The 57,671-nt window shown below is 31.3% G+C and carries 57 protein-coding genes (1 of these 57 running past the window's edge); 22 read left to right on the top strand and 35 right to left on the bottom strand.

Translation table 11 applies throughout. The annotated features are described in order from the left end of the window. Positions 1 to 142 carry the end of a cupin domain-containing protein gene (locus LCI24_RS12155; protein WP_274640612.1) on the top strand. 236 nt of this gene lie to the left of the window's left edge, so the window shows 142 of its 378 coding nt (coding positions 237-378); its start codon lies off the left edge, out of view; it ends in the stop codon at positions 140 to 142. 194 nt (positions 143 to 336) lie between these two features. Here LCI24_RS12155 and LCI24_RS12150 read toward each other — a convergent pair whose 3' ends face one another. Next, positions 337 to 1,971: an isocitrate lyase gene (locus LCI24_RS12150; RefSeq protein WP_274640611.1), complete on the bottom strand. Its 1,635-nt coding sequence runs from the start codon at positions 1,969 to 1,971 to the stop codon at positions 337 to 339. A 169-nt stretch (positions 1,972 to 2,140) separates the two neighbouring features. Further along, positions 2,141 to 3,736 (bottom strand): malate synthase A, encoded by a 1,596-nt coding sequence (gene aceB, locus LCI24_RS12145; RefSeq protein ID WP_274640610.1) that lies wholly within the window; start codon positions 3,734 to 3,736, stop codon positions 2,141 to 2,143. 154 nt (positions 3,737 to 3,890) lie between these two features. Between aceB and LCI24_RS12140 the strand changes: the two genes are divergently transcribed. The 5 genes from LCI24_RS12140 to LCI24_RS12120 all read left to right on the top strand — a co-directional run bounded on the left by LCI24_RS12140 (position 3,891) and on the right by LCI24_RS12120 (position 10,551). Next, complete coding sequence (locus LCI24_RS12140) at positions 3,891 to 5,369, top strand: helix-turn-helix domain-containing protein (RefSeq protein WP_274640704.1); 1,479 nt, start codon at positions 3,891 to 3,893, stop codon at positions 5,367 to 5,369. A gap of 58 nt (positions 5,370 to 5,427) precedes the next feature. Further along, positions 5,428 to 7,071 (top strand): acyl-CoA carboxylase subunit beta, encoded by a 1,644-nt coding sequence (locus tag LCI24_RS12135; protein ID WP_028891068.1) that lies wholly within the window; start codon positions 5,428 to 5,430, stop codon positions 7,069 to 7,071. 15 nt (positions 7,072 to 7,086) lie between these two features. Continuing rightward, positions 7,087 to 9,078, top strand: coding sequence for a DUF3352 domain-containing protein (locus LCI24_RS12130; RefSeq protein WP_274640609.1), 1,992 nt, complete (start codon positions 7,087 to 7,089; stop codon positions 9,076 to 9,078). A gap of 57 nt (positions 9,079 to 9,135) precedes the next feature. After that, entirely contained in the window at positions 9,136 to 9,858 is a 723-nt protein-coding gene (locus LCI24_RS12125; protein ID WP_099216239.1) for a YebC/PmpR family DNA-binding transcriptional regulator, read from the top strand. Positions 9,859 to 9,948: 90 nt separating this feature from the next. Beyond that, the gene (locus LCI24_RS12120) at positions 9,949 to 10,551 is read left to right on the top strand and encodes a zinc-ribbon domain-containing protein (protein ID WP_274640608.1); all 603 of its coding nucleotides are present in this window, start codon (positions 9,949 to 9,951) and stop codon (positions 10,549 to 10,551) included. Positions 10,552 to 10,555: 4 nt separating this feature from the next. Here the strand turns inward: LCI24_RS12120 and LCI24_RS12115 are convergent, their stop codons facing one another. From LCI24_RS12115 to LCI24_RS12060, 12 genes are all read right to left on the bottom strand, one after another. After that, entirely contained in the window at positions 10,556 to 11,608 is a 1,053-nt protein-coding gene (locus LCI24_RS12115) for an AMP-binding protein (protein WP_274640607.1), read from the bottom strand. A gap of 25 nt (positions 11,609 to 11,633) precedes the next feature. After that, positions 11,634 to 12,578: a CPBP family intramembrane glutamic endopeptidase gene (locus tag LCI24_RS12110; protein ID WP_274640606.1), complete on the bottom strand. Its 945-nt coding sequence runs from the start codon at positions 12,576 to 12,578 to the stop codon at positions 11,634 to 11,636. A gap of 2 nt (positions 12,579 to 12,580) precedes the next feature. After that, positions 12,581 to 13,618: an o-succinylbenzoate synthase gene (locus tag LCI24_RS12105; protein WP_274640605.1), complete on the bottom strand. Its 1,038-nt coding sequence runs from the start codon at positions 13,616 to 13,618 to the stop codon at positions 12,581 to 12,583. 11 nt (positions 13,619 to 13,629) lie between these two features. Beyond that, positions 13,630 to 14,148, bottom strand: a complete 519-nt coding sequence (locus LCI24_RS12100; protein WP_274640604.1) for an SRPBCC family protein — start codon at positions 14,146 to 14,148, stop codon at positions 13,630 to 13,632. A 26-nt stretch (positions 14,149 to 14,174) separates the two neighbouring features. Then, positions 14,175 to 14,852, bottom strand: a complete 678-nt coding sequence (locus LCI24_RS12095) for a metal-dependent hydrolase (RefSeq protein WP_274640603.1) — start codon at positions 14,850 to 14,852, stop codon at positions 14,175 to 14,177. 4 nt (positions 14,853 to 14,856) lie between these two features. Further along, positions 14,857 to 15,675: a DUF4349 domain-containing protein gene (locus LCI24_RS12090; protein ID WP_274640602.1), complete on the bottom strand. Its 819-nt coding sequence runs from the start codon at positions 15,673 to 15,675 to the stop codon at positions 14,857 to 14,859. A gap of 22 nt (positions 15,676 to 15,697) precedes the next feature. Continuing rightward, entirely contained in the window at positions 15,698 to 16,645 is a 948-nt protein-coding gene (gene menA, locus LCI24_RS12085; protein WP_275563683.1) for a 1,4-dihydroxy-2-naphthoate octaprenyltransferase, read from the bottom strand. 88 nt (positions 16,646 to 16,733) lie between these two features. After that, complete coding sequence (locus LCI24_RS12080; protein ID WP_274640601.1) at positions 16,734 to 17,138, bottom strand: hypothetical protein; 405 nt, start codon at positions 17,136 to 17,138, stop codon at positions 16,734 to 16,736. Between the two features lie 100 nt (positions 17,139 to 17,238). Further along, positions 17,239 to 18,018 (bottom strand): (Fe-S)-binding protein, encoded by a 780-nt coding sequence (locus tag LCI24_RS12075; protein ID WP_099216248.1) that lies wholly within the window; start codon positions 18,016 to 18,018, stop codon positions 17,239 to 17,241. A 93-nt stretch (positions 18,019 to 18,111) separates the two neighbouring features. After that, positions 18,112 to 19,431 (bottom strand): 4Fe-4S dicluster domain-containing protein, encoded by a 1,320-nt coding sequence (locus LCI24_RS12070; RefSeq protein WP_274640600.1) that lies wholly within the window; start codon positions 19,429 to 19,431, stop codon positions 18,112 to 18,114. A gap of 44 nt (positions 19,432 to 19,475) precedes the next feature. Next, a complete protein-coding gene (locus tag LCI24_RS12065; protein ID WP_274640599.1) occupies positions 19,476 to 20,441 on the bottom strand; it encodes an MlaD family protein in 966 nt (321 codons plus the stop codon). 65 nt (positions 20,442 to 20,506) lie between these two features. Beyond that, positions 20,507 to 21,697, bottom strand: a complete 1,191-nt coding sequence (locus LCI24_RS12060) for an N-acetylmuramoyl-L-alanine amidase family protein (RefSeq protein ID WP_274640598.1) — start codon at positions 21,695 to 21,697, stop codon at positions 20,507 to 20,509. Positions 21,698 to 21,791: 94 nt separating this feature from the next. Between LCI24_RS12060 and LCI24_RS12055 the strand changes: the two genes are divergently transcribed. Both LCI24_RS12055 and LCI24_RS12050 read left to right on the top strand, forming a co-directional pair. Next, positions 21,792 to 24,494: a putative LPS assembly protein LptD gene (locus tag LCI24_RS12055; protein ID WP_274640597.1), complete on the top strand. Its 2,703-nt coding sequence runs from the start codon at positions 21,792 to 21,794 to the stop codon at positions 24,492 to 24,494. A 63-nt stretch (positions 24,495 to 24,557) separates the two neighbouring features. Next, positions 24,558 to 24,938: a Rid family detoxifying hydrolase gene (locus tag LCI24_RS12050; RefSeq protein WP_274640596.1), complete on the top strand. Its 381-nt coding sequence runs from the start codon at positions 24,558 to 24,560 to the stop codon at positions 24,936 to 24,938. Between the two features lie 56 nt (positions 24,939 to 24,994). On the opposite strand, the gene LCI24_RS12045 is transcribed toward LCI24_RS12050, so the two are convergent. The 3 genes from LCI24_RS12045 to pfkA form a co-directional block, all read right to left on the bottom strand. After that, positions 24,995 to 25,357: a methylglyoxal synthase gene (locus LCI24_RS12045; protein WP_099216252.1), complete on the bottom strand. Its 363-nt coding sequence runs from the start codon at positions 25,355 to 25,357 to the stop codon at positions 24,995 to 24,997. A 66-nt stretch (positions 25,358 to 25,423) separates the two neighbouring features. Beyond that, positions 25,424 to 26,416: a type I glyceraldehyde-3-phosphate dehydrogenase gene (gap, locus tag LCI24_RS12040; protein ID WP_274640595.1), complete on the bottom strand. Its 993-nt coding sequence runs from the start codon at positions 26,414 to 26,416 to the stop codon at positions 25,424 to 25,426. 23 nt (positions 26,417 to 26,439) lie between these two features. Beyond that, entirely contained in the window at positions 26,440 to 27,423 is a 984-nt protein-coding gene (pfkA, locus tag LCI24_RS12035; protein WP_028891044.1) for a 6-phosphofructokinase, read from the bottom strand. A gap of 130 nt (positions 27,424 to 27,553) precedes the next feature. Here pfkA and LCI24_RS12030 point away from each other — a divergent pair, with 130 nt between their 5' ends. Further along, entirely contained in the window at positions 27,554 to 29,281 is a 1,728-nt protein-coding gene (locus LCI24_RS12030) for a sodium:solute symporter family protein (protein WP_274640594.1), read from the top strand. Positions 29,282 to 29,318: 37 nt separating this feature from the next. Here LCI24_RS12030 and LCI24_RS12025 read toward each other — a convergent pair whose 3' ends face one another. After that, positions 29,319 to 30,689 carry a tetratricopeptide repeat protein gene (locus LCI24_RS12025; RefSeq protein ID WP_274640593.1) on the bottom strand — a complete coding sequence of 457 codons (1,371 nt, stop codon included), beginning with the start codon at positions 30,687 to 30,689 and terminating at the stop codon, positions 29,319 to 29,321. Positions 30,690 to 30,883: 194 nt separating this feature from the next. On the opposite strand from LCI24_RS12025, the gene LCI24_RS12020 reads away from it, so the two are divergent. Then, complete coding sequence (locus tag LCI24_RS12020) at positions 30,884 to 31,225, top strand: DUF2853 family protein (protein WP_274640592.1); 342 nt, start codon at positions 30,884 to 30,886, stop codon at positions 31,223 to 31,225. An 89-nt stretch (positions 31,226 to 31,314) separates the two neighbouring features. Then, positions 31,315 to 32,739 carry an L-serine ammonia-lyase gene (locus tag LCI24_RS12015; RefSeq protein WP_274640591.1) on the top strand — a complete coding sequence of 475 codons (1,425 nt, stop codon included), beginning with the start codon at positions 31,315 to 31,317 and terminating at the stop codon, positions 32,737 to 32,739. A gap of 6 nt (positions 32,740 to 32,745) precedes the next feature. On the opposite strand, the gene LCI24_RS12010 is transcribed toward LCI24_RS12015, so the two are convergent. The 3 genes from LCI24_RS12010 to LCI24_RS12000 all read right to left on the bottom strand — a co-directional run bounded on the left by LCI24_RS12010 (position 32,746) and on the right by LCI24_RS12000 (position 35,013). Continuing rightward, positions 32,746 to 33,384, bottom strand: coding sequence for a SanA/YdcF family protein (locus tag LCI24_RS12010; RefSeq protein WP_274640590.1), 639 nt, complete (start codon positions 33,382 to 33,384; stop codon positions 32,746 to 32,748). Further along, complete coding sequence (gene yaaA / locus LCI24_RS12005; protein ID WP_274640589.1) at positions 33,385 to 34,143, bottom strand: peroxide stress protein YaaA; 759 nt, start codon at positions 34,141 to 34,143, stop codon at positions 33,385 to 33,387. A 93-nt stretch (positions 34,144 to 34,236) separates the two neighbouring features. After that, entirely contained in the window at positions 34,237 to 35,013 is a 777-nt protein-coding gene (locus LCI24_RS12000; protein WP_274640588.1) for an MBL fold metallo-hydrolase, read from the bottom strand. Positions 35,014 to 35,094: 81 nt separating this feature from the next. On the opposite strand from LCI24_RS12000, the gene LCI24_RS11995 reads away from it, so the two are divergent. The 4 genes from LCI24_RS11995 (at position 35,095) to LCI24_RS11980 (ending at position 38,177) form a co-directional block, all read left to right on the top strand. Beyond that, a complete protein-coding gene (locus LCI24_RS11995; RefSeq protein ID WP_099216260.1) occupies positions 35,095 to 36,537 on the top strand; it encodes a nicotinate-nucleotide adenylyltransferase in 1,443 nt (480 codons plus the stop codon). 63 nt (positions 36,538 to 36,600) lie between these two features. Then, positions 36,601 to 37,146, top strand: coding sequence for an RNA polymerase sigma factor (locus tag LCI24_RS11990; protein WP_274640587.1), 546 nt, complete (start codon positions 36,601 to 36,603; stop codon positions 37,144 to 37,146). A gap of 33 nt (positions 37,147 to 37,179) precedes the next feature. Next, positions 37,180 to 37,716, top strand: coding sequence for a hypothetical protein (locus LCI24_RS11985; protein WP_274640586.1), 537 nt, complete (start codon positions 37,180 to 37,182; stop codon positions 37,714 to 37,716). After that, positions 37,713 to 38,177, top strand: a complete 465-nt coding sequence (locus tag LCI24_RS11980) for a sensor of ECF-type sigma factor (RefSeq protein ID WP_274640585.1) — start codon at positions 37,713 to 37,715, stop codon at positions 38,175 to 38,177. Before LCI24_RS11985 ends, LCI24_RS11980 begins: the two co-directional genes overlap by 4 nt. 29 nt (positions 38,178 to 38,206) lie before the next feature. Here the strand turns inward: LCI24_RS11980 and LCI24_RS11975 are convergent, their stop codons facing one another. The 5 genes from LCI24_RS11975 to kdsB form a co-directional block, all read right to left on the bottom strand. Continuing rightward, positions 38,207 to 38,404 (bottom strand): hypothetical protein, encoded by a 198-nt coding sequence (locus LCI24_RS11975; protein ID WP_047789135.1) that lies wholly within the window; start codon positions 38,402 to 38,404, stop codon positions 38,207 to 38,209. A 133-nt stretch (positions 38,405 to 38,537) separates the two neighbouring features. Continuing rightward, positions 38,538 to 38,804 (bottom strand): hypothetical protein, encoded by a 267-nt coding sequence (locus LCI24_RS11970; RefSeq protein ID WP_274640584.1) that lies wholly within the window; start codon positions 38,802 to 38,804, stop codon positions 38,538 to 38,540. A gap of 22 nt (positions 38,805 to 38,826) precedes the next feature. Continuing rightward, a complete protein-coding gene (locus tag LCI24_RS11965; RefSeq protein WP_274640583.1) occupies positions 38,827 to 39,453 on the bottom strand; it encodes a chloramphenicol acetyltransferase in 627 nt (208 codons plus the stop codon). Next, the gene (locus LCI24_RS11960) at positions 39,454 to 40,140 is read right to left on the bottom strand and encodes an HAD family hydrolase (RefSeq protein WP_274640582.1); all 687 of its coding nucleotides are present in this window, start codon (positions 40,138 to 40,140) and stop codon (positions 39,454 to 39,456) included. Beyond that, a complete protein-coding gene (gene kdsB, locus LCI24_RS11955) occupies positions 40,133 to 40,867 on the bottom strand; it encodes a 3-deoxy-manno-octulosonate cytidylyltransferase (protein WP_121147206.1) in 735 nt (244 codons plus the stop codon). The genes LCI24_RS11960 and kdsB overlap by 8 nt, the downstream gene beginning before the upstream one ends. 488 nt (positions 40,868 to 41,355) lie before the next feature. On the opposite strand from kdsB, the gene LCI24_RS11950 reads away from it, so the two are divergent. Then, entirely contained in the window at positions 41,356 to 41,709 is a 354-nt protein-coding gene (locus LCI24_RS11950) for a hypothetical protein (protein ID WP_274640581.1), read from the top strand. A 90-nt stretch (positions 41,710 to 41,799) separates the two neighbouring features. On the opposite strand, the gene LCI24_RS11945 is transcribed toward LCI24_RS11950, so the two are convergent. The 3 genes from LCI24_RS11945 to idi are packed head-to-tail and all read right to left on the bottom strand — an operon-like array spanning position 41,800 to position 43,711. Then, positions 41,800 to 42,771 (bottom strand): type I phosphomannose isomerase catalytic subunit, encoded by a 972-nt coding sequence (locus tag LCI24_RS11945; protein WP_274640580.1) that lies wholly within the window; start codon positions 42,769 to 42,771, stop codon positions 41,800 to 41,802. Positions 42,772 to 42,774: 3 nt separating this feature from the next. Beyond that, a complete protein-coding gene (locus tag LCI24_RS11940; RefSeq protein WP_099216270.1) occupies positions 42,775 to 43,188 on the bottom strand; it encodes a 6-pyruvoyl trahydropterin synthase family protein in 414 nt (137 codons plus the stop codon). Between the two features lies 1 nt (position 43,189). Further along, a complete protein-coding gene (gene idi / locus LCI24_RS11935; protein WP_274640579.1) occupies positions 43,190 to 43,711 on the bottom strand; it encodes an isopentenyl-diphosphate Delta-isomerase in 522 nt (173 codons plus the stop codon). Positions 43,712 to 43,819: 108 nt separating this feature from the next. Between idi and LCI24_RS11930 the strand changes: the two genes are divergently transcribed. The 6 genes from LCI24_RS11930 to LCI24_RS11905 all read left to right on the top strand — a co-directional run bounded on the left by LCI24_RS11930 (position 43,820) and on the right by LCI24_RS11905 (position 50,873). Further along, complete coding sequence (locus LCI24_RS11930) at positions 43,820 to 45,406, top strand: peptide chain release factor 3 (RefSeq protein WP_274640578.1); 1,587 nt, start codon at positions 43,820 to 43,822, stop codon at positions 45,404 to 45,406. Between the two features lie 109 nt (positions 45,407 to 45,515). After that, positions 45,516 to 46,952 (top strand): hypothetical protein, encoded by a 1,437-nt coding sequence (locus LCI24_RS11925; protein ID WP_274640577.1) that lies wholly within the window; start codon positions 45,516 to 45,518, stop codon positions 46,950 to 46,952. Positions 46,953 to 47,063: 111 nt separating this feature from the next. After that, positions 47,064 to 47,993: a peptidylprolyl isomerase gene (locus tag LCI24_RS11920; RefSeq protein ID WP_274640576.1), complete on the top strand. Its 930-nt coding sequence runs from the start codon at positions 47,064 to 47,066 to the stop codon at positions 47,991 to 47,993. 196 nt (positions 47,994 to 48,189) lie between these two features. Continuing rightward, positions 48,190 to 48,858, top strand: coding sequence for an energy transducer TonB (locus tag LCI24_RS11915; RefSeq protein ID WP_274640575.1), 669 nt, complete (start codon positions 48,190 to 48,192; stop codon positions 48,856 to 48,858). A 73-nt stretch (positions 48,859 to 48,931) separates the two neighbouring features. Beyond that, positions 48,932 to 49,594 (top strand): energy transducer TonB, encoded by a 663-nt coding sequence (locus tag LCI24_RS11910; RefSeq protein WP_274640574.1) that lies wholly within the window; start codon positions 48,932 to 48,934, stop codon positions 49,592 to 49,594. Between the two features lie 148 nt (positions 49,595 to 49,742). Beyond that, positions 49,743 to 50,873, top strand: coding sequence for an energy transducer TonB (locus tag LCI24_RS11905; protein ID WP_274640573.1), 1,131 nt, complete (start codon positions 49,743 to 49,745; stop codon positions 50,871 to 50,873). Between the two features lie 269 nt (positions 50,874 to 51,142). Here the strand turns inward: LCI24_RS11905 and LCI24_RS11900 are convergent, their stop codons facing one another. From LCI24_RS11900 to LCI24_RS11875, 6 genes are all read right to left on the bottom strand, one after another. Beyond that, complete coding sequence (locus LCI24_RS11900; RefSeq protein WP_274640572.1) at positions 51,143 to 51,781, bottom strand: hypothetical protein; 639 nt, start codon at positions 51,779 to 51,781, stop codon at positions 51,143 to 51,145. Between the two features lie 18 nt (positions 51,782 to 51,799). Then, positions 51,800 to 52,006, bottom strand: coding sequence for a hypothetical protein (locus tag LCI24_RS11895; protein WP_124591056.1), 207 nt, complete (start codon positions 52,004 to 52,006; stop codon positions 51,800 to 51,802). Positions 52,007 to 52,125: 119 nt separating this feature from the next. Next, positions 52,126 to 52,995 carry an OmpA family protein gene (locus LCI24_RS11890; RefSeq protein WP_274640571.1) on the bottom strand — a complete coding sequence of 290 codons (870 nt, stop codon included), beginning with the start codon at positions 52,993 to 52,995 and terminating at the stop codon, positions 52,126 to 52,128. Between the two features lie 139 nt (positions 52,996 to 53,134). Next, positions 53,135 to 55,291 (bottom strand): OmpA family protein, encoded by a 2,157-nt coding sequence (locus LCI24_RS11885; RefSeq protein ID WP_274640570.1) that lies wholly within the window; start codon positions 55,289 to 55,291, stop codon positions 53,135 to 53,137. An 11-nt stretch (positions 55,292 to 55,302) separates the two neighbouring features. After that, positions 55,303 to 56,223: a PorP/SprF family type IX secretion system membrane protein gene (locus LCI24_RS11880; RefSeq protein WP_274640569.1), complete on the bottom strand. Its 921-nt coding sequence runs from the start codon at positions 56,221 to 56,223 to the stop codon at positions 55,303 to 55,305. Positions 56,224 to 56,265: 42 nt separating this feature from the next. Then, positions 56,266 to 57,671 (bottom strand): T9SS type B sorting domain-containing protein (locus LCI24_RS11875; RefSeq protein WP_274640568.1); only part of this gene is annotated, 1,406 nt, incomplete at its 5' end.

Below are 57,671 nucleotides of genomic sequence, written 5' to 3'. Positions count from 1 at the left end.
ATACGTAGTTCCTAAAGGTATCAATCATAGAGTTAGCTCTTTGGAAGAGTGTTTAATTATGCTTATTGAAACAAAATCTACTAAACACACTGGTGATGTAATAACTCCTATTACAAAATCTATTGATACTCAAAAATATTAAAGCTTTTATTGAAAAATATTATTATCAAAATGAAAAAGCTCTCTTTTAAAAAGAGAGCTACTACTTCAAAATAAAATTTACAACTGCTAATTATAAATTTATACCGTTAAATTAATAAGTAAAATTCCCGCTATGTAAACAAACAATTGAAACAAACCAAACATAACGGGAAGTTTACAAACAACTAAGTTTTTTTATATAACCACTGCACTTTCTTCTTCTTCTAATCTTTTATCTTTTGCTCCTGCTTCAAATTGATTAGACGTATTTTTTTCTCCACCCGCTTTTAATGCCTTGTCTCCTGCGAAAAACGTTTTGTGATCATCTCCTAAATCTGAACCAGCCATACGCTGATGTTTTACACACGACACTCCTTTTCTAATTTCTTGTCGTTGTACACCTTTTACATACGCTAACATTCCATCTTCACCAAAATAACCTTCTGTTAAATCGTTCATATGTAGTGCTGTTGTATGATACGTTGGTAAGGTAATTAAATGATGAAAGATTCCTGCTTCTCTTGCCCCATCTATTTGGAAAGTGCGAATTTTCTCATCAGCTAATTGACAAAGTTGTGATCCGTCATAAGCTGCATCCATTAAATTATTTCTGTCATAGATTGAAACATCAGATCCTTGTATTACCATTTCATCATATGCTTGATTACGGAAATTTAAGGTCCAGTTAAATGATGGAGAATTGTTATATACTAATTTTGCGTTTGGCACTACAGCTCTTACTCTATTTACCATATTTGCTATTTGACCTACATGAGGTGTAGGTGTTTCAATCCAAAGTAAATCTGCACCATTTTGTAAGCTTGTAATACAATCCAACACTACCCTATCGATATTAGTTCCTTCTCTAAACTTATACAAACCATTTGCCAAACGTACGGGACGCACTAACTTTCCTTCACGTTTTAACAGCACATCATCTTCCCTTGCTTCATCAATTGTAATTTCTTCAGCTTCTACAAATGCTAAATATTGAGATGCTAAATCTCCTGGTTCTTGACTTACTGGTAATTTTTGAGTTAATCCTGCTCCTTCCGAATCGGTTCTAGCAACAATAACTCCATCCTCTACACCTAATTCTAAAAAGGCATATCTAATTGCATTAAGCTTTGCTATAAAATCTTCATGTGGTACAGTTACTTTTCCATCTTGATGTCCGCATTGTTTAGCGTCTGAGACTTGATTTTCTATTTGAATAGCACAAGCGCCAGCTTGAATCATTTTTTTTGCTAATAAATACGTTGCTTCTTCATTACCAAAACCAGCATCAATATCTGCTATAATTGGTACAATGTGCGTTTCGAAATTATCGATTTCATTTTGCACATCTTCTCCGTTTTCTAATCTTCTAAATAAATCGTTTAATTCAATAGCGTCTGCTTGACGTAGAAAATCATAAATTTCTTCAATTAACGCAGGAACTGCTGTTTTTTCATGCATTGACTGATCTGGTAACGGTCCGAATTCTGAGCGTAACGCAGCTACCATCCATCCAGAAAGATATAAATAACGTTTACTAGTAGTTTTATGATGCTTTTTAACCGCAATCATTTTTTGTTGTGCAACAAATCCATGCCAGCATCCTAGAGATTGTGTATAGTTAGATGGATCTGCATCGTAAGCAACCATATCATTTCGCATAATAGCAGCGGTATATCTTGCAATATCTAAACCAGTTTTAAAACGGTTTTGTGCTACCATTCTAGCTGCATTTTCTGGTGATATTGAATACCAAGTTGATCCGAACTTTTTCTTTAATTCTTTTACAGTTTGTAAAGCAGAACTATAATTAGCGTGTGCTAAATTTTTCATAATTTTGTGATTGATAAGGTTATTAATTTTTATTGATAGCTTGCCCTCTTAAATGTTGCCGCATTTTTGAGGGCTTTTTTTACTCGATAATCGAGATTAAATATTCCTAGTTTAGTCTGTATATTAAAATATTTGTTTACACAAGAACTTATTCTATAAATAGTTTATACTACAAGTATTTATATGCTGGTAAGGTTAAGAATTCAACAAATTCTTTGTTTAAAATTAACTCGTCAAATAATTGAATAGCTAATTCAAATTTTCCGTTGTTGTACCTGTCTTCACCTACATAACTTTTTATTTTTTTTAATTCTTCTTTTTTAAATTGCTCATACATTCCTTCTGTAAATGTTCTACCATCTTCAAGCATTACGCTTTTATGCAACCATTGCCATACTTGTGTTCGAGATATTTCAGCTGTTGCTGCATCTTCCATTAAGTTATACAAAGCAGCTGCTCCTTGCCCCATTAACCAAGATTCCATATACAGAATTCCAACGTTAATGTTTTCTCGTATACCATTTTCAGTAATTGTACCTTCTGGTAATGCCACTAAATCTTCTTCAGTAATAGTTAAATCTTCTAGCTTTTTATCTATTTGATTAGCATTAGGCATTGTTGTATTAAAAACATCCATTGCAATTGCTACTAAACCAGGATGAGCAACCCAAGTTCCATCATGACCATTCTTAACTTCTTGTTCCTTATCATTCTTCACCTTTGCAAAAGCTTCTTTATTTAACTCATCGTTATTCTTAACTGGAATTTGTGCAGCCATTCCCCCCATTGCATGTACACCTCGTTTATGACATGATTGAATAACTCGTAACGAATATGCTTTCATAAATGGACTACTCATGGTTACTTGTGATCGATTTGGCACTATAAAACCAGTGTGATTTCTAAACTTTTTAATGTATGAGAAAATATAATCCCAACGACCACAGTTTAATCCAGCCATATGATCTTTTAACTCATAAATAATTTCATCTAACTGAAAACTTGCTGTAATTGTTTCAATTAACACTGTTGCTTTAATTGTTTTTTGTTGCACTCCCATATACTCTTGCGCAAATACAAAAACATCATTCCACCAACGTGCTTCTTTGTAATGTTCTAGTTTAGGTAAATAAAAATAAGTTGCACTCCCCTTCTCTTGCAAGGTTTTGATATTATGGAAAAAGTACAAACCAAAATCAACCAAAGAACCTGACATTTCTACTCCATCAATCAACAAATGTTTTTCGTTTAAGTGCAATCCTCTTGGTCTTACTAATAAAGTAGCTACTTTGTCTTTCAACTCATAGCTTTTATCTTTTGCAGCGTTATAAAATGAAATTGTTTTATTTACTGCATCTCGTAAGTTCACCTGACCATCTAAAATATTTTGAATTGTAGGTGAATTACTATCTTCAAAATCTGCCATAAATGTTTTTGCTCCAGAATTTAAAGCATTGATAATCATCTTACGCTCTACTGGTCCTGTAATTTCTACTCTCCTATCTAACAAATCTTCAGGTAATGGAGCACATACCCAATCGTTTTCTCTAATTTCTTTCGTTTCTAAAGGAAATGTTGGGTTATTTCCTGCATCAAAATAAGCTTGTTCTATTTCTCTTTCAGCTAATAATTGAAGTCTTTGAGAATTAAACTTTTCTTGAAGTTGAATTAAAAACGCTTTGGCTTCGTCAGTTAGAACACTTTTATACTCGGCTTGATCAAAACCTACACATTGAATTTCTTTTGCTAAAACATCTTGATTCATATCTATTTATTTTTCTTATTGATTGACAGTTCAATATTAAAAAAAAGAACCCAAACAAAAAAGCGAACGTTCGCTAAAAACAAATAATTTACTAATTTTTATTAATTCGCTAATTTTTATACCTTTGAATTACGAATCTTTTAATAAAAACACCTTGGAAGAAGAATATATCAGATTAGTTTTCGGATTAAAGCTTAAACAAATACGCACAGATAAAAACCTATCACTCTTTGGATTAGCCAAATTAACAGGATTATCAAAATCGTATTTAAACGAAATTGAGAAAGGAAAAAAGTACCCCAAAACTGATAAAATTGTTATTCTTTCCGAGAAGCTAGAAGTACCTTATGACCATTTAGTTTCCCTAAAGTTAGATAAAAACTTAGCACCTATTGGTGAAATTTTACAATCGAAAATTTTAAAAGAAATTCCCTTAGACCTATTTGGTATTAAAGAAAATAACCTAATTGACATCATTGCCAATGCTCCTGCCAAGGTTAATGCATTTATAAGTACAATTATTAAGATTTCTCAAAACTACAATTTAACAAGAGAGAGCTTTTTTCTTGCTGCATTACGTTCGTACCAAGAGGCACATAATAACTATTTTGAGAATATTGAAACGAAGGTTACTGACTTTATTAAAGCATATCAAATAAATCCTAATAAACCTATTACTTCAAAAGACTTAGAAGAAATTTTAATTGAAGAATATAGTTATACTATTGATAGTGAAGAACTATCTAAGCATCAAAAACTATCTGAACTCAGAAACATCTATATTCCAAAGAATAAAACACTCCTTATATATAACGACATAAACGAAGCACAAAAAACGTTTATTTTTGCTAAAGAAATAGCCTACAATTATTTACAGATAGAAAATAGACTATATACCTTTCCTTGGATTAAATTTGAGAGTTTTGATGAAGTATTAAATAATTTTATTGCTTCTTACTTTGCGGGTGCTTTAATTATTCCAAAAGACAATTTAATTCAAAAACTAACACAACTTTTTTCTTTAGAAACCTGGCAACCTATACAATTACACAAAATTATTAGAAGCTATAACTGTTCTGATGAGACATTCTATCAACGTTTAACTAACATCCTACCAAGACATTTTAACATTAAAAATTTATTCTTCTTACGTTTTACACATAAAGAAGGTTCTCCAGTGCATAGACTTTCAAAAGAATTACATATTACTCAACAACAATCTCCCCATGCCAATCGTAATAACGAACATTATTGTAGAAGGTGGATTGCTATTAAAACAATTCAGGATTTAGAAGTGTCTGAAGAAAAAAAATCTGCTTACGGAATTCAGATATCATCGTACGAAAATTCTCAAAAAGAATACTTAGTACTTTCTGCAGCTACCGCAGATCCATTTAAAGAAAAAATTAATCGTAGTGTGAGTATAGGTATGTTACTTTCTCCACACTTAAAAAGAAAACTTCATTTTTTTGATGAAGATACTTTTACTAAAAAAACAGTAGGAGTAACATGCGAAACTTGTGCTGTAAAAAATTGTAACGAACGTGTAGCTGAACCATATATTTTAATGAAACAATCTAGAAATAAAGAAATAGAAAACACTGTTGAAAACATCATTCAATCATATACTTAAACACCTTGTTTTATACATTGATTTTCTTATTTTAGCACACGCAAACAAATAACTTACCATGGATCTTAACTTCAATAAAAACGAAGACCACAATAAACTTTTAGTATCAGATTTACGCAGACGCTTTGCCAAAGTAAAATTAGGTGGCGGACAAAAACGTATTGATAAACATCATGAGAAAGGAAAATTAACAGCTCGTGAACGTATTGATTACTTATTAGACGATAAATCTAAGTCTATTGAAATTGCTGCATTTGCAGGTGAAGACATGTATCAAGAACACGGTGGATGTCCTTCTGGAGGTGTAGTAGTTAAAATGGGATATGTTAGCGGTAAGCAATGTATTGTTGTTGCTAATGATGCTACAGTAAAAGCAGGTGCTTGGTTCCCTATTACAGGAAAAAAGAATTTAAGAGCACAAGAAATAGCAATTGAAAATAAACTACCTATTATCTATTTGGTAGATTCTGCTGGGGTTTATTTACCAATGCAGGATGAGATTTTTCCTGATAAAGAACACTTTGGAAGAATTTTTAGAAATAATGCAGTAATGAGTAGCATGGGAATTACCCAAATTGCTGCCGTTATGGGAAGCTGTGTTGCTGGTGGTGCTTACTTACCTATTATGAGTGATGAAGCACTAATCGTAGATAAAACTGGAAGTATTTTCTTAGCAGGTAGTTATTTAGTAAAAGCTGCTATTGGTGAAACTATTGATAATGAAACATTGGGTGGAGCAACTACACACTGTGAAGTATCTGGGGTTACCGATTACAAAGCAAAAGACGATAAAGATGCTTTAGACACCATTAAAAACTTAATGGATAAAATTGGAGATTATGACAAAGCTGGTTTTAACCGTAAAGAAGCTTTTCCTCCAAAAGAAAACGAAGATGATATTTTCGGAATTTTACCAAAAGCTCGCAATGAGCAATACGATATGATGGAAATCATTAAACGTTTGGTAGATAATTCTGAATTTGAAGAATACAAGGCAGGTTACGGTCAAACAATTATTACAGGATACGCTCGTATTGATGGGTGGGCTGTTGGTATTGTTGCCAACCAACGTAAAATTGTTAAATCAAAAGGTGCTAAAACGAAACCTAGCGAAATGCAATTTGGTGGTGTAATTTATAACGATTCAGCCGATAAAGCTACTCGATTTATTGCTAACTGTAACCAAAAGAAAATTCCGTTAGTTTTCTTACAAGATGTTACTGGGTTTATGGTAGGAAGTAAATCTGAACATAGTGGAATCATTAAAGACGGAGCCAAAATGGTGAATGCTGTAAGTAACTCTGTAGTTCCTAAGTTTACGGTAGTTATTGGTAACTCTTACGGAGCAGGAAATTATGCCATGTGTGGTAAAGCCTATGATCCACGCCTTATTTTTGCATGGCCTAGTGCTGAATTAGCTGTAATGAGTGGAGCCTCTGCTGCTAAAGTATTATTACAAATTGAAACAGCTGCTTTAAAGAAAAAAGGAGAGGAAATTACTCCTGAAAAAGAAGCTGAATTATTTGACAAAATAAAATCGAGATATGATAATCAAATATCTCCTTATTATGCTGCAGCAAGAATTTGGACCGATGCTGTGATTAACCCTCTAGATACTAGAACTTGGATTTCTATGGGAATAGAAGCAGCTGACCACGCTCCTATTGAAAAGCCTTTTAACTTGGGAGTGTTACAAGTTTAAAACATAGAAAGCAGCATGAAGAGGAAGGTATTTTGGGCTATTATTGCCCTTGTAATTGGTTTTGTAATCTATCAGGTTTATATTTTCACCTTATCTGAAAATGATAATATAAAATCTATTTACTTAGTTCCTGATGATGCTGTTTTCATAGTTGATACAGAAAGACCTATTGATACTTGGGATGAAATAAGCTCAAGTCAAATTTGGACACATCTTCAAAAAAATCAACAAATCAATAAACTATCTGAAGGTCTCAATAGTTTAGATGAAACTTTTAAAGCAAAAAAGGAAATTTTTGACTTTATTGGAGAACGTAACCTAGTTATTTCTGTACATGTATATAGCCCAAAAAAATACGGGTTATTATATATTGCTGATTTACAAAAGTTCTCTAAACTCATCTTTTTAAAAAGAGCTATTAGTAATTTAGCTGGTGAGGACTATAAGGTAACCAAACGTGTATACAAAGAGCATGAAATTATAGAACTCTATAATAAGAAGACAAGAGAAACCTTACATCTTTCCTTTATTAAAAATCAAGTCGTAGCTTCCTACACTCACCTTTTGGTTGAACAATCAATTGACCAATACTTAAATCCTATTATTGGTCGTGATCTCAACTTTTTAGAAATAAAAAGAAAAACAGATACTGATGGCTTTTTTAATATGTACCTACAACATAAATACCTAAAAGACTATCTCAACTGTTTTACCAGTTCAAGTAATTTAGATTTCTTAAACAAAGAAGCATTCTTCTACTCTGGTTTAGATATATCAATTATAGAAGGAGTTATAGTTCAAGCTACAGGTTTTACAAATGTTGATAGCAACTCGCAAACCTACCTAAAAGTATTACAAAAATCTGGAGTTGGTAAGCGTAGTGTTGCTAAAATAGCTCCCAAAAACACTTCTTTATATCTTAGTTTCGCTTTTGATGATTTTAAAACATTTAATAGCAATTTAGAAAAGCTTCAACAAGAAAATCCAGCTGAATTTAAAATGTATACTGATCAGCTCGCTATGATTGAGGATAAATTAAATATAAATGTGTCTGAAAATATTTATAGTTGGATTGGTAGTGAAATAGCTTTAATTCATTTTAACACTGAGCTTTCAAAAAACAAAAAAGATATCGCTGCTATTATTAAAGCCGATGATATTGATGACGCTAAAGAAAACCTTCAGCTTATTCTTTCTAAAATTAAAGAAAATACCCCTTTAAAATACAAACAAATTAATTATAGAGGCTATCCAATTAACTTTTTTGACCTAAAAGGGTTCTTTAAAATGTTAGCTGGAAACATGTTTTCTAAAATGGAAAAACCTTATTTTACAATTATTGATGATTTTATTGTTTTTAGTACTAGCCCAAATACTATTAAAGAAATCATTAATAATCACTTAATAGGATACACACTTGAAAGTTCTGAAAAGTTTGACGATTTTAATTATCACTTTGAAAAGAAATCTAGTGTATTTGCTTATGTAAACACACCTAACTCATACAAAGATCTTTTAAGTTTAGTTGACAGCAAAACTCGACGTGAACTCCAAAAGAATAAACCATACATAACTTGTTTTTCTCAAATTGGAATGCAACTAATTGCTTCTGATGAACTCTTTGAAACTAATATTTCTTTCGTTTTTGAAGATCCAAAAAACATTGAAACAAGTATTAAAAAAGATAAAGAGTTAAGAGAAAAGTTACTGCTAGAGTTAGCTCCTTATAAAGACTCAACAGATACTCAAAATTCTACATCATTTTTCAAACTACCTCCAATACATCCTTCAGATTTAAGCGCTAAATCGTACAAGGAGTATTATAAAAACGGAAAACTAAAGTTTGAGGTGGACTTAGATGATGGTTTAAAAGATGGCTCTTATAAATCTTACTATGAAAACGGAAATATAAAAGTCAAAGGACATTATAAAAATGATAAGCAAAGTGGAACTTGGAAAGCTTATGATAAACAAACAGGTGATGTAATTTTCAAAAAACATTTTTAATTGCAATATTTTATAGCATTAGTTACATTTGCCAAGCAAAATTAAAACAGAATACACATGGGAAGAGCATTCGAATTTAGGAAAGCAAGAAAGATGAAACGTTGGTCAGCTATGGCTAAAACCTTTACTCGTATTGGTAAAGATATCGTTATGGCAGTTAAAGAAGGTGGTCCAAACCCCGAAACAAACTCTCGTTTACGTGTTGTAATTCAAAATGCGAAGGCTGCCAACATGCCTAAAGACAATGTTGAGCGCGCTATTAAAAAAGCTTCTGATAAAAGTACTGAAAACTATAAAGAAGTATTATTTGAAGGATATGCTCCTCACGGTATTGCTGTTTTGGTAGAAACTGCTACTGATAATAATAACCGTACAGTAGCTAATGTACGTGCTGCTTTTAACAAGTGTAACGGAAATTTAGGAACTTCTGGATCAGTTGCTTTTATGTTTGACCATGTGGTTAACTTTAAAGTAAAAGAAGATTCATTAGGTATGGATTTAGAAGAGTTTGAAATGGAAATGATTGACTTTGAAGTGGAAGAAGTTTTTGCTGACGAAGAAGATAGTTCAGTAATGCTGTATGCTCCGTTTGAACAATTTGGTGCTATTCAAAAATATTTAGAAGAAAATAATATTGAAATTCTTTCTTCTGAATTTGAACGTATACCTACAACTACTACTGCCATTTCTGACGAACAAAAAGAAGAAGTAAACAAACTTTTAGAAAGATTGGAAGAGGATGATGATGTGAATAATGTCTATCACTCTATGGAAGAATAATTTTCTATTTCTTTATAAAACTTCAAAATCCAACGAAAATAATCGTTGGATTTTTTTTATATATTTATCCAAACCAAACTTCTCACTATTATGATTTTCTACGGAACAAAAGGAGCGCATTTACACAGCGAAAAAGTTAGTGGTGTAAAATGTAATCACTGTGAACAACAAAACACTCACACTATTAGTATTTTTGGTAAATACTTTTACATTTATTGGATACCTATTTTTCCTATAGGTAAAAAAGGAGTGTCTGAATGTAACCATTGCAAAGCTACTTACGAACGTAAAAACATGAGCGAACAATTAAAACTAGCTCATGACAATGTAAAACGAAATGCAAAAACTCCATTCACACATTGGATAGGTTCTTTATTAATGGGAGCTATAATTCTCTTCGGAATTTACTCTGCACAACAACACGATAAGGATGTTGTTACCTATATTAATTCTCCCGAAGTTAATGATATTATTGAGTACAAGTCATCCGACAAAGCCTACTCTACCGTAAAAGTAACAAACGTTACCGCCGATTCTATTTTCTTTGTAGCCAACTCTATGGAAATAAGCAGAAAAAGTAAACTTTATAAGATAGATAAAGAGAAAAACTATAACGCCGAACGATTCGGAATGAGTTTAACTGATTATAAAAAAGCTTTTGATGACAAAAAGTTTTTAGATGTTGATAGGTAAAAAACTATAATTCCACTAAATCCAACGTCTTTTTACGTTGGATTTTTTTTGTTTCAGTTTCTATGAATTTATCCACAAAATAAATTTCTTTCGGAATTTCATACTTGGTAAGCCCCAATAGATTTCTCACTTCGTTCGAAATGACATTATTTATTTCTCCTTCTACTAGCAAAATTAACTTTTCTCCTAGTTTTTGATCAGGAATACCAGTAACAAAAAAACGATTCGGAATAACTTTGGATAGCTTCTCTTCTATTTTCTCTGGATGTAGCTTAACTCCTCCAGAATTAATTACGTTGTCATAGCGTCCTAACCATTCAAATTCTGTTTTTGAAATCAAGCGAACTACATCATTTGTTACAACTTTTTCTTCAGAAACCTTAGACGCATCAATAATTAAACAATTTCGATTGTCTTGAGATAATTGTACATTAGGAAGTGCCTTGTAGTGGGATTTCTCGCTATCGTTCGAAATGACATTGTTTAGCTTTTTAACAGCAATATGCGTAATTGTTTCTGTCATTCCATATGTAGCAAAAATTTCAGTCGATTTATCTTCGATAATTTTAATTAAATCATTTGCTACGACTCCTCCACCAACAATAAGTTTCTTTATTTTATGAATGCTCTCCAAAGAACTTCTTAACTGTAAAGGTACCATCGCGGAAAAATCATAATTTTTTACAATTTCAACTTTAGAAGTTGGAGCGACCACATCAATACTCCACCCTAAGGTCAGTGCACGCACTAGCATCATTTTTCCTGCTATATAATCAGTTGACAAACACAGTAAAGCTGTAGTATTTTTTTCTAAGTTAAAAAAAGCTCCTGTAGCTTTTGCTGAGTTTATCATAAACTCTTTTTTTAACGAAATTGGTTTAGGTTTTCCTGTGGAGCCTGAAGTTTGCACAATTACAAAATCATTAGTATTAAACCAATCTGATAAAAATTGATATATAGAATCGTTTATAGTCTTCGAAAAAGTTAATAATTCATCTTCCGATGAAAAAGATATTCCATTTAACTGAAAACTTTTATGAAAATTTAGATCCTTCACTACGTTCAGAACACTGTTTTTATAGTTATTGATTAATTATTTCTGGCTTTTCTATATTTCCAAACAGTTTTTCTTTCCAGTTTTTCCAACCATATTTTTTTGAAAATAAAAGTAGCATTAAAGGGTACAAAACAAATACAGGTAAAAACATTTCTATACCAACTGAAGGGTCTGAAGTATCTACAAATAAAGCATCTGTTTGAAAAACAGTCCAATCAGTTGTTACTAAGAATGCTGCTACAATATTGTTAATAGCATGTAAACCTAATGCTAACTCTGTACCTTCATCCATTAAGGTTGTAATTCCGAAGAAGAAGCCTGTTCCTATATAAAATACCATTGAAATATATCCTAGCTTCTCTACTTCTGGATTTGCTCCATGTAGTAATCCAAAAGCTACTGAGGTTACTATTAATGGAACCCATCTGTTTTTAAACCAAGTTCCTAATCCTTGCATAAAATATCCTCTAAAAAGTAATTCTTCAAAACTTGTTTGGATAGGTAAAAACAAAAAAGATATTGCTACTAAAGTAAAAAAAGGAAGAGGTTTAAAGTTCCAAATATAATTTTCTGGGGACAAAAGAATATCAGAAGACACTACTATTACAGATAATATTCCCCATACAAAAAAACCGAACCAAAAACGACTCCAGTCTATTTTTTCTCTACTTGTTATAACTGTTTTAATTGCCCTTTTATGAATGTATTTTACTCCTAAAAACAATGAAACTAATCCAAAAGCAAACATGGCAACCATCATAAATAAAAACAAGTTCTTATTTATTCCTAAACTCATAAAGCTATCATCCGCAGCTCTTAAAAATTCATTAGTATTTTCAGAATGTAAAACCGCTGTAACAGCTAAAGGAATTACACCTATAAATTGCCATCCAAATAAAACTATAAAAATAACTAGTAGGTATAAGTGCCACTGATTTTGCCCTTTATATGCTTGTTGTATAAAATTCATTGTTAAATATTAAAGTTCCAATTTCTATCAACATTATATCCTAAACTGCCGTTTGAAACTTCTAACGGACTTTCAAAATTATTGGTAAACAAACTTCCTGTTCCTAACCCTTGTGGTAATGGATTGTTTAACGTGTACGTCCATTGTGCGATTGCATTTAACCCTATATTACTTTCTAAAGCACTAGTTATCCAATTACCTGCGTTATGGTTAGATGCTATTTGAATCCATTCGCTACTTCCTTTAAATCCTCCTACCAAACTAGGTTTTAAAATAATGTATTGTGGTTGAATTGTAGCAATACATTTTTCTTTTTCTTCGAAAGAAAATACTCCTATCAACTCTTCATCTAAGGCTATTGGTAATGGAGTTTTTTCACATAAACTTGCCATTTCCTGCCATTGTCCTTGCTTTATAGGTTGTTCAATAGAATGTAATTCCAATTCAGATAGCTTTTGCAATTTCTCTAAAGCGTTTTTAGGTAAAAATGCTCCATTGGCATCTACTCGTAACTCTATTTCTTTTACTGAAAATTCTTTTCGGATAGATTGTAATAATTCAATTTCTGTATTAAAATCTATCGCTCCAATTTTCATCTTTATAGTAGTAAAACCTTGTTGCAACTTATCTTTTATTTGCTGCTGCATAAAAGCTTTATCTCCCATCCAGATTAATCCGTTTATGGAAATTTGCTGTTTTCCTTTGGTGAAATCTGATGGAAATAATTCAAATGGTGTTTTACTTTCTAACGATAAAAAGGCCTGCTCTAATCCGAATTGTATCGACGGGAACTCAATAAGTTCGGGTAACAATTTCTCTAAACCTAAATTAATATTGTTACTTACCCATTGTAATTTTTCTTCATAATCAGGTTTATCATCAGCACTTAAGCCTCTGAACAATCCACATTCTCCAAAACCTTTCTTTTCTTCATTTTCTAAAATTAAAAACCAGGTTTCTTTGGTTCTTAAAACTCCACGAGAAGTTCCGCTAGCTTGCTTAAAATTCAGCAAATATTTATGGTAGGAAGCTTTTATCAATTGTAAGTTTTTTAATTATGAGCTTCAGAAGCTTTTTTAAAATTATCTAAATATTGTTGACTCATTCTTTTTAAAGATCCTTTAAAGTATGGAAATAAGCAACTCATTACATAAGAATCACTAGTACAAGTAGTAGTTTGTAGTATCTTGGTTTTATTTCCTTCTGAAGTAAATGTATAATCATCTGTTTTTAGCATGTTTTCTGCATCAAAATAAAGAGTTAATTTTTCATTTTGCTTATATGCTAATACTTCTTCAGTCGTCGTTACTAATTTCCCTTGGTTTTCAACAACTACTTTATACTTACTTCCTACTTTATCTGGTTTTTCTTCTAAGGTTTCAATTGATTTTACCTCTGGCATCCATTCTTTCATTAATTCTTCATCTTGAAAATCTGAAAAAACTTTATCCGTTGGTTTATTTACTATTACTTCATTAGTATAAACAACTTCTTGTACTACTAACCCTGTTAAAAAAAATGCAAGAATTAAAACTGTTATAACTCCTAAAATTATTTTGATTGTTTTCATATATAATACCTAAATAAAAGGTTTACTTAAATAGTTATTGTTTGTCCAATTTCTAAAATCACCAATTCTTTTTTTGCTTGAGCAAACTTTTCTTTAGCTTCTTCTACATCTATTTCTATTGGAGGGAAGGTATTAAAGTGACATCCTATCACCTTATTACAGATAACTAAATCACTTGCTATAATAGCATCATCAACTCCCATTGTAAAATTATCTCCTAAAGGAAAAATAGAAGCTGTTAAATTGGTTGACATCGGTATTAGTTGCATATCCATTGTTACCGCTGTATCACCAGAAACATATAATGATTTTTCTCCTGCGGAAATTACGAATCCTCCGGGTTGACCTCCATAGCTTCCATCAGCAAACGAAGAGGTGTGAATTGCATTTACGTATTTAGCTGAAAAGGTATCGTTAGTATAAGTACCTCCATGATTTACTGGATGTCCTTTAAGTTTTTTTGCTTCATAATAAGTTACAATCTCATAATTTGAAACAATTATAGCTCCAGTTCTTTCTGCAATACGTTCTACATCTAACACATGATCTTGATGTGCGTGTGTAAGTAATATATAATCTGCTTTTACTTGATCTACGTTTATATTAGTAGCTAATGGGTTTCCTGTAATAAAAGGGTCAACTAATACGTGTGTTCCGTTAATTTCAATACCAAAACATGCGTGACCGTAAAAAGTGATTTTCATCTATTTATTCTTTTCGTTTAATTCGTTTTTTAATGAATATAATTAGTAAAACTATTAAAAGTATAAATGGCCAAATGTTTACCAAACCGATAAAAAACCACTTTATATTATCTACTCCATTACCAAAAGCATCAGCTATACGTCTTCCAAAACTTTTGGAATAAGTTTTACTTACTTCTTTTTTATAAAATCTAATTGTTAAGGTTGAAAACGACACTTGATTTTGTAAGTATTTTAAACGTCCTTCCATCGATTCAATATCAGACCTTACATTTGTTAGTTCTCGCTCAACTTCTAAAATTTCTTTTACTGAACTAGCCTTTTTAAGTATTTCGCTATATCGTTGTTCTAATTCTTTTTTTACTTTCAAACGTGCTTGTATATCAAGAAATTGTTCTGTTACATCGTTGACAGAAATATTCTTATTATCAAACCTCTCAACTTTTGATGAAATCTCATTTAAAAAGTCATCAAAACTTTCTGAAGGAATTCGAACCGTTAAATTTGAAGTAATATTTTGAGAAGACTTGTATTCGTTATCAGCAGAAATGTATCCGTTATATTTTTTTACTGCTTGCTCTATGTGATTTCTTGTCTCTAATAAATCATCTGTTTCAAATGAAATGTCACCTGTTTTAATAAGTTTTCTTTCAATTGCTACTTCTTTATTCTCTTGTGCAACTTCTGATGCTTCTACAATCTCTTCAGTAATATCAAAATTTCCTGAAGTTTTAAGTTCTCCATAAGAGTTTGGGTTCTCTCCTTTGCTATTGCAGCTTACAAATAATAAAAATGCTCCGAAAAAGACTAAAATAGTTCTCATAGTATTAAATTTTCTCGGGAAGTTACAAAATTTGACCTAATCCGAATAAAATTGAAAATAAAAAGGTACTAAGAGCTACTTTTTTTAACTCTCCATCTAATAGAGCTTCTTCTTTATTTTTATAGACAAAAAATAGGTGTTTTAGTAGGGGAATATAAGCTATAACAAATAAAAATTGATATGGTGATTTAAACTTGATTACCGTATATAATAAAGCAACTATAAAAGACACTATAATTAGAAAGTAATGATACATTTTTGCAGATTCTGCTCCCATTTTTACCACAAGCGTATTTTTTCCTGACATTGCATCATTCTCTCTATCTCGCATATTGTTTAAGTTCAATACCGCTGTACTTAACAGTCCAACTGTAATTGCTGGTAAAAAAATCGTAAAATTTAACTGTTTGGTGTATAAGAAGTAAGTTCCAACTACTGCTAACAATCCGAAAAAGATAAAAACGAAAACATCTCCGAATCCGCTATAACCATAAGCCGATTTTCCTACAGTATATTTTATAGCAGCAACAATTGAAGCGATTCCTAATCCGAAAAAAATTACTGAATACAAAAAGTTATCTTTTCCAAAGGAAACATAAATTAGTAGTAGTGCAATAATAGTCGTAACTACTCCTATAACAATCATTGCATTTTTCATTTGTTTTGGAGTAATCGCTCCTGAGGCTACCATTCGTGCCTCTCCTTCCCTTTTGTTATCCGTACCTTTTACTCCATCTCCATAATCATTGGCAAAATTAGATAACACTTGAAAACCAATTGTGGTTAGAATTGCCAACCAGAAAATAGAAGACTCCAATATATTTTTTCTTCCAACATAAATAGTTGTATCAAGAAGAGTTGAAGACACTTTCAAAAAAGATTCATTTAATCCTAAAAATGCTCCAACAATAATTCCTGAAACTGATAGTGGTAGGGTACGTAAACGTGCTGCTTTTATGTAGTTTTTCATTGAGATAGTATGATTTTCAAAGATAAGTTTTTTAGACATAAAAAAAGGAAAGCTTAGCTTTCCTTTTATCTTAAAGTATATGAGCCGTTTATTTATTCACCACCGCATCAAAACCTACTTTTGTTCCTGGTTTATCTATAAAATATTCTCTTTTGTCAACTAAAATATTATCTCTAAATATTTCCATTGTTATTGTATAAACACTAAAATTATCTGTGGCTTTATCTTCATATTCAAAGGCTAAATTAGCTGCAAAATTAATTTCATCTGTGTACGATTTCTTATAAGGAAAAACATTAGTTGTTGTAGTGTTATCATACTTAAAAAAACCTGATTCTAGAAAAACAGTTTTAATTCTTCCATTATTGTCATTACTTGTACTTGTAATGTTAAACGTTATTGTTGCCAAGGCTCCATTTCCATCAATAGATAAATCCGTATTATCACATGATGTTAATAAAACTAAGCACAGGAAAGTAAAAAGGTATCTCATTCTTTTTTATTTTTTATAATTATTTTCCAACAAACTTACTATAAAGAAAAAAGTGTGCTACTCTCGTAACACACTTTTAAGAAAACTTTATATTTCTTTACTAAAGGTTATTTGCTTCAGCAATTAACTCTGCAATATCTTTTACTTGTATTTGCGATTCTTTTTCTTTGAATTTTACACCGTCTGTCATCATAGTATTACAGTAAGGACATCCTGTAGCAATAATTTGTGGGTTTGTTTCTAACGCATCTTCTGTTCGTAAGACATTAATGTCTTTATCACCTTTTTCTGGTTCTTTAAACATTTGTGCTCCTCCAGCACCACAACATAATGCTGTTGACTTATGACGCTTCATTTCTGTCATTTTTACTCCTAAACGACGAATTAATTCACGTGGGCTTTCATATACATCATTTGCACGTCCTAAATAGCATGGATCGTGATATGTTAAACGTTTTCCATTTAAGTTTTCATCTTCTATGGTTAAACGTCCTTCTTTAATTAACTTGCTAATATATTGAGTGTGATGATATACTTTATACTTTCCTCCTAATCCAGGATATTCATTTTTTAATGTATTAAATGAATGTGGATCGCAAGTAACAATTGTTTTTACTTCGTAAGCATTTAATACTTCAATGTTAGTAACTGCTTGCATTTGAAATAAGAACTCGTTTCCGGCACGCTTTGCTGCATCTCCTGTTGAACTTTCTTCGGTACCTAATACTGCAAAATCAACTCCTGCTTGTTGTAATATTTTTACGAAAGCTCTTGTTATTTTTTTTGCTCTATCATCATAACTTCCTGCAGCTCCTACCCAAAACAACACTTCTGGTTGTTTTCCTTGAGCCATCATATCTGCCATTGTTGGTACGTTCATAATTCTTTATCGTTTAATTGTTGAACTGTTTTTTTGTTTACAACCTCAAACAGAGGTTACTTTTTAATTTTTACGGAATAGAATAGTAAAAAACTACTCTTCGTCTTTCCAGTTTAATCTATCCATTTGACTATACTGCCAAGGCGCTCCATTATTTTCAATATTGGTCATCATCATATTTAACTCCTGTGGAGCTGCTGATTCTTCCATTACTAAATAACGACGCATATCCATAATAATAGATAATGGATCAATACCAATAGGACATTCTTGTACACAAGCATTACAACTTGTACAAGCCCATAATTCTTCTGGAGTGATATAGTCGTTTAATAACTGTTTTCCGTCATCTTTAAACTCACCTCCATTTTCATCAATATTCTTTCCTACTTCTTCTAAACGGTCACGTGTTTTCATCATAATAGCACGTGGTGATAATTCTTTTCCTGTTAAGTTTGCAGGACAAGATGATGTACAACGTCCACACTCGGTACAAGTATATGCGTTCATTAACTGTACCCAGTTTAAATCAGTTACATCAGAAGCTCCAAACTTTTCTGGTTCTCCTTCATCCTCTCCTTCTTCAGGCATAGCGTACGGGTCAGCATCTGGATCCATCATCATTTTTACTTCCTTCGTTACTGCTTCTAAGTTATTAAACTGCCCTTTAGGGTTTAAGTTTGCAAAAAACGTGTTAGGGAAAGCTAATAAAATATGTAAGTGCTTAGAGTAGTATAAATAGTTTAAGAAAATTAAAATTCCTACGATATGTAACCACCAAGCTGTTTTTTCAATAGTATGCAACGATTCATTAGAAAAACCATCAAACCAAGGTGCTATAAACTGAGAAACTACATTTCCTACTCCTGCTTCTTGAAAATGTACATCTGTTGCATTCATTACCAAGAACAAAGTCATTAATACCATTTCAAAATATAGAATAATATTACCATCATTCTTTGGCCAACCTTCCATTTCTTTGTTCCAAAAACGTTTTACTTTCTCTATATTTCTACGGAACCAAAAAATTGTTACAGCTACAAAAACTAGTAATGCTAACACTTCAAAGTTCCCTATCAAGAACCCGTATAGAGTATCTCCAATAATTGGTTGAAAAACACGGTGTGTACCAAATAATCCATCAATAACGATTTCTAACATTTCGATATTAATTAAAATGAACCCAACATATACAACTATATGTAAGATACCTGAAACTGGACGTCGTACCATTTTATATTGCCCTAAAGCTATTTTTGCCATGTTTTTCCATCGCTCAGGTTTTCTATCCGTTCTATCAATGTCTTTTCCTAATTTGATGTTTCGTATTAACTTACGAACATTCATTACAAAATACCCGATACCTGCAATTAAGATAAGTGCAAAAAAAATGTTTGGTACGTATTTCTCCATCGTTCTTTAATTATTAAGTTTGTTAGGTTTATAAAAACGTAAGCTTATTTATTACTTACATTTTTGGTATTATTCTCTTCGTTATACGGCTTTGCTTTTTTCCCAAATAATGAGAAGTGTACAAAACGTTTTGGGTTTAGCTTCATTTCTCTTAGAAGCTCTTCTAACTCTTTTGAAGCATTAGTAAGATTTGTATACATTTTCTCATCAGTCATTAACTTCCCTAGAGTTCCTTTTCCTGACTTCATTTTAGCTAATAAACCATTAACATTTGCTAAAGTAGCTTCTAGTTTTTTTACTGATTCTCCTAAATTAGCTTTTGCTAAATCATCAGATACTTTAGAAAAATTGTCGGTTATCTTTTTGGTATTTGCTAAGGTAGCATTTAAGTTTCCTTTATTATCTGCTAATAATGAATTTACAGAAGATAATGTTTTACGAACATCAGAAATAGTTCCTTCTAAACCTAAAATACTTCTGTTTAAACTTTGACGAGATTTTTCGTCTAATACTTGATTAAATCCTATTAACAAAGAATCTGCTCCTACTAAAACATTTTCTAGTTTTGCTTGAATAGGGTTTAACTTTTCACCTACTGATGAAAATATATCTGACTCGACCTCTCCTTTTAAATAATCTCCTGACTTGGCTATTTCTCCATCATATTTAGGTACGATTGCTAAATTTTGACCTCCCATTAAGCTTGCTGAGTAAATCTTAGCAATACTATTTTTTGAGAAATTAAAGTCGGTATCTAATGAAATTTTAACAATTAAGTTTCCTTTTTTATCTGGATTATCATTGAATCTAATTTCATCTACTTTTCCTACTTTCAAGCCATTAATGGTAACAGAGCTAGCTTCGTTAAGACCATTAATATTATTGTACTCTACAAAAAAGTGCCTTGCATTAGCACTGAACAAATCTTGTCCTTTTAGGAAGTTATAACCCCAAATAAATAGCGCAATAACAACGACAGCAACAATTCCTGTTTTTAGTTCTTTAGACATAGAATATATTTATACGAGCGAAAATAATAATAATTTTGGGAGTATAAATATAGAACACCTCTAAATTAACGGTTTTTCAGTGCTTCTTTTATTGAAATTCGCTTTCCATTTTTAAAAGCTACTACCCAAGCGTCTTTATACCCTTTACTTCTTACCTTAGGCAAAACCTTCTTTATTCCAGATAAACTAGGTGAATTTCCGTAGTAATATTTGTAGTAATCATCTATGAATAAAGACTCAACGTTTTCTAACCCTTTAAAACTACTTGTAGAAAGTTTTTTTCTAGACGCTGCTATTTGTATTCTAAATACAACATCTGTTGATACTGATTTTGGTTCGGTAGTTTTTTTCTTTGGTGAAGTTTCTTTTTTAACTACTTTTTTAGGTTCCTCTTTCTTTATTACAGGTTTTGAAACTTCTTTTTCAACCAACGGTGCATTAACTGTTAGTGTTTCGCTAATCGTATTTAGCTTTAATCGCTCAAAATACTTTTTTATTGCTTGAGCTATTGACTTGGCCATTCTTATTTGCCCCTTTCTAGAATTTAGATACTTACCTTCATTTTTATTAGTTAAAAAACCTAACTCTATTAAAACACTTGGCATAACAGTTTCTCTTAACACTAAAAAGTTTGCTTGCTTTACCTTTCTATTATTTCTTTTTATTGCTACAAAGTTATTTTGAACCAACCCCGCGATTCCTAAACTATTTTCAAGGTTTTCTTCTTGTAGTACTGACAATCCAATAACTGACTCTGGTGAATTAGGATCATAATCATAATTCTGCTTATAATTATCCTCTAATAAAATTACCGAGTTCTCTTTCTTAGCAATCTCTAAGTTCTCTTTATTTCCACTCAATCCTAACACAAAAGTACTTGCTCCGTGCGGATCAGGTCTTCTAAAAGCATCACAGTGAATAGACACAAATAAATCTGCTTTCTTATCATTTGCTATTTTAGCGCGATTATGTAGCTCTATAAAAACATCTTTTTTACGAGTATAAAATACTTCTATATCTTTTGAAGTTAACAACTCTTTACCTACATCTAGTGCTACTCTTAATGCTATGTTTTTTTCTCTAAAACCATTTCCTAGGTTTCCAGGATCTTTCCCCCCATGCCCTGCATCTAAGACAACAGTATATTTTTTTTGTGCTGAAACCGATAATATTCCTCCACATAAAATAGTTAAAGAGGTTAGAATGATTAAGCTTAATTTGGAGATATTATATTTACGGAAATTTAAGAATTGCATCAATAAAATTTAACTATTTTTGGTTTTTAAAATATAGGCATTCAAATAGCACGCCAAAGTTTTTAAATATAACACAAAAATAGTATTAATAATATTGCGAGCAAATCCAACTTACATACTTTTAGCTTTCTATCTTTTTTGTTTTCAATTAAGTAATGCGCAAGAATTTGGCAAGAAAGGCATTACTCCTCAAAAACCTAATAAAGACTCTATTTTTTCTAGTCCTAAAGACACCTTAATAGGTTTAAAAAATAATGCTCTTATTAACAAAAAAAGAGACACTATTGCTAACGATTCTATTAAACCGAAAGAAGTAATTGATGGTATAATTACTCACGATGCTGAAGATTATACTATACAAAACGCCAAAGACAAAACTATTACCTTATACAATAAAGCCCAAGTAACCTATACTGATATTGAATTAAAAGCTGGAATTATTATTCTAGATTACAAAAACAATATGGTATATGCTAAAGGTATAAAAGATAGTACAGGATATCATCAGAGACCTCAGTTTAAACAAGGTGGACAAGAATCTGAACAAGATTCTATCCTTTTTAACTTTAAAACTAAAAAGGCTTTAGTTTATGGTGTTAAAACTGATCAAGCAGGGATTATTACTTACGGAGAGAAAACAAAAAGGGTAAACGATTCTACCATATATATGCGAAGGTTACGTTTTACTACTTCAAAAAAGAAAATTCCAGATTATTATATTCAAACAAATAAAGCAAAACTAGTTCCTGGTAAAAAAATTATTGTTGGTGGTAGTAATTTAGTACTGGCAGATGTACCAACTCCTGTTTATTTACCTTTTGCTTATTTTCCTTTAACAGATAAAAGAACCTCTGGTTTTATTATTCCTTCTTGGGGAGAGAGTAATAATCAAGGTTTTTTTATGCAAAATGGAGGATACTACTTTGCTTTAAGCGACTATTTTGATTTAACGGTGTTAGGAGATTTATATACCAATGGTAGTTGGGGATTAAATGCTTCCTCCAACTATTATGTTCGTTATAAGTTTAGTGGAAATTTTAGCGTTCGTTTTGAAAATATTATTCAAGGTATACGTGGTTTAAGCAACTATCAAAAATCTACAAATTTTAATCTTAGGTGGAGTCATAGTCAGGATGCTAAATCGAGTCCAAATTCACGTTTTTCAGCCTCTGTTAATTTAGGAAGTAGTAAATATTATCGTCAGTCTTTAAACGAATTTAATAGTTCTCAATTTTTAAATAATACGTTGAGTTCATCTATATCATATTATAAAAATTTTGTAGGTACTCCTTTTAACCTTAGCGTAACTGCTACTCATTCACAAAATACCAATACAGAGTCCATTACCATGACACTTCCATCTTTACAACTTAACATGGATCGTATTTATCCGTTTGCAGGTAAAAATGGGGTTAAAAAGAATGCTATTCAGCGAATGGGGCTTAACTATAGTATGCAAGGTCAATATCAAATTAACACTACTGATGACGAGTTTTTCACTTCTAAAATGTTTAAAACAGCAAAAAAAGGGATTCAACATAACTTAAGTACAAATACAAGTTTAAAAGCTTTTAGATACTTTACATTATCACCTAGCGTAAACTATAAAGATGTTTGGTACTTTGATCAAATTAAAAAACGATACGATCCAACTGCGGTAAACAAAGATGGTAATTTTGGTACTGCTGTTAATGACACTATCAGTGGTTTTACTCGTTATAATGAGTATAACTTTGGAGTTTCATTATCTACAAATATCTATGGTGTATTCCCCATTAATAAAGGGCGTTTAAAAGGCATTCGTCATACGATTAGACCATCTATTTCATATGGATATCGTCCAAATTTTGCTGATGATTACGATTTAACAGTTCGTCAAAGCTCTGATCCTAATGACTTATTAACCTATTCTCCTTTTGAAGGTGGTATTTATGGAACACCAGGAAGTGGAGTTTCAAACTCTATTGGTATTTCGGTAAATAATGTTTTAGAAGCCAAAGTAGCCCCTAAAGACCCTGACAGTGATGAAGAGGATAAAAAAATCACGATTCTTAACAACTTAAATTTTAGCACAAGCTACAACATAGCTGCCGATAGTTTACGTTGGTCTCCAGTAAGAGCAAATGCTGGTACACGTCTTTTTAAAGACAAGCTTGCTTTAAACATGAATGCTACTTTTGATCCATACCAAGTAAACAGCAAAGGACAAAGAATAAATAAATTTAACGGTAGTCTTCTTAGAATGACTAATTTGGGTGTAACAGCAAACTACTCTATTTCTAGTAAAGATTTTGAAAAGAATAAAGATGATAAAGATGACTCAGATAATAAAAGTGGTAATGGTGCACAAGACACTCCTGATGTTTTTGGAGAAGGTATAGGCTCCACCAATGGCTTTCCTAACAATAGAGGTAATAAAAAAGGTGAAAGCGAAACCAAAGAAACCGAGCTATACAGAGCTAAAATACCTTGGACTCTTAATTTAGCTTATAGTATGAGCTATACAGATAACGGCTTAGAAAGTAAAATTGGTAATAACACATTAATGTTTAGTGGTGATGTTGAACTTTCGCCAAAATGGAAAGTTGGTTTTTCTTCTGGTTACGATATCAAAGACAACGCTTTTACATACACAAGATTGAACTTTTCTAGAGATTTAGATAGTTGGCGATTCAACTTTAACTGGACTCCTTTTGGTGTTAACTCATCTTATAATTTCTTTATTGGAGTAAAATCTTCAGTATTAAGCGACTTAAAATGGGATAAAAACAAACCACCAGATAGAGTTTTATTCTAGGAGTTAGAAAAATCTAACTTTTCCTTTTTAACAAAACAAACAACTTTATAAACTCAAGCAAGAATGAAAAAAATAATCACAACTGATAAAGCTCCAGCTCCAATTGGGCCATATAACCAAGCTGTACTTAGCGGAAATACTTTATACACTTCAGGTCAAATAGCAATTAATCCTGAAACTGGTAAATTAGTTTTAGATTCTATTGAAGCAGAAACAAAACAGGTAATGCTAAACATGAAAGAAGTATTAGCTGCTGCTGAAATGACTTTTGAAAACGTTATTAAGACTTCAATTTTCATTTCTGATATGCATAACTTTTCAAAAATTAATGCTGTTTATGGTGAATATTTTGATGATGCTACTGCTCCTGCTCGCGAAACTGTTGAAGTAGCTAACTTACCTAAGTTTGTAAATGTAGAAATTAGTATGATTGCTGTTAAGTAAGACAATTTCAAAACATGAATAAATAAAAAATCCACTTTCAAAAAGTGGATTTTTTATTATATCGCTTTTATTAATAATTCCGCTGTCGATGGATTTGTAGCTAACGGTACATCATGTACATCACACAAACGCATTAACATTGAAATATCTGGTTCGTGTGGATGTTTTGCTAATGGATCTCTAAAAAACAACACCATTTGACATTTCCCTTCTGCTACTCTACCTGCAATTTGTGCATCACCCCCAATAGGTCCTGATAAATATTTGGTTACTTCAAAACCTGCTTTTTCTGCTTTCTCCCCTGTTGTTCCCGTTGAAATTAACTGAACACTTTTTTGGCGTAAAACTTCTTTGTGTTCATTTAAAAACTGAACCATTTCAGCTTTCATTCCATCATGTGCTATAATTGCTATTTCCATAAATAGTGTTTAAAAAAGTATTCCCGCAAAAAGCGGGAATACAATATTACAAAATATTTTATGCTTTTATAAAGAAGCTGAATACTCTAGTAAATCTACAATTTTTGTAGCATATCCAAACTCATTATCGTACCAAGAAATTACCTTGAAAAAGTTTTCGTTTAACTCTAAACAAGCGTCAGCATCAATTACTGATGTTCTTGTTTCTGAAACAAAATCTTGTGACACTACCTCATCTTCAGTATACCCTATAATTCCTTTAAATTCACCTTCTGAAGCCTCTTTTAATGTTTCTAAAATTTCTTTTAACGAAGTTGCCTTATCTGTTCTAAATGTTAAATCAACCAAAGAAACATCCGCTACAGGAACTCTAACAGCCATCCCTGTTAATTTACCTTCTAGTTCTGGAATAACCTTTGTTACAGCTTTTGCTGCTCCTGTTGATGTAGGTATAATATTGTTAACTACTGAACGTCCTCTTCTCCATTTTTTGTTAGGTCCGTCAACCGTGTTTTGTGTTGATGTTGCTGCATGAACCGTGGTCATCAAACCTTCTTTTAACCCAAAGTTATCGTGAATTACTTTTGTTAATGGCCCTAAACAATTTGTTGTACACGAAGCATTTGAAAAGATATTTTCACCAGCTGTTAATTCTTTATGGTTTACCCCCATAACATACATATTAGCATCTTTAGAAGGCGCTGAAATAATTACTTTCTTTGCTCCTCCTGTAATATGCATTGCTGCCTTATCTTTATCTGTAAAGAAACCTGTAGATTCAATTACATATTCTGCTCCGGCTTCATTCCATTTTAAATTTTCAGGATTTCTTTCCGCAGTTATTCTTATTGTTTGTCCATTTACAACTAAGTTTCCATCTTTTACTTCAACATCTCCTTCAAAACGTCCATGAACAGAATCATACTTCAATAAATAGGCTAAATAATCTACATCTAACAAATCGTTAATAGCCACAACTTGAATGTTGTCTCTTTTCATTGCAGAACGGAATGCTAATCGACCAATTCTTCCAAATCCGTTAATTCCTATTTTTATCATTATTTTAAATTTTATATTCGTGTTTAAGTGGTCATAATATCAGATACGCGTAATAATTCGGTATCAATATTATGTTGACCTTTGATTGCTTTTTCTAAATCGGTAGAAATTACTTTATTATCTTTCAAACCTACCATCAAATTTGTTTTTCCATCAAGTAATAATTCAACAGCACTTACACCTAGCCTACTTGCTAAAACTCTATCAAAACAAGATGGAGAACCTCCTCTTTGCATATGTCCTAGCACAGAAACCCTTACCTCATATTCAGGTAAATTTTCCTCTACATAATCAGCCAGTTCAAATACATTTTTTCCAGTTTTATCTCCTTCTGAAACTACTACTATACTTGATGATTTTCCTGATCTTCTACTTTTCTTTAATGATTCTAACATTCTTTCTAACCCTAAATCTTCTTCAGGAATTAAAATCTCTTCAGCTCCTGCACCAACACCTGCATTTAATGCTATAAATCCAGCATCACGTCCCATAACCTCAACAAAGAAAAGTCTGTTATGAGAAGAAGCTGTATCTCTAATCTTATCAATAGCCTCTACAGCTGTATTCAAGGCTGTATCATAACCAAGGGTATGACTTGTTCCTGAAATGTCATTATCTATTGTTCCTGGAATTCCTATAATGGGGAAATTGAACTCTTTGTTAAAAATAACTCCTCCTGTAAAAGAACCATCACCTCCAATTACTACTAAAGCATCTACATTATTCTTTTTTAAGCTTTCATAAGCTTTTTGTCTTCCTTCTTTAGTTCTAAAATCTTTTGACCGAGCCGATTTTAATATCGTTCCTCCTTTATGAATAATATTATTTACACTCCTAGCGGTCAAAGGAATTAAATCTCCTTCTATCAATCCTTGATACCCCCTATAAATCCCCATACAATCCGTACGATAATAGGCGCAAGTCCTTACAACAGATCGTATCGCGGCATTCATTCCTGGAGCATCCCCTCCAGAAGTCATCACTGCTATTTTTTTAATTTTTCTCATAAAACGAATATCAAATTTACTCAATTTTAGTCATTTTTAAGTAAAAAACAACAAATTCATTTTTGCTTTTTAATTGAAATTTAACGTTTCATTTTATTTGGTTACTTTTAGCCAACAAATAAAACAAACTATGCTATTAACCTCTCTTGATTACATTATCATTTTCGGATTTTTTATTCTTTCATTACTTATTGGGCTTTGGGCTTCAAAATCAGCAGGTAAGAATAGTTCTGAATTCTTTTTATCAGGAAGAAACATGCCATGGTGGTTATTAGGAGTTTCTATGGTCGCAACTACATTTGCTGCAGATACTCCTGGATTGGTTACCGAATTGGTTAGAAAAAATGGTGTTTCAGGTAACTGGGTTTGGTGGGCAATGCTTCTTACAGGAATGCTTACCGTATTTTTTTATGCTAAACTATGGAGAAAATCAGGTATAACTACCGATTTAGAGTTTTATGAGTTACGCTACTCTGGTAAAATGGCTAGCTTTTTAAGAGGTTTTAGAGCCATTTATTTAGGTGTAATTTTTAACGTAATTACAATGGCTGGGGTTTGTTTGGCTGGAGCTAAAATTGCTAATATTTTATTAGGAATATCACAAGAAGAGACACTTTTGTATTCTTCAATAATTGTTGTTATTTATTCTTCTTTAGGTGGATTAAAAGGTGTGTTACTTACTGATTTTGTTCAGTTTTTAATTGCTATGATTGGTTCTGTTTGGGCCACTATATATATTGTTAGTTTACCAGAAATTGACGGGCTTTCAAATTTATTAACGCACCCAAACGTAAGTGATAAACTAGCAATGTTTCCTGATTTTTCAAACAAAGAAGCTTTAATTACTTTATTTATTATTCCTTTCGCTGTACAATGGTGGAGTACTTGGTACCCTGGAGCTGAGCCTGGTGGAGGTGGCTATATTGCACAACGCATGTTAGCCGCTAAAGATGAAAAAAATGCTACATGGGCTACTTTATTTTTCAATTTTGCGCATTATGCATTACGTCCTTGGCCATGGATTATTGTAGGCTTGGCTTCATTAATTATTTTTCCAAGTTTAGAAAGTATGAATCAAGCGTTTCCTGGTTTAACTACTGAAATGCAAGGACACGATGTGGCTTATGCTGCAATGATGACCTATTTACCAGCAGGTTTATTAGGAATTGTATTAACTTCATTAATCGCTGCTTTTATGAGTACAATTTCTACTCAATTAAACTGGGGTAGCTCATATGTTGTAAATGATTTTTATAGCAGATTTATTAATAAAGATGCTTCTGAAAAGCAAAAGGTAGTAGTTGGTAGAATATCAACTGTAGTTTTAATGTTATGTGCCGCTCTTTTTTCCTTCTACTTACAATCTGCCAAAGGAGTTTTTGATTTACTACTACAAATAGGTGCAGGAACTGGACTGTTATTTATTTTACGTTGGTTTTGGAGTAGAATTAACCCGTATAGTGAAATCGCTGCAATGGCTATATCTTTTATAATTGCTGTTTTCTTTTTTATCAATGGAAAAATGGAATCTCCATTTATTCAAATTGCGGGGTATTGGCAATTAATTATTGGTGTTTTGGTTACTACAGTAGGCTGGATTATTGTAACCCTTTTAACACAACCTACCGATGCTAAAACTTTAGAAAAATTTGATAATCTTATTTTTGAGGATAATTATAAGTTTAAAAATGTTGGATATAAAATTGTAGGATTTATAACTGGAACTATAGGTGTCTACAGCTTCTTATTCGCCACTGGAAATTGGATTTATGGTGAAATAGTTCTTGCTACAATACTTTCAATAATCACCTTAATTTGTATTTTAATTTTAAGGAAAATATGGAAGTTTGTTTCTTAACACAATTAATCCTTACAAATGTTAGACACAAAAACCTTTATTGAACAGCTTTATCGTAATTAGATATAATTTTTTTTATTCTTTTGTTCTCAAAAACAGAAGGATACAACTCTTTTACAATTGTATGATACTCAAAATCGATAGTTAAAGCGTTATTTAAATGTGTTACACTATACTCCTCTTTACCAAGAATCATAAATAACCCACAAAGTCTATACTCTATTTCTGCAAATTCTTTATACGTTTTCTTTGCTTGAATTAATATTTTAAGAGCTTCATTAAATTCTCCTAAAAACAATAGAAGGTCTGCCAACGCAACATATATTTCAATTTCTCTGTCTCCTAATGATAAGCAAGTTCTAAAAGCTTTAACAGACTCTTCGTAAAAATTGAGTTTTAAATTGATATCGCCATAGCGTCTCCAATACAAAACGTTTGCCTCATCTATATTAATAGCTTTATTAATATAATACAGTGCTTTTTGATAGTTTTCTTGATTATAACAAGCATTCGTTAACAAAATCCACCCTCTATCTAAAAGAGGATCTTCATGTACAGCTTTTTTATAAAAGTGTATTGCTGTTTGTATGTTCTCAAGTTTTTCGTAACATTCTCCTATTCTTATGTAGGCGTAAGCTGTTGGGTCATCTAGTTCTAGTGTTACTAAATAATTCTCTATAGCTTCCTCATATCTCTTTAACTCTTCTAAAGATTTAGCTTTCTCTAAATACCCTCCTATAAAACTATCATCAATCAATACTGCATAATCAAAAGCTGTTAATGCTTCTTTAAACAAACCTAACTCAAAATATTGCCTTCCTAATTGATGCCACGCAACTTCGCAGTAAGGATTTTTATCTAAGTATGAGTTCAAAAATTTTATCGCATCCTCATGACTATCTTGCATATCAAAACAATACACAATGTTATATAACGATGAATAATCTTCGTAATCTACTTCAATACATTTAGCAAAGTTTAAACGTGCATTTTCAAAATCATCTAGATATAGGTATTCCATACCTATCATAGACCAAACATCAGATGGATCTTCTATGTATTGTAAAGACTCTTTTAAAATGGCAATTGCTTCTGTGTGTTGTTTCTTTTTAGATAAGATAATTGCTTTTTGAATAAATACCTCATCGTTGTGTGGTTCAACAGCTTCAATATTAGATAGCATTTTAATTGCTTCATGCAATTCATCTTCAAAAATTAAAATTTCTACTTTCATTAATTTTAATTGAATTGAAGATGGATGCTGCTCCAAACCTAGCTGTACAGCTTTTTTTGCCAACGACTGTTTACCTATATTTAAATAATGCTCTATAATTGTTTCAAATTCTACAGCATCAAAAAAATATACCTCATTGGTTTTCAACATGGATTCAAATTTTGATAATGACATAGGCTACAGATTTGAATTTATATAAAGTTACTACAAGAACAGTACCTATTTACCCATATGTTTATTTCTTTTCAACAATTTAATTAACAATACTAAGCTCTCTTTCTTATTAACACTAAGTTATTTGAAAGAGTTAATTATTTTTCTATATTTGAAAGAACAAAAAATTAACATCTAATTTTAAACAAAAAATCATGAGTAAATTTGACGAAAAAGTAGCGCTTTATAAAAAATTTATGGACGATAGAGATATTCGTTCTAATACTGATTTATTAACTGCTGTTACAAAAGGATTGGGACCTTCTATTTATAAAAATGATGCTGAAACAGTATCAGGTAGTGATCCTAAAGAACTAGAAACAGTTAAGAAAAACTTTTTAATGAAAAAATTAGGTTTAACTGATGGACCAGAATTAGATAAGGCTATTGGAGAAGTGATGGAGAGAATTGGAAAGTCTGAAAGAAATAAGTATCGTGCAGTTGTATACTACATGCTAGTTAAGAAATTTGATAAAGAGTCTGTTTACGGAATGTAATAATATTCTTTTAAGAAATATAAGTCCTGTATTTAAGTTTTAAGTACAGGACTTTTTTTATTTTAGCCACCAACAAACAACTTATATTTATGTCGCAATTTATTAGCGTTTTTGATATGCTTAAAATTGGGGTGGGACCTTCTAGCTCCCATACCTTAGGCCCTTGGAGAGCTGCCCAACAGTGGATACAAAAATTAAAAGAAACAAATGAATTTCTTTTAATTGAAGAAATAAAAGTAGACTTGTATGGTTCTCTTTCTTTAACTGGTAAAGGACACGCGACAGATTTAGCTGTTTTATTAGGTTTAAGTGGTGCTGATCCGGAATACATTCCTATTGAAACTATCGATGTTATTATTAGCGATATTCAAACCAAAGAGCTTTTATTTTTTAATAATGAAAGAAATATTGCTTTTGCTAATGGCTCAGTAACATTCAACAAAGAGTTTTTACCGTTTCATGCCAATGGAATGACTTTTAGAGGATTTGCTAACGGTGTAGAGATTTCTACGGAAACATACTATTCTATTGGTGGAGGTTTTATTGTACAAGAAGATGATAATCTTGCTGAAGATATTGAAATTAATAAACAAAATTTTCCATTTCCAATCAACAGAGCTACTGAACTTGAAGCCTATTGTGAAAAGGAAGGGTTAAACATTTCTGATATAGTTTACCAAAATGAGCTTGTAATTAATTCTGCTGAAGAAATAGATAAAGAGTTACATCGTATATGGAGTACAATGTTAGAGTGTATGTATATAGGTTGTCATACTCAAGGGATTTTACCTGGAGGATTAAATGTAAAGCGACGTGCATTTGAAACACACCAAAAACTTATTAAAGATGCTCAATACACTAATCAACAAGAATGGATTACTGCTATTAGAGGTACCGAAGTTAAGTTTCGTGAAATTTTAAAATGGGTAAGCTGTTTAGCCTTATCTGTTAACGAGGTAAATGCTGCTTTAGGTAGAGTTGTTACCGCTCCTACTAATGGAAGTGCTGGAGTTATTCCTGCTGTAATAATGTATTACTTAGTAATAGAAAACCACAATGCTACTTTTGAACATGTTAAAAAGTTCTTACTTGTTGCTGGAGAAATAGGAAGTATCTTTAAGAAGAATGCTACAATTTCTGCAGCTATGGGTGGTTGTCAAGCTGAAATTGGTGTATCTTCTGCCATGGCCGCTGCTGCATTAACAGAATTGTTAGGCGGAACCCCGTCACAATGCCTAGTTGCTGCTGAAATTGCCATGGAACATCATTTAGGACTTACATGCGATCCTATTGGTGGATTAGTACAAGTGCCTTGTATTGAGCGTAACGCTATGGGAGCCATTAAAGCTATTAACGCTGCTGAATTAGCTTTAGAAACAAACCCAAAAGAATCTAAAGTGCCTTTAGACAAAGTAGTTGATACCATGTGGGAAACAGCTAAAGATATGAATAGGAATTATAAAGAAACTTCAGAAGGAGGTTTAGCCGTAACTGTACGATTAGCTGATTGTTAATTTCTACTATTTTATCTCTATTGGTTCTCCTAAAAATTTAGGTTTTATATTAAAAAGGATATCAATAAAAACTTTTACTCTAGCTAAGTATTCTCTTAGCTGGACTTTTATTGCTTTTTTTCCTGAAACTCCTTTAGCATTAAAACCTATTGCATCAATCTCAAAATGATTTGCTAAATATAAAGCTCTTTCATTATGGAATTGTTGAGAGATAATAGTTACAGAAGTCTGCCCGAAAATTTCTTTAATCCTTACTACCGAATCTAAAGTTCTAAAACCTGCATAATCTAAATAGATTTTATCCTCAGGAATCCCTTCTTTAATCAAATCATTTTTAAAATCGGTTGGTTCATCATATCCTTCAGAACCGTTATCACCACTTACTAAAATAAAATCAATCTTCTTTGCTTTGTATAACTCCACAGCAGCATTCAATCGAAATTGATAGTACAAATTCACTCTACCATCAGATAGATACTTTACCGTACCTAATAACAATCCTACTTTGTTTTTAGGAATTGTTTCTGTAGTATTAAATAGTTTTTCTTCCACATTTTTAATTATTACTTTATTTGATATATAAATAGCAATAACAATTAATAAACAACTTAAAAGAAAAAGGATAGCAACTTTTTTTCGTTTCATTTATCTTGTGAAAACTAGTTCTGTTTCAGTAGACATTTCTTCAGAAAAGCCATATCCTTCTACATCAAAACCTTTCAACTCTTCTAAAGTTTCTACATTATTGTCTATAATGTAACGCACCATTAATCCCCTTGCTTTTTTAGCAAAAGTCATAATCGTTTTATACTGTCCATTTTTAAAATCTTTAAAAACTGGGGTTATCATAGGTACTTTTAATGCTTTTTTAGGAAGAGCTTTAAAATACTCTGTGCTTGCTAAGTTGATTAACAACTCACCGTCTTGTAACTCTTCATTTAGTGATTCAGCTAATGTAGTATCCCAGAACTTATATAAGTTTTCTCTTCTTCCTACTTTTAACTTAGTTCCCATTTCTAAACGATACGGTTGAATTAAATCTAAAGGTTTTAGTAAACCATACAACCCTGATAAAATCCTCAACTTGTCTTGTAAAACAGGAATCTTATCTTCTGAAATTGAATTAGCATCAATCCCTCTATACACTTCACCTGTAAATGCAAACACTGCTTGTTTTGCATTATCTAAAGAAAAAGGAGGTTGCCAATCTTGATTTCTGTCATAATTTAAACTTGCTAAATCATCAGAAATCTTCATTAACTCACTCAATTTTTTTCTTGATAGTGTTTTTAACTTCTTATTTAATTTTTCAGATTGTTCTAAAAATCTAGGTTGTGTATATACATCGGTAGTAGCTTTGTTTTCAAAGTCTAACGATTTTGCTGGTGATATAATAATTTTCATGCTGTAAAATTTAAAGTAAAAATAAGAAGCTATTTTAAAATCATCAATTACTTCAGGTAATTTATATTGATTGTAGTATTGATATTTTTAATACTAAACTTGTAATCCATCATAAGCTAAAAACACATTCTCAGGTAACTCTATTTCAACCTCATCATGTAACCCTAAAAGCTCACTAATATGGGTTAGATATGCTTTCTTAGGTTTAACTTCCTTTATAAACCTTAATGATTCTTCTAAATTAAAGTGTGTTTTATGAGGCTCTCTTCTCAAACCTGTAATAACTAAAACTTCTAAATCATTTAGTTTTTCTTTCTCCTCTTCAGAAATAGTTTTAATATCAGTTATATAAGCTACATTATTAAAACGATATCCGAGAATTGGTAAATTACCATGCATTACTTCAATTGGAATTACCTCTACCCCATCTAACTCAAAACTTTTTTTATGTGATATAATGGTTGGAGCTACACTTGGTGCACTTGGATATCGGTTTTCGGTTGCAAATATATAATCGTATCGCTTTTGTAAAACCCCCAATACTCTTTCTGTTAAATAAATGGGTACTGGACCTATTTGAAAACAATACGGACGAATTTCATCTAAACCAGCTATATGATCAGCATGTTCATGTGTAAATAAAATTCCGTTTATTGAAGCCACTTCTTCGCGCATCATTTGCTGACGAAAATCAGGTCCGCAATCAATCACATAATTAATATCATTCCATGAAACCAACACCGAAGATCGTAATCTTTTGTCTTTGGGGTTTTTAGATAAAGCTACAGGATGTTTACTTGTAATCATTGGAACTCCAGTAGAAGTTCCTGTTCCTAAAAAAGTTATTTTTACTTGATTTTTTTTCTTCATTTTCACCACAAAAATACAACAAAAATTGTCTGTTAGTTTGTAATTTCAGTACATTTGTACTACGTAACTAAAAATAACAAAATGGCAATTACGTTAAAAGGAGATCAAAAGATAAGTACTGTACCAACTACCAAAATGAAATCGTTAAAGATTAACTTAAACGCTCATATATATGGGACTTTTGCAGAGATTGGAGCTGGTCAAGAAACTGTTCGTAATTTTTTTAGAGCCGGTGGAGCTTCTGGTACAATAGCAAAAGCTATGAGTGCTTACGACAAAGACTTTTCTGATGCCATTTATGGAGTTGAAAAAGACAATCGTTATGTTACTGAACCTCGATTAAAAAAGATGCTAAAGCATGAAATGGATTTAATTGAGGAGCGTCTTGATCGTCAAAAGCACCCAGATAAATTATTTTTTAGTTATGCTAACACGGTAGCAACCATTAACTTTACTAAAAAATTTAAAGGTCATGGTTGGGTTGGTATTCGTTTTCAGTTAGATCCATTAGAAGATTACAACGAAATTGTTTTACACCTCCGTTTTAAAGAAACTGATGCTCGTCAGCAACAAGAAACGTTAGGTGTTTTAGGTGTAAACTTAATTTATGGAGCTTACTACTTAAATGACAATCCAAAAGACTTATTAAAATCTTTTTACGACAACATTGATAAAGACCGTTTAGAGATTGATATGATTAATTTCTCTGGTCCTCGATTTATGTATGTTGATAATCGTTTAATGAGTTTACAACTTGTTAAAAATGGGATGACTAATGCTGTAATGTTTGGTCCTGATGGAAACAACTTATTACCAGCACAAGTACTTTATAAAAAGAATATCTTAGCACTTCGTGGTAGCTACAGACCTGTTACCAAGGTAAATATGGATATGTTTGAACGTGCTAAACAATTATTCTTTGACGAGAATAAAGTAGACCCAAAAAAGACAAAAATTATTTTTGAGATTACCTTGAGTAACCTTCGTGCCGAAGGAGAAATTAATGAACGTGACTTTTTAGATAGAGCTGAACTTTTATGTTCTCTTGGTCAAAATGTTATGATTACCAACTATCAAGAGTACTTCAAGCTAGTAGAATACTTTAGTGAATACACTAAAGAGCGTATGGGACTTGCCATGGGGGTTTACAACCTGATTCAAATTTTTGATGAAAAATACTACCGTGATTTAAGTGGTGGTATTTTAGAAGCTTTTGGTAAACTTTTCTATAGAGATTTAAAGGTATATATGTATCCTTATAAAAATGAAGAAACAGGAGAGTATATAACCAGCGAAAACCTTAAAGTACATCCAAGAATGAAAGAACTTTATAAGTTCTTTAAAAATAATGGTCGTTTAATTGATATTAAAGATTTCAATCCTAACATCTTACATATTTTTTCTAGAAAAGTTTTAAAGAAAATAAAAAATGGAGAAGAAGGATGGGAAGAAATGCTTCCTAAAGGAGTTTCTGAAACTATCAAGGAAAAACGTTTATTTGGATGCACAAAAAGAATTAAGTAATCTTTTTACACCTCTTTTTAAACCTTTTATTATCTTTAAAGTCTAACAGCTAAACAGTTTTAGTTGATTGACGAAATTACACTTATAGATCAATTACAGCAATCTACTACTAAAGAGATTGCTTTTAAAAGCCTTGTATCTCAATATAAAGAGCGATTGTATTGGCATATACGAAAAATTGTAATTTCTCATGAAGACGCTGATGATGTTTTACAAAACACATTTATTAAAGTCTTTAAAAATATTGATAACTTTAAAAGAGATAGTAAATTATTTTCTTGGATGTATAGAATAGCTACTAATGAAGCTATAACTTTCATAAATAAAAAAGCTAAAGAAAAAAACATACATATTTCTGATTATCAACTACAAATAACCTCTACTCTAGATAGCGATTATTGGTTTTCTGGTGATGAAATTCAGCTTATTTTGCAAAAAGCAATTGCTACGTTACCTCAAAAACAGCAATTAGTATTTAACATGAAGTACTTTGACTCTATGAAATATGAAGAAATTTCTGAGATTCTTGACACCTCAGTTGGGGCTTTAAAAGCCTCGTATCATATAGCCGCAAAAAAAATAGAACATTTTATAAAGAACTATAATTAAACCTTTTACAAAAACAATAGTCTTACTAGGGTAATGAATGAAAAATTAAAACATACTATAGATTTTATAAACCAGCAGGTTGGTAAAGATTGTGGTTTTTCGACTCCTAAAAACTATTTTGAAGAAGTTGAAGAAACTATTAACACATCTATATTTATAGATAATTTACCAAAAAATAAAGCATTTAATACCCCTGACAGTTATTTTGACGAGATTGAAGCTCAAATTCAATCAAAATTAACTACAGAACAAATTACAGAAACGAAAGTAATTTCTTTACGTAAAAGAGTTCTACAATATATTCCTGTAGCAGCTGCGGCTTCAGTTTTGCTTTTTATTGGCATTAATTATTTTAACACTCAAAAAATTACTTTTGAAGACATTACTATTACTGATATAGAATCTTGGTATGAAAATGGATATGGTGATATTGACAACAGCGAACTTGCAGTAACATTAAACACTTCTGAACTAGACGAAGATATACTGGCCTCTATTAGTGATGAAACACTTGAAGATTACTTAGATTCTGTTGACACACCAACACTTATAAACGAAATAGAACAATGATGAAGAAACACTTACTTATATTATTAGTAGCTTTTACTTCTTTTTTCTCTGTTCAATCACAGACAAAAAAAGGTAACTATGAAAAAATTAAAGCTTTTAAAGTGGCTTTTCTCTCTGAAAAGTTAAACCTTACAGAAAAAGAGGCTGATAAATTTTGGCCATTATACAATGTGTACGATAAAAAAATGATTGAGCTTCATAAAGCAGAACGTTACAGTATAAAAAAGAAAATACTTAGTTGTGGAGGAATTGATAGCTTAACCGATAAAGAATCAAAAGAAATTGTCAATAAAATTAAGTCTGTTTCAAAAGAACAATATGAAACTAAAACTAATTTTTATGATAACCTTTCTACCTTTTTATCAGATAAAAAAATCCTCACTTTAGAGGTGGCTGAACACGAATTTCACCGAAAGCTTATAAAAAAGCTAAAAGGTGAAAAAAGGAAACATCGAAAATAAAAAAAGGAAGCTTAAAAGCTTCCTTTTTTTTACTTATCGACTAAGGCTAAACAAACATATAAATCTGGTTTATTAGCCGTAAATTGTTTTAGCCAAATAGTTAGTTCATCTATTTCATAAGGTAGTAATCTACCTAAAGCTTTTTCAAGCTCTTTACAAAATAAATCAGCGTTAAAACTAACCTTTTGAAGTACAGTTTTCGTGTACTCGTACATAGCTCTTGCCATATTTATTGGGGTTATCTGTTATTAAATACTGAACGTAATTTACGAAATTTTATTCCAATGTTAGTGTTAAAATTTATCAAAAAAAAAGCGAGACTTGTTTAAGTCTCGCTTTTTAAACATATAATTTATAGTATTATAAACTATTTACTTTTTCTATTAAAGCGTTTGCTCTTGACTCTAAATCAGCACTTACTGATTTATAGTGAGCTTTTTTATCTTCAACATTTTTTGCATTTACCTTTGCAATTAAATCATCAAAAGTTACAATAACTTCATCTACAATAGCGTCTGCTTTCGCTTTATCAGCTTCAGGGTTTAACTCTGTAGTTATTTGACAAATACTAATAATGTCTCCTAATGTATAGTTAATATCTTTCTTTAAATTTTTTATGCTTGCCATAATTATAAATTTTGATGCAAAATTAATCGATTTTATCTAATTCTTGTTGAAATTTTTCAAAAAACTGCCCCACATGATATCCATCTACCAAAGCATGATTTACATTTATTGCTACCGGCATTAATATTTTATCATTTTCATACTTTAATTTACCAAAAGCTAATTGAGGAACACTATCATTTTTGTTTCCTGAAAAAGGTTCTTTATGTCCTGTAAAACTTACCCAAGGAATCGCTGAAGAGTGTATACAGCCTAACGAATATCTGGGAGGCAATAAATTAGTTGAATTTTGTATTCGCTCTTTTTCTTCTAGATAACTTTTGTTAAACATTTCAAAATCTTCTGAATAATCAAAATAAGAAAAGCCAAATGTTGTATCTGTTCTTGCTACAGTTGTTGATGCATTAATAACATCATAAACTGTAACTTTATCTCCTTCTATTCTATACTTAAAGTTTTCAACTGCATTTATAGCTTTCATACAAGCGTGTAAATACCGAACAAAAAAGGATTGATTTTTCTCCTTTGCCGATTGATAAGTCCTAGACACATCTACATCTGCAACTAAACCGAAAGTTGGGTCTGCTAAAGCTCTAAAGTGTTTAAAAAGTTCTTTTCTGTTCCAATTTTCAATATCTAGATACTTCATTTATAAAAACTTTAATACATCTGTAATACTAGATACTGTTTTATAAGCATCTGACTTTTGTTCTTCGTTTACTTCTTCATGCGCCCATGTTGTATGAAATGGAACATGAATTGCAGTTGCTCCTATTTCTATTAAAGGTAATACATCTGATTTTAATGAGTTTCCTATCATTAAAAACTCAGAAGGGTTAATATCTAACCTTTTTACAAGTTTTTTATAGTCAGTTTTTTTCTTTTCACTCATTACTTCAGTATGATGAAAATATTTTAAAATTCCTGATTTAGCTAACTTACGTTCTTGATCTAACAAATCACCTTTTGTTGCTACAATTAACTTGTATTTTCCGTGTAACTCTTGTAGAACCTCTTCTACCCCATCTAACAACTCTATTGGCTTTTCTAACATCTCTTTTCCTATCTCTAAAATTGCTTCCATTTTTTTTGGACTGATTTTATAGTTAGAAATTTCTAGAGCGCATTCTACCATTGACAACATAAAGCCTTTTACTCCATATCCATATATTTTAAGGTTCTCTATTTCCTTTTTAAATAACTCTTGATGGATTTTATTTTCCGTTTCGTAATCAGACAATAATCGAGCAAAGTCATCTTCAGCATCACGAAAGTAAGTTTCGTTTACCCAAAGTGTATCGTCAGCATCAAAGGATATAATTTTAATATTATTCATTTTCTAATAATTTTATAGCTTTTTCTAAGTCTTCAGGAGTATCAATACCAATGCTTTCTACTGAAGTTTCAATCATTTTAATTTTTTTTCCTACTTCTAAATAGCGAATACATTCAATTTTTTCAGCAGCCTCAATTGGAGTCATAGGTGTGTGGTAAAAATCAATTAATGCTTCTTTTCTGAATGCATAAACTCCCTTATGTTTGTAGTAATTAACAGCTACTTCTTTATCTCTATGATATGGAATTACACTTCTTGAAAAGTAAATAGCAAAATCATTCATATCAGTAATTACCTTTACGTTATTAGAGTTTTGAATATCTTCCTCATCCGTCATTTTTACTTTTAGCGATGCTAAATCAATTTCCTTTTGAATATCAGATTTAAAAACACTAATTAATTTTGATAACGAAACTGTATCGATAAAGGGCTCATCTCCTTGTACGTTTACCACGATATCTACGTCTAAGTTTTCAACCGCTTCAGCAATTCTATCAGAACCACATTCGTGTTCCTTTTTACTCATTAACACCTTACCTCCTACCTTTTCTATAGAGTTATAAATTACTTCAGAGTCTGTTACTACATACACTTCATCAAACAAATCAGCTTTTACCGCAGCCTCATAAGTTCTTACAATTACAGGTTTTCCGCCTAAATCTTTCATTAATTTCCCAGGAAAACGTGATGCACTATAACGTGCAGGAATCATTGCTATTATCTTCATAAATAATCATAAGTGTTTACGTATCAAAGATACATATTTAAACTACTAACATAAAAACTGATAAAGCTCACATTGATAAAACTTTAACATTAAATACTTTTTGATTTTATTCAATTATTAAAAACTTTTACTATTTTTGGATCATTATGAAGGCGCTTTTAGGCACATACACATTTATTTTTAACGCGATCAATTCGATTATGTGTAATGCCCGCATGCATAAACAATATGTATATGTAACTAAAAGCACCCAAAGAAACAGATTCAAACATCGATTTTAAATAATCAATTTTTATAAAACTTAACCAAGGTGCTTTTTAAAAAAAGCACCTTTTTTTATTTACTAATATTTTAAATTTTAAACATTATGAACACTTTTAAGTATCGAAATTCAATTAGAAAACACGTAGCCTCAACAGTAATGTACTCAGTACAAAATCCATTTTACAGAGATCCGGAATTACTAATACTTAATCCTTAAAATTATCATGAAAACATTAAATATCACATCAAACAATAAGTCTAACCAATTTATAGTTAACAAAAAACAAGTTAGCAAAAACAAAGTGCTAAAAGCTTCAGTTTTATATGATAAAATTGAATCTAGCGCGAACACTTCTTTAGACTTTTATCCAGATTCTTCTAATTTTAGTTTTAACAGCGTCGAATTTGATCTGTTAGGCAATGCCTACCTTAATGATAAGCTTGTTATCAAAAACAATATTAAAAAATTGAGTGATACTGAAATTATTTTCAATATAACAGTATCTAAAAAAGAAGAAAAGAAACAAAATATTATTTGTACAGCTACTTTTGGCTATACTATTAAAAAAGCATCTTAATTATTCCTAAAAATTGATTTTACAATCAATTGAGCAATCGTTAAGTTAGTTTGGTTTGTTTATAAGCTTAGGAGATTTTTTCTCTTAAGCTTATTTTATATACGTTTCTAATAACTCTGAAGAACCTTCTGATAAAATTTCTACTTTATCAATACACGCTGGTACCAAGATTGTTTCTCCTTTTCTTATGATTTCTTGTTGGCTATCATAAAAAAATGTTACTTCTCCTTCCACACACATATATATTATAAAACTATCTTTTCTTGATAAATCAACTTCTTTCTCTCCTTTTACAGGAAGGATATTCGTTGTAAAATAAGGGCATGTAACTACCTGGCTTGCTACATTTTCTTGTTTTGAGTAAGTTGTTTTATATGTATTCTTAGCTGAAAAATCTATTGTTTTTAATGCTTTTTCTGTATGTAATTCTCGGTAATTACCATCAATATCTTTTCTATCCCAATCATAAATACGATAAGTAATATCAGAAGTCTGCTGTATTTCCGCAATCAATAAACCTGCACCAATAGCATGCACTCTACCTGGAGGCACAAAATATACATCTCCTTTAGTTACCTTATCAACATTTAATATGCTTAAAAGTGTTTTATTGTCTAGGTGCTGTATGTATTCTTCTTTACTTGAATTTTCTTTGAATCCTATTATAATGTTAGCTTCTTCATCAGCTTGCATTACATACCACATTTCGGTCTTTCCATAAGACTCTTGAAGTCCTGCTAAATCATCATCAGGATGTACCTGAATACTTAATACTTCTTTAGCATCTATAAACTTTATTAACAGCGGAAACTGTTTTCCAAAAGTTTTATAAACATAATTACCTACTAAATCGTACTTATATTCTTTTAAAAGACTTCTTAATGTTCTCCCTTTTAAGTTACCGTTACTAACGATTGATTCATCTCCATCTACATCAGAAATTTCCCAGCTTTCTCCAATATTGGAACCATCTGATTTTTTATGAAGTAGTTGGTTTAGTTTTTTTCCTCCCCAAATTTTTTGTTTTAAAATTGGAGTAAATCGTAGTAATTGGTTTATCATAGATTAAGCACCTCTATAAGTTACGTAGTTTCTCGGAGTTTCGTATAATGTAACTTCTAAGTCTAATTTTTCAGGAATACTTACACGTAACTTATTATAAATTACCACAGATATATTTTCTACTGTAGGATTGACATTTTTAAACTCTTCAACTTCAATATTTAAGTTTTTATGATCTAAAACATCTTCAACCTTTAACTTAACTAAATCTTTCAGTTTACCTAAATCATATACATAACCTGTTTCTTGATCTATCTCACCAGTTAATGAAACAATTAACTCATAATTATGACCATGGTAATTAGGATTGCTACATTTACCAAAAACCTCATAATTTTTCTCGTCAGACCATTTAGGGTTAAACAACCTGTGTGCAGCATTAAAATGTGCTTTTCTATGAACTGTTACTTTAGGCATATTAAATATACTTAGATATTTTATCGTAAGATTCTTTAAAAATTATTTTAAACCAAGCTGTATATTCTTCTGGATGATTTTCTATATCATTTTTCACCTCTTCTAAAGGCATCCATTTATATGAAGCTACTTCTTCAGGGTTTACAATAGGTTCGTCGTTAAATCTACCAATCATTACATGATCATATTCATGTTCTGTCAAACCATTATCAAATGGTGCTTTATAGATAAAAGAAAACACCTCTTCTAACTCACATGAAAAACCCATTTCCTCTTGTAATCTACGTTTTCCAGCCTCTATATTCGACTCTCCATCTCTTTGGTGTGAACAACAAGTATTTGTCCATAATAAAGGTGAATGGTATTTTTCAGCAGCACGTTGTTGCAACATCAATTCACTTTTATCATTGAAAACAAATACCGAAAAAGCCCTGTGTAGTAAAGCTTTTTCATGTGCCTCAATCTTTTCCATTAACCCTATCGGATTGTCTTGCTGGTCAACTAAAATTACTTGCTCTTTCATGTAAAAAATTTACGAAAAGCAAACTTACGAAATTGAGACCAGTTCAACAATTAAAACCTTTTGAACAGTTCGCTTTAAAATGTATCTTTGCAACCTTAAAATTTATAGATGAGTTTTTTAGAAGAAATACAGAAGAGACGTACATTCGGAATTATATCACACCCCGATGCTGGTAAAACTACCCTAACTGAAAAGTTATTACTTTTTGGTGGAGCAATTCAAGAAGCTGGTGCGGTTAAAAATAACAAAATTAAAAAAGGAGCTACTTCCGATTTTATGGAAATTGAGCGCCAACGTGGTATCTCGGTAGCCACTTCTGTATTAGCTTTCATTTATAAAGACAAAAAAATCAATATTCTTGATACACCAGGTCACAAAGATTTTGCTGAAGACACCTTTAGAACGTTAACTGCTGTTGATAGTGTTATTGTTGTTATTGATGTTGCAAAAGGGGTTGAGGAGCAAACCGAAAAGTTAGTAGAGGTTTGTCGTATGCGTAAAATCCCGATGATTGTTTTTATCAATAAATTAGACCGTGAAGGTAAAGATGCTTTTGATTTATTAGATGAAGTTGAGCAAAAGTTAGGCTTAAAAGTAACTCCTTTAAGTTTCCCTATCGGAATGGGATACGATTTTAAAGGAATCTATAATATTTGGGAAAAGAAATTAAATATCTTTTCTGGAGATAATAAACAAACAATTTCTGAAGGTGTTGAATTTGATGATATAGATAACCCTGAGCTAGATAAAATTGTTGGAGAAAATTCTGCAAATACACTTCGTGAAGAATTAGAATTAGTAAATGAAGTATACCCAGATTTCGACCAAGAAGCTTACGTTAATGGAGATTTACAGCCTGTTTTCTTTGGTTCTGCTTTAAACAACTTTGGAGTGAAGGAATTATTAGATTGCTTTATTGATATTGCTCCAAACCCACAACCAAAACAGGCAGAAGAACGCTTAGTTGACTCTAAAGAAAATAAATTAACTGGTTTCGTATTTAAGATTCATGCAAACATGGATCCTAAACACCGTGATCGTTTAGCTTTCGTGAAGATTGTTTCTGGAACTTTTAAAAGAAACACCCCTTACTTACACGTTCGTAACGGTAAAAAAGTAAAATTCTCTAGTCCGAATGCCTTTTTTGCTGAAAAGAAAGAAATTGTAGATGAATCTTTCCCTGGTGATATTGTGGGATTACATGACACTGGTAACTTTAAAATTGGTGATACTTTAACTGAAGGTGAACAATTAAATTTCAAAGGAATTCCAAGTTTCTCTCCAGAGCATTTCCGTTATGTAAACAACGCGGATCCTATGAAAGCGAAACAACTATACAAAGGTTTAGATCAATTAATGGACGAAGGGGTTGCACAGTTATTTACAATGGAAATGAACGGACGTAGAATTGTAGGAACTGTAGGAGCGCTTCAATACGAAGTAATTCAATACCGTTTAGAGCATGAATATGGAGCTAAATGCTCGTATGAAAACATTGGAGTACATAAAGCTTGTTGGGTTGAACCAGAAGACCCTAAAAATGAAGAGTTCAAAGAGTTTAAGCGTGTAAAACAACGCTATTTAGCGAAAGACAAACAAGGTCAACTAGTATTTTTAGCTGACTCACCTTTTACAATTCAAATGACACAAAGTAAATACCCAACGGTAAAATTACATTTCACTAGTGAGTTCTAAAAAACACTACATAGCATTTTTTCTTTTCTCTTTTTTCTCTTTTTCCTCAATACACAGTCAAGGGAGTTTATCGAGTTTACAGGGAAAAGAATTACATAATAAAGTTCGGTTGAATTTTATTCCTGTTGAAATGCCTACGGATGAATTTCCTAACTTAAAATCAACGATGGGACTAACTGGTTTACATTACCAAATTCCAATTAACGATTGGCTGTATGGTGGTGCCGGATTCCATTTTGCAGTAACAGGAGATCAGGGAGGATTGTTTACGTTAGGCGCTGAATTAGGAGTTAATAAACAACTATACAAAAACTTTTATGTTGATGCTAATTTCCATATTGGCGGTGGTGGTGGATATCGCTATCTGGTAAATGATGGTGGCTTTATCAATCCTAATATTGGATTACAATACAAAAAGAATGATTATTCCTTCGGAATACAATATAGTCACGTTAACTTTTTATCAGGAGAAATAAAAAGTAATTCAGTTTCTTTCTTTGTAGAAATACCAAGTATTTTACGTTTTACTGATTATGATAAAGCGCATCAAAAATTTGTAGCGGACAATCTTTCTCCAGATAGTTTTTGGAACAAACCAGTTGTTAAAAATGCACAACAAATTCGTTTTGATTTCTTTAAGCCTATTGGGAATTCAAAAAAAGATAATGGAGACGACCTAAATGAGGTACTATATGTGCTAGGTTTTGAATATCAGAAGTATTTGAACGAAAACACTTTTTTATTTGCGCATACTGATGCTATTTATAGAGGCTTACGTGCTGGTTTTATGGATCTATTTGTAGGTGCAGGATATCATCCATATCAATCGAAGTACATTAATATATTCGGAAAATTAGGTGTTGGTGCTGCTGGTGGTCGTGTGGCTCCTGAAGGTGGATTGATGGTCTACCCTTCCGCAGGAATTGATTTAAAGATATTTAAAAATATTGCTATTAGTGGTCATGGAGGTTACTATCGTGCTATAGCTGGAGATTTAGAAGCGTATACCTTCGGGTTTGGATTAAAATACTTCGGATTAAACGGTGGAGTATCTTCTGAAGAAAATAGCACTTACAATACAAAAGGATTACGTTTTGAAGTACAAAATCAAAGTTATTTTGATGTTGCTAAAACAGATGACCTTTTAGACGCTACTGAAATTGACTTGCAATTAATTGGTTTTAAAGTTAATTATGACTTGAATCATTCATTGTATGTTGCAGGAGAAGCTGGTTTTGCTTACGATGGTCGTTCTGGTGGTTATGCTCACGGATTAGTTGGTGGTGGTGTATATAGCCCTAGATTTTTCAATGATAAAGTACGTGGTTTTATTGAAGTTATGGCTGGTGCTGGTGGAGGTGCTGGTGTAGATACTGACGAAGGAATTATAATTCGTCCTACACTTGGATTAAGTTATGATATCGTAAATCAAATTTCTATAATTGCTTCTGGGGGTAGATATTATTCTCCTTTCGGTAATGTAAACTCAAATAATATTAACATAGGTTTAAGCTTTAACCTTTCAACTTTATCAGTAAAAAACTAACTTTGTCATTGCTAAGAAAAACAATGATTTAGCTATTTTAATAATTTAAGATTCTTTTTTCCTAAATTTTGGATATAGGGAATCGTACATATATAAATAAACAAGAGAAAAATGGATAACGGAATTTATGCAAAGTTCACCACTCCAAAAGGTGATATTTTAGTAAACTTAGAATATGAAAAAACTCCTGGAACTGTAGGTAACTTTGTTGCTTTAGCAGAAGGTAACTTAGAAAACTCAGCAAAACCACAAGGAACTCCTTATTACAACGGTTTAAAGTTTCACCGTGTAATTGCTGACTTTATGATTCAAGGTGGTTGCCCTCAAGGAACTGGAACAGGAAACCCTGGTTATAAATTTGATGATGAAATTCACCCTGAATTAAAGCATGATGCTCCAGGAAAATTATCAATGGCAAATGCTGGACCTGGAACAAATGGTTCTCAATTTTTCATTACACATGTTGCTACTCCTTGGTTAGATGGTAAGCACACTGTTTTTGGTAGTGTTGTAGAAGGACAAGATGTTGTTGATGCGATTGCTCAAGACGATACTATGGATGTAGAGATTATACGTGTTGGTGATGCTGCTGAAGCTTTCAATGCAGTGGAAGCTTTTAGAACTTTTGAAGGAGCTCGTGAAAAACGTGAAGCTGAAGCAAAAGCTAAACAAAAAGAATTATTAGATCAAGTAGCTGCTGGATACGATGAAACTCCAAGCGGATTACGTTATAAAATCTTACAAAACGGAGACGGAAAACAAGCTACTAAAGGAGCTATGGTTTCTGTACACTACAAAGGTCAGTTATTAGACGGAACTGTATTTGATTCATCATACAAACGTAAACAACCTATTGATTTTGCTATCGGTGTTGGTCAAGTAATTCCTGGTTGGGATGAAGGTATTCAATTATTAAAAGTGGGTGATAAAGCTCGTTTAGTAATTCCATCTGACTTAGCATACGGTGCACAGGGAGCTGGTGGAGTAATTCCTCCAAATGCAACCTTAATTTTTGATGTAGAGTTAATGAATGTAAAGTAGTAACATACAATATATTATATAATTAGTAAAGCCTTCATAATTTATGGAGGCTTTTTTATACTCTAATTTCACTTAATATTTATTTAATATTCATAACATTAAAGAACATATTACTTAATAGATTTATCATAATTACTTAAGAGCAAAAAAGTAAAAAAGGGTGATTTTTACATCACAAAACAAGCTCTTAAAACCTATGAAAACAACTTTACTTTATTTTACACTCATTCTTCTGTCTTCTATCGAACTAAAAGCTCAAGAAGTATGTACTACACCAGAAGATAACGCTATTGATTTAAATATTATAAGCGCAAAAAAATGTGATATTGTTAACGAAAAACAAAACCCAAGAGAAAGAACTACAAAAACATTAATTGCTAGAAATAGAATAAAAAAGATAAGAAAATCACCACAAAAAAGTCAATCAAGCTTAAGTGCTTCTTCTAAAGTTTCTATTGTCACTACAAGTAATGATTTATCTATAAAAAACTCTTTAAAATCTCAAACTAAAGAAGTTTTATTCTCGGTTGTTGAAGAAGTTCCTTTATTTCCTAAATGTAAAAATAGCTCTAACGAAAAAGCTAAAAAGTGTTTTAAAGACAATATGCAAAAACATTTTTCAAAGAATTATTTTCCTGAAGTCTTTTCAGAAGAAGGTATACGTGGTAGAATTTTAATTCAATTTACTATAGATATTTATGGTAATCCAAAAAACATCCAAGTAGTTAGTTCTAAGCCTAGTAAAGTTATTACTAATGAAATCAACCGAATTATCAACAAACTACCTCAGTTAGAGTCTGGTAAAGAAAAAGGAATCCCTGTAGATGTTACTTACTCTTTCCCTATAAATTTAATCTTAAATTAATATAAGATATTTATCTGAGTTTTCAGATAATTTTATTTTCGTGCTCCTTAAAATTCCTCTTTAACACACACAAATGAAACATATCTTTACCATTTTTTTATTTTCAATATCATTTTCTTATTCTCAAGAAAAATGTGAAACTCCTAATGAAAACATCCAAGATTTAAATACTATTAGTATTACTAAATGTTCTATAGAAGATGTAAAAGAAGCTCTAGAAACTGAAAAAGTTAAAGAAATTTCAACAAGAAAAAGACATCGTAAACTTAGAAAAGCAAATGCTATTTCAACTAAATCAAATAAAGTTGAAGAAATTAAAAGTAAAAACACTCTTGTTCAAAAGTTAAATATAAAAGAAGATATCCTAAGTTCTCTAGATAAAGTTCCTTTTCACTTAGTAGAACAAATTCCTTTGTTTGATGAGTGTAAAAGCACTCCTATTTTACAACAATCAAAGTGTTTTGAAAAAGAAATGATAAAACATATCGTTAGAAATTTTGATTATCCAAAAGAAGCTTTACGAAAAAAAATTGAAGGCAAAATTTTAGTGCAATTTACAATTGATAAAGAAGGTAATGTTGTTGATATAAAGAAAAAAGGCCCTGAAAATAGTGACCTTTTAAAAAAGGAAGCACATAGGCTAATTAATACACTTCCTAAATTTATTCCTGGTAGCCATAAAGATAGTTTTGTTAATGTAAAATACGCTTTACCAATAATTTTTAGAGTACCTTAAAACTAATTTTTACTCGTTCTTTTTTTGGTTATTAACACTCTAGTCAACTGAATAACAGAATAAATTTGTTATATTCTATTTTTTATTTATATTTACAGCGTTAGTTAACGTTTAATTAACTTCACCAAACACTTAAAATTAGAGCACAATGATTAAAAAATTCCCCTCAGTAGTAGCTGCCATGCTACTTTCTTTAGCGGCTGTAGGACAGGAAGTATGTACTACTCCAGATGAACAAATCGCAGATCCGAACAGTATCACAAAATGTGCAATCGAAGACACCGATAATGGTGCAAAAAAACAACTATCTATTGAAGTCTCTACTAGACGACGTGTTGTTCGTAAGAACAAAGAAGCTGTCTCTGCTATTGGAGGTATTAATTCTTCACAAAAGGTAGCTGATATTAAAAAGAAATCTTTATTAATTGGTAAACTTGAGTTAGAAGACAACTCTTCAACTATTGAGAAAGTACCATTTAATTTAGTAGAAGAAATTCCTTTGTTTAGTAAATGTAACAACGTTCCTTTAATTAAACAAGCAAAGTGTTTTGAAACTAATATGACTAAACACATTATTAAGAATTTTAACTATCCTCAAGAAGCAATTGATGCAGGAATACAAGGTAGAGTTTTAGTTCAGTTTACTATAAACGAGCAAGGAAATGTTGAAGATATTTTAATGCGTGGACCTAAAGGTGGTGAATCTTTAGAGAAAGAAGCTGAAAGAATTATTAATGATCTTCCTAAGTTTATTCCTGGAAAACATAATGGTAGAACTGTAAAAGTAAAATATGGAGTTCCTATTACTTTTAAAGCTCCAGGAGCAACAAATAACAGTTCTTCATCTAGAAGAAGTACTAACAAGGTTGTTGCTAAGAAAAGTTCTAACGTTGTTAAAAAGGAAAAGGTTATTACTGATTTTGTGAAGTTTGTTGAAGTACAGAGTATTCCTCAATTCAAAGCTTGTACAAAAGTTCCAGATATGCAAAAATTAACATGTTTCAACGAAAGAATGGTTAGCCATATTCAAAGAAACTTTAACTATCCTGCTGCTGCTGCTGAACAAAACATTGAAGGTAGAGTTTGGGTACGCTTTATAATTGACAAAAAAGGAGAAGTAACTAATATTAAGATGAAAGGTCCTGAGAATGGTCAATTATTAGAACAAGAAGCTAAAAGGATGGTTTCTAAGTTACCTAAATTTGTTCCAGCAGAGCATAATGGTAAGACAGCTAATGTTGAATATTACATTCCTGTTAACTTCAAATTACATGAATAACAACTCTTAAAAGTGTTTATATAAAAAAAGAGCTTCTAATTAAATTAGAAGCTCTTTTCTTTTTGTCCAAATAGTTTTTACAATACTATTTAACCTTACTTAACTTATATGTAACTAAGCTTTAACACAAATAAATTATACAGTACAGTATACTTTTAAATAACGACACAATACAATACAATACAATACTTAGTAATCGATTCACTTAAAACAAAAAAAGAGGTGGTTAATAATTAACTACCTCTTTTTATTACTATACTATTTTATTACTATTTCTTATCTTCTGGAAATAATATTTTCTTTAGAGCTTCTTTCTCTTTTTTAACTTTTTCTTTTTGCTCTTGAATCTTTTTATCTAACTCACTAAGTCTTTCATTAGCTTTGCGAACTACTTTTTCTTTTTCTTTAGCTTCTTCATCCGAGATTTCTTTATTCTCTTTAGCTTCTTTTATTCTTTCTTGAGCTTTTTTAACCTTTTCTCTTCCTCTATTTAAAACACCTTCGCTATCACGAATGTTTTTTTCTTGCTCTTCAATTCTTTGCTTAGCTTCATTTGATCTCATTTTTCCAAATTCTCTTCCGCTCATTCCATCCTTATCTCGACCATAGGCATTAACTTTTCCTTTTTTCTCTTTATCTGCCTTTAGTTCTTTTTTCTGCTTTTTACCTTTTTTCTCTTTTAGCTCTTTTTCCTTCTTCATTTCTTGAGCTTTGTCTTTCCCTTTTTCTTTTACATCTTCTACTTCTTGCTCAAGTTCTTCTTTTATCTCTTCGGATTTATCCTTTCCTTTTTGCTTTACCTCTACACTTTTTTCTTTTCCTTTACCCTTTCCTTGGGCAAATGTTTGTTGAGTTCCTATAAATGCAAAAAGCATTACGATTGATGCTATCAGTTTTATGTTTTTCATAATGATTGAGTTTTTAGTTTATATACTATCTATTTCTTGCAACTGCTCTTCAAGTTTCTTTGTTGCTTCATTTAATTTATCGATGCCAGCTTTTACCTCATTTTCAATAGAGTCTATTTTTTTTATAGCTGCTTCAATTTTCTGTTTTTCTTCTTGTTCTTTCTTTTTATCTGTACAAGAAATCATAAAAAGAATTCCGAATGTTAAAATCAATAGTTTTTTCATAATTTAATTAAATAGGTTAATATATACTAAGACACTTAAACAACTACAAAGTCACTATGGACTATAGCTATTTAAGCAAAAAGCCAGCATAATGCTGGCTTTTTGTTGTTTTTAAATGATTAAGGTTTGATATTTTCTTCCTTAGCTAATAAACCAAAAAACTTATCTAAGTTTGGTAAGATTACAATTCTAGTTCTTCTGTTTTTTGCTCTATTAGAAGCAGTATTATTATCTACTAACGGCATTGCACTACCTCTACCCGATGCAATTAATCTGCTTGGATCGACTCCATATTTTTTCTCTAAAAGTCGAACGATAGATGTTGCTCTTTTAACACTTAAATCCCAGTTATCTTGTAAAACTCCAGAGTTAAATGACCTAGCATCAGTGTGTCCTTCGATCATAACATCCATACTTGGTTCAGAGTTAATAATATCAGCTAACTTTTTTATTAATTTGTTAGCATTTCTTTTTACTCTGTAACTTGCTGTATTAAATAACATCTTGTCAGAAACAGAAATCATCACAACCGTTTGATCGATATCAATGTTTACATCTTCATCATTTTCCAATTCTGATGTATTAATTGATTTCTTAAGATTGTAAGATACTGCAACATTCATCGAGTCTTTCAATGTTTTAGCATTTGCTAACTCAGCTGGATCAACATTTTTAAGTGTTTCTCTCATTTTTTCTTTCATAGAGTTAGAAATAACAGCTGTATTACCAACCATATCTAACTTTACGCTATTTTCTTCATGGAGTGATTCATTTACATTTCTTAATGAATTAATCTTGTCATTGTAGTCATCAACTCTCTTTTCTATTTTAGCAAACTTTGCTTCAAGTTGCTCCTTTTCTAGAGTTGTTTTTTGTAAATTTCCTCTTGTATCATTGTACTTCTGTTCTAACTCAACATACTTCTTTTTTGACACACAAGACGTCATTGTTAAAGCCAATAACGCCATAGGAATAAATAGTTTCTTCATAATTAATAATAATGATAATAAGTTAATGTAACCTTATAACTTAATTTTTTCCATAATATTATACTTGTATGAATAAAAAAACTCCTTTTTAAAAAGGAGTTTTTAACTTGATAATATTACTATTATTTATGTAAGATTCTTAATTCTTATAATTCACTTTTATTTCTTTATTCATTCTATCGCAATCCTCTTCTTTTTCTTTAAAACACTTATTGTTTTCAGGCCTTGTACCTCTTCCTGATCTCTTCAAATTCTTACTTAAAAACTCTAAAAAGTTGCTTTTTTTAGTAGCCATTCTTTTTCTCACTCTTTTCTTCTCTTGTTCTTGCCTTATTTCTATAGATTCACTTCCTTTTACTATATAGAAATATGAACGTCTGTTTAATTGATACTCTTCTTCAGAACATCTTATTCCGTCTACACAGTCATTTAATGGTTTATCTTCTCCATACCCTATAGCGCTTTCAATTCTGTTACTAGCAATACCTCTTGACAAAATATAATCTCTAGTAGATTTTGCTCTTTTATCTGATAACATTCTATTATAATCTCTATGACCACGACTATCCGTATGTGATTCTATTTTTATCACTAATTCAGGGTGGTTTGTCATTACTGTTACAATATTTTCTAACTCATATTCTGCATCTTCTCTTATAACAGACTTGTCATAGTCAAAGTAAATAGGTTTTATTACTATTTGGTTTCCTATAATTAATGGTGTTAACTTAAGATTTGCTGTAACTTCATCACTTCTTTTACTAGTAGTTGAAACAACACTTCTACCTGATCTATGATCTAATTTAGTTGCCGTAATTGTATAAGTATTATTACACGGTACATCTTTAAAAGTATAATTACCTGAACCATCAGAAATTGTTTCTGCTATAATTTCTTTTTCTTTATTAATTAACTTTATTACTGCTGCATCTACTGGAGTATTTGTTTTATTGTTCTTTATTACTCCTCTAACAATTTGTGTACAAACAGGTGGATCTGTGTAGATAAAGAAACTATAAATATCATCATCTCCTTTTCCTTTTTCTCTGTTTGACGAAAAGAAACCTCTTTTACCATTATTACTTATAAAAAAAGAAAAGTCATCTTTTTTACTATTGAATGGATACCCTAAATTTTCTGGTGAGGATAATGTACCATCTTCTTTAATTTTTGCTTGAAAAATATCAAGAAGTCCTAAACCTAAATGCCCATTGGAAGAAAAATACAATACATTATCATTTCCTACATAAGGAAAGACTTCTTTTTCTGGTGTATTTACAGAGCTTCCTAAATTTTCTGGTTCTCCGTACTCATCTTTACCTTTGATAGCTACTTTATAAATATCAGATTGTCCATAACCTCCAGGCATATTAGAAACAAAATATAATGTTTTTTCATCTGGACTTAAGGCTGGATGCCCTGTTGAATACTCATCATTATTAAATGGCAATTCTTTAACATTAACCCAATAACCATTTACATAACTAGCTTTATAAATTTTTAAGTTAGAAGTGTTTTTCTTACTTTTTCTTGCTCTTTTTCCTTCTGAATTATTTCTTGTAAAGTAAATAGTCTTTCCATCTTTTGTAAAAACAGGTGTTGATTCATGTAATTCAGAAGCTATTGGTTCTCCAAGCTTTTGAACGTTACCTAAAACTAAAATAGTATCTTGTTTACTACCTTCTAATGTTTGTATATCCTCTTCTGCCTTGTAAATATTTAAAAATGGTTGGTTGTTCCATTTATATATTTTTTGTCTTTTTGAATCATTAGGTACAGCGGATGTAAAATATGATTTTCCATTCAATAAGAACCCTCCAAAATCTGAGTATGGTGTATTTATTGCCAGATTTCTTACTCCTATCCTTTTTTCTTGACTATTGTAATCTAATAAGTAACTATCCTTTTTAAGTTCTTCATTTAGACTACTTTTTTGAGATTGTGCTAATTTTAAAAATATAGAATCTGATTTTTTATACTTTCCATTACTCCTCAAAGCTTGAGCGTACTTAAATAAGTGTTTTTCTTCAACCTTCTCATCAAAATTAGAAATAAGTTTTTGATACCAAACTTCTGCTTTTTCAGTATCTGAATTGTTATAGTAAGATTCTGCCAATCTACTTAATACATGTTGAGAACTATCTCCTTTAATTAATACTAAATCTTTATACAATTTAGCTGATTGAACATAAGAAAACTCTTCAAAATAACGATCTGCTACTTTTCTACTTTGACCAAAAACATTTACTGCCAATACTAACAGCATTGTTAGCACTAGTAATTTTTTAAAACTCATTTTTCTCTTTTTTAGAAGAATCTTGGGGACCTATATCTAATATCTTTAAATATTTCATATTGTAACATGATTTCGTGTGTTCCCGAATTTGTTACATTATAGTTTGATGTTGTTAAATCATATGAGTATCCTATAAGCAAAGAATCTGTTGCTTGAAAACCTAAAAGTGCACTTACAGAATCATCCCATCTCCATGAAGCTCCAACTCTAAATTTCTCATTAAACAATAAATTTGCTGAGATATCTAATGATAGTGGAGCTCCAGAAACTCCTTTTAGTAAAGCAGCTGGTTTAAACTTTAAGTCTTCATTTATATCAAAAACATATCCTGCTATTAAGAAAAAGTGCATTCTTTCTACAGCTACTTCACCTGGAGTATCGGCATCGTAATGCTCCATTCTTAAAATATTTGGTACCGATAATCCGACATACCACTGTGGTTGGTGATAATAAATACCTGCTCCAACTGTTGGTAAGAACTTATTGATATTATCTTGAAAAACTACTTCATCATCTTTATAGGTTCCTTTTGACCAATCTATATTTAATAACCTACCTCCTAAACGTAAACCAAAAGCTAAATTTCCTTCTTGTCCAGTTTGAATATTATAAGAAACATTAGCATCTAAATATATTTCACTAGAAGGACCTACTTGATCATTCATTAAATTAACTCCTAATCCTAACCCTGAATACCCTAAAGGAGTATCATAAGATAAATTTTGGGTATTAGGTGCTCCCTCAAAACCTACCCATTGCATTCTACCTAAGGCAGTGATTACTGTATGCCCTCTTGATCCTGCATAAGCAGGGTTCACATTCATAGTATTATACATATACTGTGTATACTGAGGGTCTTGTTGTGCATGAATATCTGTAGTTATACAGATACTCATTACACATATTAAGATTAAACTTAAATATAATTTCATTTGATTAAAACTTTTATTCATCAGTCTTTTTATAAATCCAGATTATCTATTAATGTAAATCCAGCCTTTTTTAACTTTGCTTCCGTTTCCAAGGTCTAAAATATAGAAGTATGTTCCAACTGGCAATTTATCACCTACATTTATATTTGCTCTTCCTTCAGAAATCCCTCTGAACACAATACTACTATTATTATACCCTTTTGCTCTATATACTGTATTACCCCATCTATTAAAAATTTCAATAGCATTACTAGGGAAATTTTCTATACAGTCGATATGCAAATAACTGTTAGCTGAATCTCCATTTGGACTCATCAGATTATTAACTTTTACACAAGTGTCTTCATTAATAGCATCACCAAAGCCTTCTAATCCATCTACACTATCAGCTATACCATCTCCATCTGAATCTATTCCACTATCATCAACTACACCGTTTCCTCCACTATTAGGATCTATTGGATCTGTATTATTATCTGGAGAATTGGCATCTCCATGACCGTCAAATCCATCTACACTATCAGCTATACCGTCTCCATCCGTATCTTCATAAGGATTGTCTACTTGACCATCTCCATCTTCATCAGAATTTCCTCCTTCTACAACGTCATTAATACCATCATCATCACTATCTAAATCTTGGTAATCAGGAATACCATCTCCATCTGTATCTGGTTCTTCATTATTATCTACTGAATCGTCAGCCTGTCCATCTCCATTAGCATCTGTATACCCTGAATCATTAGAATCGATAACACCATCTCCGTTAGTGTCTAAATCTCCATCTCCACCTTCTATTACGTCATTAATACCATCGTTATCTGAATCTAAATCTAATGAATCTGGAACCCCATCATTATCTGTATCTACCAAACCATCACCTTCTTCTACATCTGGTATACCATCATTATCATCATCCACATCCATAGCATCTGGTATACCATCGTTATCTGTATCAATACAATCTTCTCCTGATAATCTACCATTTACTACAAAATCTTCAGAAGATCCTCTACCGCAACTACTACTCACACTTACTGTATAAGTAACTCCAAAATTATAACCGTTAATTATACCGTTTTCATCAACCGCTAATGTTGAATCATTGAAAACATAAGTTAAACTTGAATCGTAATTAGTAATTATAGCCCTACCTGGTGTTGAACATGTAGCTCTTTCAACTGATATAGAAGGTATAGAAGGAACAGCCTCTTCTGTTACCACTACTTCAGATGTAGCTTCACTTGTACATGAACTCGTTGCTGATACTGTATAGGTATAGGTTCCTGCTCCCGCTAAGGCTGGTGACCAAGTACCACCTGTATCTGGCGTCCCCCCTAACTCTGCAAATAACTGCGTTTCTGTTACTGTTGTTCCTTCACAGATTGTTAATGTTCCGTTGGTTCCTGCATCTGGAGCTGTTGTACCATTTACTGTTACCGTTACCG

The sequence above is a fragment of the Tenacibaculum larymnensis genome (assembly GCF_028829235.1).
GTDB lineage: Bacteria > Bacteroidota > Bacteroidia > Flavobacteriales > Flavobacteriaceae > Polaribacter > Polaribacter larymnensis.
The sequence above is the reverse complement of the archived record's forward strand: the minus strand, read 5'-3'. Positions and strand labels throughout refer to the sequence as shown.

Bases quoted from the DNA above. Each gene is read 5' to 3' on its own strand.
- LCI24_RS12150 (WP_274640611.1), bottom strand. From the start codon at position 1,971: ATGAAAAATTTAGCACACGCTAATTATAGTTCTGCTTTACAAACTGTA.
- aceB (WP_274640610.1), bottom strand. From the start codon at position 3,736: ATGAATCAAGATGTTTTAGCAAAAGAAATTCAATGTGTAGGTTTTGAT.
- LCI24_RS12135 (WP_028891068.1), top strand. From the start codon at position 5,428: ATGGATCTTAACTTCAATAAAAACGAAGACCACAATAAACTTTTAGTA.
- LCI24_RS12130 (WP_274640609.1), top strand. From the start codon at position 7,087: ATGAAGAGGAAGGTATTTTGGGCTATTATTGCCCTTGTAATTGGTTTT.
- LCI24_RS12125 (WP_099216239.1), top strand. From the start codon at position 9,136: ATGGGAAGAGCATTCGAATTTAGGAAAGCAAGAAAGATGAAACGTTGG.
- LCI24_RS12120 (WP_274640608.1), top strand. From the start codon at position 9,949: ATGATTTTCTACGGAACAAAAGGAGCGCATTTACACAGCGAAAAAGTT.
- LCI24_RS12110 (WP_274640606.1), bottom strand. From the start codon at position 12,578: ATGAATTTTATACAACAAGCATATAAAGGGCAAAATCAGTGGCACTTA.
- LCI24_RS12100 (WP_274640604.1), bottom strand. From the start codon at position 14,148: ATGAAAACAATCAAAATAATTTTAGGAGTTATAACAGTTTTAATTCTT.
- LCI24_RS12095 (WP_274640603.1), bottom strand. From the start codon at position 14,852: ATGAAAATCACTTTTTACGGTCACGCATGTTTTGGTATTGAAATTAAC.
- LCI24_RS12090 (WP_274640602.1), bottom strand. From the start codon at position 15,675: ATGAGAACTATTTTAGTCTTTTTCGGAGCATTTTTATTATTTGTAAGC.
- menA (WP_275563683.1), bottom strand. From the start codon at position 16,645: ATGAAAAACTACATAAAAGCAGCACGTTTACGTACCCTACCACTATCA.
- LCI24_RS12080 (WP_274640601.1), bottom strand. From the start codon at position 17,138: ATGAGATACCTTTTTACTTTCCTGTGCTTAGTTTTATTAACATCATGT.
- LCI24_RS12075 (WP_099216248.1), bottom strand. From the start codon at position 18,018: ATGAACGTACCAACAATGGCAGATATGATGGCTCAAGGAAAACAACCA.
- LCI24_RS12070 (WP_274640600.1), bottom strand. From the start codon at position 19,431: ATGGAGAAATACGTACCAAACATTTTTTTTGCACTTATCTTAATTGCA.
- LCI24_RS12065 (WP_274640599.1), bottom strand. From the start codon at position 20,441: ATGTCTAAAGAACTAAAAACAGGAATTGTTGCTGTCGTTGTTATTGCG.
- LCI24_RS12060 (WP_274640598.1), bottom strand. From the start codon at position 21,697: ATGCAATTCTTAAATTTCCGTAAATATAATATCTCCAAATTAAGCTTA.
- LCI24_RS12050 (WP_274640596.1), top strand. From the start codon at position 24,558: ATGAAAAAAATAATCACAACTGATAAAGCTCCAGCTCCAATTGGGCCA.
- LCI24_RS12045 (WP_099216252.1), bottom strand. From the start codon at position 25,357: ATGGAAATAGCAATTATAGCACATGATGGAATGAAAGCTGAAATGGTT.
- gap (WP_274640595.1), bottom strand. From the start codon at position 26,416: ATGATAAAAATAGGAATTAACGGATTTGGAAGAATTGGTCGATTAGCA.
- pfkA (WP_028891044.1), bottom strand. From the start codon at position 27,423: ATGAGAAAAATTAAAAAAATAGCAGTGATGACTTCTGGAGGGGATGCT.
- LCI24_RS12030 (WP_274640594.1), top strand. From the start codon at position 27,554: ATGCTATTAACCTCTCTTGATTACATTATCATTTTCGGATTTTTTATT.
- LCI24_RS12025 (WP_274640593.1), bottom strand. From the start codon at position 30,689: ATGTCATTATCAAAATTTGAATCCATGTTGAAAACCAATGAGGTATAT.
- LCI24_RS12020 (WP_274640592.1), top strand. From the start codon at position 30,884: ATGAGTAAATTTGACGAAAAAGTAGCGCTTTATAAAAAATTTATGGAC.
- LCI24_RS12015 (WP_274640591.1), top strand. From the start codon at position 31,315: ATGTCGCAATTTATTAGCGTTTTTGATATGCTTAAAATTGGGGTGGGA.
- LCI24_RS12010 (WP_274640590.1), bottom strand. From the start codon at position 33,384: ATGAAACGAAAAAAAGTTGCTATCCTTTTTCTTTTAAGTTGTTTATTA.
- yaaA (WP_274640589.1), bottom strand. From the start codon at position 34,143: ATGAAAATTATTATATCACCAGCAAAATCGTTAGACTTTGAAAACAAA.
- LCI24_RS12000 (WP_274640588.1), bottom strand. From the start codon at position 35,013: ATGAAGAAAAAAAATCAAGTAAAAATAACTTTTTTAGGAACAGGAACT.
- LCI24_RS11995 (WP_099216260.1), top strand. From the start codon at position 35,095: ATGGCAATTACGTTAAAAGGAGATCAAAAGATAAGTACTGTACCAACT.
- LCI24_RS11985 (WP_274640586.1), top strand. From the start codon at position 37,180: ATGAATGAAAAATTAAAACATACTATAGATTTTATAAACCAGCAGGTT.
- LCI24_RS11980 (WP_274640585.1), top strand. From the start codon at position 37,713: ATGATGAAGAAACACTTACTTATATTATTAGTAGCTTTTACTTCTTTT.
- LCI24_RS11975 (WP_047789135.1), bottom strand. From the start codon at position 38,404: ATGGCAAGAGCTATGTACGAGTACACGAAAACTGTACTTCAAAAGGTT.
- LCI24_RS11970 (WP_274640584.1), bottom strand. From the start codon at position 38,804: ATGGCAAGCATAAAAAATTTAAAGAAAGATATTAACTATACATTAGGA.
- LCI24_RS11965 (WP_274640583.1), bottom strand. From the start codon at position 39,453: ATGAAGTATCTAGATATTGAAAATTGGAACAGAAAAGAACTTTTTAAA.
- LCI24_RS11960 (WP_274640582.1), bottom strand. From the start codon at position 40,140: ATGAATAATATTAAAATTATATCCTTTGATGCTGACGATACACTTTGG.
- kdsB (WP_121147206.1), bottom strand. From the start codon at position 40,867: ATGAAGATAATAGCAATGATTCCTGCACGTTATAGTGCATCACGTTTT.
- LCI24_RS11950 (WP_274640581.1), top strand. From the start codon at position 41,356: ATGAAAACATTAAATATCACATCAAACAATAAGTCTAACCAATTTATA.
- LCI24_RS11945 (WP_274640580.1), bottom strand. From the start codon at position 42,771: ATGATAAACCAATTACTACGATTTACTCCAATTTTAAAACAAAAAATT.
- LCI24_RS11940 (WP_099216270.1), bottom strand. From the start codon at position 43,188: ATGCCTAAAGTAACAGTTCATAGAAAAGCACATTTTAATGCTGCACAC.
- idi (WP_274640579.1), bottom strand. From the start codon at position 43,711: ATGAAAGAGCAAGTAATTTTAGTTGACCAGCAAGACAATCCGATAGGG.
- LCI24_RS11930 (WP_274640578.1), top strand. From the start codon at position 43,820: ATGAGTTTTTTAGAAGAAATACAGAAGAGACGTACATTCGGAATTATA.
- LCI24_RS11920 (WP_274640576.1), top strand. From the start codon at position 47,064: ATGGATAACGGAATTTATGCAAAGTTCACCACTCCAAAAGGTGATATT.
- LCI24_RS11915 (WP_274640575.1), top strand. From the start codon at position 48,190: ATGAAAACAACTTTACTTTATTTTACACTCATTCTTCTGTCTTCTATC.
- LCI24_RS11910 (WP_274640574.1), top strand. From the start codon at position 48,932: ATGAAACATATCTTTACCATTTTTTTATTTTCAATATCATTTTCTTAT.
- LCI24_RS11905 (WP_274640573.1), top strand. From the start codon at position 49,743: ATGATTAAAAAATTCCCCTCAGTAGTAGCTGCCATGCTACTTTCTTTA.
- LCI24_RS11900 (WP_274640572.1), bottom strand. From the start codon at position 51,781: ATGAAAAACATAAAACTGATAGCATCAATCGTAATGCTTTTTGCATTT.
- LCI24_RS11895 (WP_124591056.1), bottom strand. From the start codon at position 52,006: ATGAAAAAACTATTGATTTTAACATTCGGAATTCTTTTTATGATTTCT.
- LCI24_RS11890 (WP_274640571.1), bottom strand. From the start codon at position 52,995: ATGAAGAAACTATTTATTCCTATGGCGTTATTGGCTTTAACAATGACG.
- LCI24_RS11885 (WP_274640570.1), bottom strand. From the start codon at position 55,291: ATGAGTTTTAAAAAATTACTAGTGCTAACAATGCTGTTAGTATTGGCA.
- LCI24_RS11880 (WP_274640569.1), bottom strand. From the start codon at position 56,223: ATGAAATTATATTTAAGTTTAATCTTAATATGTGTAATGAGTATCTGT.